Below are 57,154 nucleotides of genomic sequence, written 5' to 3' on the forward strand. Positions count from 1 at the left end.
GAAGTGATCAGCGACGAACCCGGCGCCTGCCCCAAATGCGGCATGACGCTGGTGCCTGTCGCGGCCCAGGACGAACACGGCGGGCATGGCGACGGTGGCGGCGGGCATGGCGCACATTCCGGGCATGGCGGCGGTCCGGAGATCGAGGGGATCGAGGCGAATTTCATGTCGATGGTCGATCTGACCCGCGACATGCCCGCCAGCCCAGACGGATTGAAGATGGAATGGATCGATGTCCCGTTCGGACCATTCTTTCCAGGCTTGCCCGGTGGGCTGCGGCTTGACCTCATACTTGATGGCGATGCGGTGGCCGAGGCAAAGGCCGAAAGCCAGATGGGCAGTGGTGATCTGCTGCCAGAAGCCGGGATGACACCCGAAGCTTTCGTCGATCGTCTGGCCGCACTGTCGCCGCTCAGCCCGGTGGCTTACCGTGAACTGGCCTGCCGCGCGCTGGAGCGGGCGGCAGGCCAGAGCGCTGCCGCCGATACCGCAAATGCCCGCGTGGCAGCAGTGGAGCGCGAGCGCATTGCCAGCCATCTGAACTGGCTTGCAGGGTTCGGCGGGCAGACGGGTTGCGGTTGGCTGGAAGCCGGTGCTGGTGCTCTGCAAAAGGCGCTGCGCACCGCGGACATGGACGAAATCGCGAGACTGGCGCCAAGGATCGCAACCTTTCTGCGTCGGGTTCACCGCACGCCGCTGCTGCATGACAAGCTCAGTGGGGTTGGCCGGTTGACGGGTGGCGGTGCACTGTCCGGCCCGGCAGCGCGGGCCTCGGGTGAGGCTGTCGACGCGCGCAGCGACGATCCTGTCCTGAAGGCGCTAGGATTTGTCGTGCTGACCGGAGCTGGCGATGATGCACTGGCGCGTCTTACGCAACGCACACGCGAAATTACACAGAGCATTGATCTGATTTCGAGGGTGGGAGCGATTGAAGCGCCCATACCGATGGAGATCGGCACGGCATCCGGGAATGGTGATGCAGTGGTGGAAACCCCGCGCGGTGCCGCACGGCTGCGCCTGACCATGACCGACGGAAAAATCACGGCAGCCGAGATCGGCACACCCACGGCGGCACATATCGCGCTGATCGGCACGGTGGCCGAGGGCCGGGAACTGGGTGACGCGTTGACGGCGATAGGGTCGCTCGACATCAGCCCGTGGGAGATGACAGCGTGACGATCATCTGGATTTTGCTGGCGTTCCTCGTGGGGGCCTATCTGATCGCGGTGCTGGAAAGCTGGGCCGTGCATGGACGCCTGCAACCCGCGCGTCCCGCGTTTTCGGCGCTGGCGCTTCTGGGGCGTGAATCGTTGCTGGCGCGCACGCCAGACCGGCTTTTCTTCGAAGCCGGGCCGGTGCTGCTGCTGGTCGCGGGGCTTCTTGCAGTGGCGGTCATTCCGCTGGCACCGGGGCTGATCGTCACCGACCTGGCCACCGGCGCACTGTTTCTGAATGCAGCCCTGGCCTATGTCCTGGTAGCGCTGATCATGGCTGGCTGGGGACCGAACGGTGCCTATGGGATGATCGGCGGCTGGCGGTTCCTGGGTCAGTTCGTCGCCTATGCCATGCTGATCGTGATGCCGATCACCGCCGTGGCGATGCGGGCCGAGTCGCTTTCGACCGTGGATATCGTCACATCGCAGGCGGCCCTATGGAACATCGCGTATCAGCCGGTTGGCTTCGCATTGTTCGTCGTGGCCGCCATGGGCCTGGCCTGGTTGCCGCCGCTGGACCTGCCCACAGCGCCGGGCGATCTGGCAGGCGGGATCGAGGCCGAATATACCGGTGTGCGCCTGGCCGTGCTGCGGCTGGCCCGGATGACTGTGATCCTTGCGCTGGCAGGCGCGACTGTGACGTTTTACCTGGGCGGCTGGCTGGGGCCATGGCTCCCGGCGCCGGTCTGGAGCGGGCTGAAAATCCTGCTGGTCGCCGGGCTGATGGTCAGCGCCGGGCGGCTGGTGCCGCGGGTGCGCGAGGCGCGCTATCTGGCGCTGAGCTGGAAGCTGGGTATCCCGCTGGCCCTCACAAACATCTTCCTTGTCGGCGTCATTGCACTGGTGGTCCCGATATGACCGGAATGACCGCGCAGATGATCTTTCTGGCCTTCTTCGGCGCGGCGGCGGTGTGGTTCGGCATCGTGGTCTTCCGGACCAAGTCGATGGTGCGCTCGGCTTTGGCGCTGCTGTTCTCGCAAACCGCAGTGGGGCTGATGTTTCTGGTCATGCAGGCCGAATTTCTGGGTGTCCTGCAGATCATGATGATGGCCACCGAGATGAGTGTAATGGCCATCTTCATGGTGATGTTCATGATGGATCCCGGCGGCATGGGCGCGATGGACATGACGCATCAGAAGCGCCTGTCGCTCTGGGCGGGTGGCATTGGTCTGGTCGCGGCGCTGGCAGTGATCTGGCTGGCCGCATGGGGCCCTGCGGTACCGAACATCCCCGGTGCCGCGCAACAGGCCGCCGATCTGGGGCGCGAGTTGCTGGGCCGCTCGATGTTTATCTTCCAATCCGCCGGTCTGACGATCCTGACGGCGATGGTAGCGGCGACAATGGTGGCCATCGCGCCCCGGAAGGAGCGGAAGGAATGATCCTTGAATTGATGATCGCGCTGACCGCAGGCGCAGCGATGTTCGGCACCGGACTTTACGGCGCGCTGAGCCAGACCAACCTGGTGATGATCATCATGGGTGTCGAATTGGTGCTGGCGGCGGCACTGGTCAATCTGGTCGCCTTCTGGCGTTACCTGCATCCCGAGGAACCTGCCGCGCAGATGTTCGTGCTGATCATCATGGCGGTGATGGCGGTCGAGATGACGGTCGGATTCGGTATCGCCATCGCCCGGTTCCGGTCGCGCGGGTCGGTCGAGATGGAAGAAGCGCGCGAGTTGAAGGGATGATCTTTCTCGCGTTCACGATACTGTCGCCGCTGCTGGCGGGGCTGACGATCCTCGTCCTGCGCCGCGCGTCCGAAGCGCTGGGACTGGCGGGTGCCGCGCTGGGACTGGTCGGGGCCTTGGGGTTGCTCGCAACGGCAGGCAGTGGCGATGTGCAGGCGGTGCTGACAGGCCTGCCCGACATGCCGCTGCGGCTGATCGCGACGCCGCTGACGGCGGTTCTGGCGCTGCTGGTCGCCACGGTCGCCGGTTTCGTTCTGACCTATGCTACGGGCTACATGGCGAAAGATCCCGAAAAACCGCGCTTTTTCGGCACCCTGCTGCTGTTCGTAACGGCGATGCAGGGGCTGGTGCTGGCGGGCGACTGGATCATGCTTCTGGCGGCCTGGGAGATGATCGGTTTCGCCAGTTACCTGCTGATCGGCTTCTGGTATCGCCGCGACGGCGTGGCCAGCGCGGCGACACGCGCTTTCCTTTACACCCGTAGCGCCGATCTGGGGCTTTATCTGGGGGCATTCCTGCTGATTGGCGTGGCGGGCACGTCGGAGATTTCCGCGACCCTTGCCACCACCGGCACACCGGCGCTGATCGCCGGGCTGCTGTTGCTGGTCGCCGCGATGGGCAAATCGGCGCAGGTGCCGCTGCAGGACTGGCTGCAGCGCGCCATGGCCGGTCCGACGCCGGTGTCCGCGCTTTTGCACTCGGCGACGCTGGTAGCTGCGGGGGCGATCCTTCTGATCCGTGTGGCGCCGATGCTGCCGGGTGGCGCACTGCTGGCCATCGGCATCGTCGGTGGCGTAACGGCGGTCGTCGCCGGATTGATCGCGCTGGCCGAGCGCGACCTCAAGCGACTGCTGGCCGCCTCCACGTCCAGCCAATACGGGCTTATGCTGGTCGCGGTGGGCGCTGGCGCGCCGGTGGCGGCGCTTCTGCACCTGATCGCCCATGCCGCGATCAAGAGTTCGCTGTTTCTGGGCGCGGGCGTGTTTCAGCATGACCGCGACAGCACCACGATGGACGCGGTCGCGGGCGCAGGCCGCGCCCGGCCCGGTATCTTCGCGGGCTTCGCCATCGCCGCGCTGGCGCTGGCGGGCATTCCGCCGCTGGCCGGGTTCTTTTCCAAGGATGCGATTATAGCCGCCGCGCTGACCTCGCCATCGGCTGCGTGGCTGCTGCCGCTGACGCTGGCGGGTACGGTGCTGACCGGTGCCTATATGGGTCGCGCCCTCAGGGTGCTGTGGCACGGCGATCCCGGCGCCAAACCCGGAACGATCCCGCTGATGGCCACGGGAATGGCGGGGCTGGTGGCGCTGGCCGTCGTGCTGGGTGCGACTTTCGGCCCGCTGGAGCAGATGCTGAATGCGGAAATGCCCGAGTTCGGGTTGGCCGTTCCTGCGCTCGGGCTAGCCGCTGCGCTGAGCGGGCTGGCGCTTGGCTGGCTGGTGCCGGTGACCGGGCTGCTGCGCGGGCTTCTGCCCTGGGCCGAGCGCGGCTTTGTTGTAGCGGGCGGCATGGATGCGTTGATGGTCCGCCCGGCGCTGGCCATTGCCGCCGGATGCGAGCGGCTGGAACGTCGGCTTTACGATGGCGTGCTGGCTTTGGGCCGTGCCAGCCTGTCGCTGGGACAATCGGCGAGGCGCGCCGACCGTGATGCCATCGACGCCGCGATCTTCGGCCTCGTCGACCGTACCGTCATGCTCGGTGCCCGCGCACGCCGTTTGCAAAGCGGCTTCATCCATCGCGAACTGGCGATCACCACGATCGGCATCGCCGTCATAATCGTCGCGCTCTTCGCGGCCCCCTATCTGGTTTGAGGAGAGTGCAGCAATGTTGCCGCTTCTGAGTATCGCCACGTTTTTGCCCATTCTTGGCGGGCTGGTCCTGATGGCGCTGCCCGACCGATCCGCGCGGGTGACACACGGGGTGTCGATCGGCGTGACCGGCCTGACGTTCCTGATCACGCTGGCGATCTGGGCGCGCGGTATCGTTCCGGGCGGTTTTGCCCAGATCGAGGAAATTTCCTGGATTCCGGCCATTGGCGCAGCCTACCGGCTGGGGCTGGACGGGCTGAGCCTGCCGCTGGTGCTGCTGACCTCGCTGCTGTTTCTGCTCTCGGCGATCTATTCGGCGCGTGTCACCGAAAGGGCGGCCACATATGTGGTGCTGATGCTGATGCTGGAAACTGCCTCGCTCGGGACCTTCATGGCGCTGGACGGGCTGCTCTTCTACATCTTCTTCGAGGTCTCTCTGGTCGGCATGTATTTCATGATCGCCGGCTGGGGATACGAGGACCGGCAACGCGCCGCACTGATGTTCTTTCTCTACACTCTACTTGGGTCTCTGCCGCTTTTGCTGGCCATCCTCGGACTATATCTCAGCTCCGGCAGTTTCGACATGCGGGTCTGGATCGACGCCCCGCCGCTGACCGGCATCGCCGCGATGCTGGCACTGATCGCGATGCTGTTCACCTTCGCGGTCAAGATCCCGGCCTTTCCGGTGCATACATGGCTTCCGGCGGCGCACGTGCAGGCGCCGACGGCGGGCAGCGTCATTCTGGCCGGGGTGATGCTGAAATTCGGAACCTACGGGCTGATCCGCTTCGCCTTGCAGATGACGCCCGAAGCCTTCACGCGTGCAGGTGTGGTGATCCTTGTCTTCGGCGTGGTCAGCGCGATCTACGGTGCCTTTGCCGCACTGGCGCAGAGCGATCTGAAGAAGATGATCGCCTACACTTCCGTCAATCACATGGGGTATGTGGTGATGGGTGTGGCAGTGGCGGCACTTGCCACCGATCCGGCGATGCGCGTGGTGGCGCTGGACGGCGCAACCTTGCAGATGATCAGCCACGGCATCGTCACCGGCGCGCTGTTCTTCCTGGTCGGAATGTTGCAGGACCGCGCCCATGTTCGCGACATGGGCGATTTCGGCGGGCTTCTGGGTCAGGTGCCGTGGCTCGGCTGGGCCTTCATCCTATCGGCTTTCGCCTCGCTCGGATTGCCGGGGCTGGCGCACTTCCCGGCCGAGTTTCAGGTGTTTCTGGCGACCCTCAACGCACAGCCATGGGCGGTGGTGGCGATCCTTGCCATCGTGGTAACTGCGGGGCTGTATCTGCGCTCCGTCGCGGCGGTGTTCCTTGGCGAACTCAACCAGAAATGGGCCGCGATGCCCGATCTTGACCGGCGCGAGATGCTGGTGATCGTACCGCTTCTGATCCTGACGATCCTGATCGGTGTGGCGCCCGCCTGGCTTCTGAACATGATCCACACCACCATGGCGAGCCTGAGCTTCTGATGGCGCGCGATCTGTCGTTCCTGATCCCCGAGATCCTGCTGTCGCTTGCGGTGGTGGCGATGCTGATTGCCGAAATGGCGCGCTTGGCCCGACTGGCGTTATGGATCGGGTTGGTCGGGCTGACTGCCGCCACCCTGGCCACTCTGCCGTTGCTGGCCACGGATACCATCGTCTTCGGCGGCACCTACCGGATCGACCTTCTGAACGGCTGGGCCAAACTGATCCTGCTGCCGGGTACCGCCCTGTCGCTGCTGCTCGCAAGGGCCGAGATCGCGGGGAAGGAACGGGAAGGCAGTGTCTATTCGCTCCTGTGTCTCGTCACGCTGGGCGCGCTGATGCTTGCGGGCGCAGGTGACATGATGATGCTGGTGCTTGGCGTAGTGCTGACGGGGCTGGGGTCGTTCGCATTGGTTGCCTATCCGCGCGACGACGCCGCGACCGAGGCGGGGATGAAATATCTGGTCTTCGGTGCGGTCACCGGATCGGTGATGATCTACGGGCTGACCTTCTGGTTCGGCGGTGCTGGCTCGACGTTGTTCGCAGACCTCGGCGCGTTGGACGGCAAACCGCTCATCGCAATTGCCGGGCTGGTCGCGGTGATCGTCGGGCTGGGCTACAAGGCCTCGCTGGTGCCGTTCCATTTCTGGGCACCGGACGCCTATGACGGTGCACCGGTGTCGGTCGCGGCCTATCTTTCGGTGATCACCAAAACAGCCGCGATCTTCGCCTTCGCACAGGTGCTGCGTGATCTGCCGACGGGCAGCGGGTGGCCGCTGGTGATTGCCCTGATTTCCGCCGCGACGATGACCTACGGTTATCTGGCCGCAGTGGTGCAGACCAATCTGGTGCGGCTGATCGCCTATTCCTCGGTCGCGCAGTCAGGTTATTTCCTTATGGGCATCGTGGCGCTGGGCGTCAGCCCGCTGGCCGTACCCGGTGTTATTATCATGGCTGCGGCCTACGTGGCGATGAATCTCGGTGCCTTCGCCATCGTCCTTGTGGCCGGGCGGCACCTCGACGACATCAGGGGCTTCGGGCGCACCCATCCCATAGCCGGTGTGGCAATGGTGGTGTTTCTCCTGTCGCTGACCGGCATACCACCGCTGTTCGGGTTTGTCGGCAAGGTCTACCTGTTCGGTGCAGCCATCGAGGCCGGATATCTCTGGCTGGCGATCATCGGCATCCTCAACTCGGTGCTGGCGCTCGGCGTCTATCTGCGGATCGTCGTGCCGATGTATCAGGCAGCGCCCGAGGACGTGGCAGGCTTCAGGAATTCGCCGCACCCGGCACTCATCGCGGTCATAGGTGTGACTTCGGTTGTGACGTTGGGCATGGGACTGCTGGCTGGCCTGTTTCCGGGCTAGAGAATGAACCGAACCAGGGAGTGTGCGACCTGCTTCTTCAGTCGACGGGCGAGCGGCCCATCTGGCCTGTTCCTGATCGACGATGCGACTATCCATGGTCCTGCCCGGCAACCAAACCTCCCGGAAAATCCGGCATATCCGATTTTATGGGACAGAGCGCTGATGCGCTGATCCCGTTATTGTGATCATGGCTGTAACCAGAATTGCTACCGTCTGTGTTTTCCAGCGCATATGCCTGTCGCGATGACTTGCGTACTCACCAGAGTAACGCTCGACTGGCCTACTGGAAGAGGGATTGATGATGGCAAAAGACGGACTCATGAAGCGGTGGTGGATGCGCCATCTCATTGTGATTGCGCTGGCGGCCCTGGGAACTGCGATGTTCCTGTACAGTCGGACCGAGTGGTCGCCGATGCACCGATGGAACCGGGCATTGGGTGACATGTCATTGGTTCTGGTGGCTATGGCGATGGCACTGGGACCGATATCCCGGCTTTCCCGAGGCTTCGTCCGGATACTGCCCTATCGTCGCGAGTTGGGTATTTATGCGGTCCTTCTGGCACTGATCCACGCAGGGGTTATCCTGTTTGGCTGGGTCCAGCTGGATCTGATGCGCCTGATCGGTTTTGAATATCATCCCGGTCTGGAAAGATATGTCATGGTGCAGCAGGGCTTTGCGCTGGCCAACCTGATCGGTGTGCTGGCGCTTCTCTACGGAGCAGTCCTTGCTGGAACATCGAACGATTTCAGCCTGCGCTGGCTTGGCGACAAGGTCTGGAAATTCGTTCAACAAGGCACTTACGTGCTGTGGTGGCTATCGGTGGCCCATACCGCATATTTCCTGTTCATTCACTTTCTCGACTTTCATCGCAGCACGCCGGATGCAAACTGGTTCCAGTGGCCGTTCGTCGCTCTGGTCGGGACTGTGATGGTTCTTCAGATTGCGGCATCCCTGAAGACCTGGCGAAAGGCGCGTCAGAGGGGAACCGGCACAGCAGCGACGGTTTAGCCCAGCCTGTTCGGTGCGGGTCAGATACTTACAGGTTTCCGGGCAGGACCTCTTCGTCGTGCCCGGATACCGGTCCGGCCCTCTGCGCCCTTCAGGGCAAGGATAGCTTGCTCAGCCAAGAACCACTCAGACCATCAGGGATGCGGCAGCCCATCCCTTCGAGCCGGTCTCAGCCGCAGGTCACATCGGGATTGAATGGGGCGAAAACCCCGGTCGGATTTTCGCGCTGTGTCCAGATATGCAGGTCGTAATGCGGTTCAAACCCATGGGCTTCGTCGCCTTCGGTGTCGCTCATGTCAGCCATGACATCCCAGGGCTGATCGCCAGACATCGGCACTCCGTCTTCCCCCGCCGCGGTCCAGGCAGCCTGGAATATCAGGTTTTCGACACCGACAAGCTGCAACGATCCGTCGGGCTGTGGTTCATAAAGCAATATCGACGGAGTGGTGAAATCTGTGTTCATACCGTTCCCGTTCACCCGGCCCGTGCCAGGGGGGACAGCCCCAGAAGCCCCGGATGGATATAATGAATGCCCATCGCTCCCATCTCGGCGGGCAGGCCTTCAGCAGCGGCGGATACGCAATCGCCGGGAGGTGCGGGGAAAAAGCCCTCGGCAAGAGCCACGTTGATATCTGCATATTTCGCCGTCGCGGTCAGGATCGTGTCGATCTGATCGGTCTCGGCCAAGGCGACACCGACGGTCAATATGCTGACCGCAAGCGGTATAAATCCATATCTCATGTTATAGGGTCCTCTCGAATGAACTTCCGATCCAGCCGCATGCTTTACGCTACGTTAACTTTAGCGTTTTTTCAAGCTGGATAGTGGCATTGAGTGGTATCAGGCCTGCTTCATGTAATGGCGCGGCTTCTGATCACGCGACAGGGTCGCCATAAGGTCGCCGAAACGATCCCCCTGTATCGAAATATGCTTTCGCATCTCGCTGGCGGCACTTTCGGCATCGCCCGCAATCAGGCAGCGCATGATGCGTTCATGCTCTTCGAGCGAAGTGGTGATGCGGTCACGGGCGCGCAACTGGATGCGGCGGAACGCCTTGAGCCGCTTTTGCAGCCGGTCGATCTCCTGGAGCAGGAAGGCATTGCCGCCGATCGTGCGGATGGCTGCATGAAACCGTTCATTGGCATAGTAGTAGGCATCGGCGTCGCCCGCCGCCGCGGCCTCGGTGCAGGCGTCGTGCCGCCGACCCAGATCGGCAAGGTCGTCGGTCAGTGCCCGCCGCGCCGCATTGCGCGCGCACAGCGCCTCCAGTTCGGCCATGACCTCGAACATCTCCGACAGACGCTCCGGCCCGATCTCGACGACGAAAGCTCCGCGCCGGGGAATATGCTCGACCAGGCCGGTGGCGGCGAGCTGAAAGATCGCCTGCCGCACAGGTGTGCGCGAGACTGAGAAATCGCGTGCAAGCGCCGCTTCGTCCAGCCGGTCGCCGGGGCGGATATGGCCTGTCAGTATGCGATCTTCGAGTGCGTCGCGCAGATCGATGGGCGTGGCTGGCATGGTCGGTCGTCCCTCCTGCCCCGACACTAGCCCGGCGCGAAGAATATAAGAAGCGCGGAATTGTATACAAAACGATTGATATGGGACATTCGACCAGGTTACGTGTCGTCACGGGAAGAGTGCCGTCCGGGGAGGGACGCACCGCCGATACCAGACAAAGATTCGGGAGGATCACAAATGACCTATGTTCGTACCGCCTTCGCAGCCGTGCTTGCCACCACGCTGCTCGCATCGGGCGCGTTCGCCCAGACCCTCAAGCTCAGCCATCAATGGTCTGAGGGCGACGTGCGCCACAAGGTCGCCCAGATGGTCGCCGACGAAGTGGCCGCAGCCGACGTCGACCTTGAGATCCAGATTTTTCCGAACCAGACCCTTTTCAAGGCGCGCGAGCAGTACACGCCGCTCAGCCGCGGGCAGCTTGATATGACCGTCCTGCCGCTGTCCTATGCGGGCGGGCAGCAACCGGCGTACAACCTGACGCTGATGCCCGGACTGGTGAAGAACCACGACCACGGCGACCGCCTGTCAAATTCGCCGTTCATGGAAGAAATCCAGAAGATCATGGCCGGGGACGATGTGATGGTCCTTGTCCACGGATACCTCGCGGGCGGCTTCGGCTCCAACAAGGGTTGCATCACTGCGCCAGAAGATGTGGCGGGCCTCAGCATCCGCGCCGCGGGCAAGTCGTTCGAACAGATGCTGGCCGGAGCCGGGGCTTCGATCAGTTCGATGGCATCGTCCGAAATCTACCCGGCGCTTCAGACCGGCGTTCTCGACGCGGCCAACACCTCGTCCGAAAGCTTCGTGAGCTACCGTCTGTATGAGCAGCTGTCCTGCTACACACCCGCGGGCGACTATGCGCTGTGGTTCATGTATCAGCCGCTGCTCATGAACAAAACGACCTTCGACAACCTGACACCTGAACAGCAGGAGGCGTTGACCACTGCCGCCGCCAACGCAGAGGACTTTTATCTGCAGGAAGCCAAGAAGGGCGATGCGGACGCAGCCAAGGTCTTCTCTGACAACGGCGTGGAACTGGCCGAGATGTCCGAGGCGGATTTCAACGCGTGGCGCGAGTTGGCGAAAACCACTTCCTATCCCGCCTTCGTGGAGGAGACGCCGGACGGACAGCGTCTGCTGGACATGGCTCTCTCGGTCGAGTGATCTGACCCACCTGATCCGGGGCGGTGCGCGTTACGCGCCGCCCTTCACTGACCCGAAGGAACGCCTGCGTGACCCCCATCGTAACCCGCGAACACCCCGTGGCCATTCGCTATATCGGCCACGTCTCGACCCTCTGCGGCATTGCGGCGTCGCTGATGATCCTGGCATCCGTCCTCATCACCTGCCAGATGATCTTCGTCCGCACGGTCCTTAACCGTTCTACGGTCTGGCAGACCGAAGTGGTGATCTACCTGATGATCGCCGCGACGCTCATCGGCCTGCCCTACGTCCAGAAGCTGCGCGGTCACGTCGGCGTCGACCTGCTGCCGACACTTCTGCCCGCCTCGTTCCGCCGTGCGCTGGCCGGAATAACGCTGGCGGTGACGGCGGCGATGATGGCGGTCATGCTCTTCTACGGCTGGGAAATGTGGTACCTGGCCTGGGTTCGCAACTGGAAGTCGGAGACTGTCATGGCCGTGCCGCTGTGGATTCCGTGGTTGTTCGTGCCGCTAGGGTTCGGCCTTTTCCTTCTGCAACTGGCGGCCGATCTGTGGCTGACTTTGCGCGGCGCTCCGATGGACGAAAAAGGATTGCCCGCGATCGGTCCCGAACCGTTGGAGGAATACTGATGGACCCGCTGGTGCTTGGCGGTCTGGTCGGCATCGCCACGATCATCGTCCTGTTCTCGGGTGTGCCGGTCGCGGTAGGCCTGTTGATCGTGTCGACGTTCTTTCTCTTCGTGTTCGACGGTCCGCGCAGCCTTCAGGCCCTGCCGGAGCTGTTCTACGGCGATCTGAACTCCTTCGCGCTGCTGTCGATACCGATGTTCATCATCATGGGCTCCGCCATCGCCTCGACCCGTGCGGGACCGGATCTATACGAAGCGCTGGAACGCTGGCTGACACGCGTTCCCGGCGGCCTCGTCGTCTCCAACCTCGGGGCCTGCGCTCTGTTTGCCGCGATGTCCGGCTCCAGCCCCGCGACCTGCGCGGCCATCGGAAAGATGGGCATCCCCGAGATGCGCAAACGCGGCTACCCGGATGAAGTGGCGGCAGGCTCGATCGCTGCGGGCGGAACGCTGGGCATCCTGATCCCACCGTCGGTCACGATGATCGTCTACGGCATCGCTACCGAAACCTCGATCGGACGGCTCTTCCTGGCAGGAGTGTTGCCGGGCCTTCTCCTCGTGACGTTGTTCATCGCCTGGGCCATCTTCGATACCTGGCGGAGAGGAGCTGCGGGCGTGGCGCTGTCGGGGGTACGCTATACATGGGCGCAACGGCTGGAAATTCTGCCCCGCGTGGTGCCGTTCCTGCTGATCATCGCGGGCGTGCTCTATGCCCTTTACGGCGGCATCGCGACACCATCGGAAACGGCGGCCGTCGGCGCGCTGCTGTGCATTGTCGTCGCGGTCGTCGTCTACCGGATGTTCCGGTTCAATGCACTCTGGGCGGTGCTGCGCGACTCGACGCGGGAATCTGTGATGATCCTTTTCATCATCGGCGCGGCGGGGGTGTTCTCGTTCATGCTTTCGTCGCTTTTCGTCACCCAGTCCATTGCGGGCTGGATCGCCGATCTCGACGTGAACCGTTGGGTGCTGATGGGGATCATCAACCTTTTCCTGCTGGTGGCGGGGTTCTTCCTGCCGCCCGTCGCCGTCATCCTGATGTCCGCACCGATCCTGCTGCCGATTATCCTGGCCGCGGGCTTCGACCCCTACTGGTTCGCTGTCATCGTCACGATCAACATGGAAATCGGGCTGATCACGCCGCCCGTTGGTCTCAATCTCTATGTCATCAACGGCATCGCGCCCGATATCTCATTGCGCAAGATCCTCGCTGGATCGCTGCCCTTCGTGCTGAGCATGGTGGTTGCAATCATCATTTTGTCGGCCTTCCCCGGCATTGTGACCTGGCTGCCCGATATCGTGATGGGACCTGAGCTGTGAGGGGCGCAAGCCTACTGTCGGACCTCGTGGGCCGGGTCGCGGACGCGGGCCGGGGTCTTATGTCGGCCCCGCCCGCCCGCGACATCGCCGACCTTTGCGAGGCGGTTCTGTCGGGCAAGGGCGAGGCGACGGGGCTGGCGCAGGCCCGTGCCATCTTCGAGCGTTACGACGCCATGACCGCCGACCGCCGCCGCGCCTTCTTTGGCACCCTCCGCGACCGTTTCGGCGTCGATGCCGCACGGGTCGAGGCGGCGTGGGCGGGTCGGAAAGAAGGCGACCTGCGAAACCTGCACACCGCATCGGAGCCTCGCTCGCAGGAGCTGATCCGACGGCTCAACCGCGCGCCCGGTGGCACGCGTCGGCTGGTGGCGATGCGGCGCGATCTGCTCGACTTTCTGGCCGGGGATGCCACGCTCAAGCCGCTGGACGACGACTTCCGCCATCTCTTTTCCTCGTGGTTCAACCGCGGCTTTCTCGAACTCCGCTCCATCGACTGGTCCACCCCGGCGGCCATCCTCGAAAAGATTATCCGCTACGAGGCTGTCCACGAGATCAGCGGCTGGGACGATCTGCGCCGCCGCGTGGGCGCGCCCGACCGCAGGCTCTATGCGTTTTTCCATCCCGCTCTCGCCGACGACCCGCTTATCTTCGTGGAGGTGGCGTTGACGACCGGCATTCCCGGCGACATCGGTGCCATTCTGGCCGAAAGTCGCGAAATGCTGGAGCCAGGACAGGCCGAGACGGCGGTTTTCTATTCCATCTCCAATTGTCAGGCGGGGCTGCGTGGCATCTCTTTTGGCAACTTCCTCATCAAGCAGGTGGTCGAGGAATTGCGTCGCGAATTCTCGGGCCTCGACACCTTCGTCACGCTCTCGCCGGTGCCCGACCTGCGCCGCTGGGCCAGGGAAAACGCCGACGCCCTGCCACCGCGCCTGTCGAAAACGGCGTCCTCCGATACGCCGGAGGCTTCGGCCCTGGCCGAGTTGACAGCGTATTACATGCTGGTCGCCCGTGCCGACCGCGGCGGTGCCACCGACCCTGTCGCGCGGTTCCATCTTGGCAATGGTGCCCGGCTGGAGCGTATCCATCCCGCCGCAGACCGCAGCCCGCGCGGCATGGCAGGGTCCTGGGGCGTGATGGTCAACTATCTCTATGACCTTGCAACGATCGAGCGGAATCACGAAGCCTATTCGACCGCCGATCAGGTCATCGCCGCCCCCGCCGTGCGGCGCTTGCTGAAATCACACTGAGAGGGGCCGACATGCCCGACACAAATCATCTGATCCGCGCCCTCCGCTCGGCCTCCGATGGACGCGGCGACGCACCCTTCGCCACCGATACTACCGGGACGGTCACGACCTACGCCGACCTCTGGCACGGGGCAGCCCGCATGGCGCGGGTTCTCATTTCCCACGGGGTTGAACCGGGCGACAGAGTCGCCATGCAGGTCGAAAAGTCGATTGCCGCGCTGCAATGCTATCTGGGCACGGTGATGGCCGGGGCGGTCCATCTGCCTCTCAACACTGCCTATACTGCCGCCGAGGTCGGGTATTTCCTGACCGATGCGGCCCCCCACGTCTTCGTTTGCGACCCGGCCCGGCAGGCGGAGATGAAGACAGCCACGCGCGAGGCCGCGGTCGCCCATGTCCTCACCCTTGATGCCGACGGACGGGGCACCGTCGCCGAGGCGATGGGAAACGCGCCCCCCCTGCCCGCAGCCATCCCGCGCGAAGCCGATGACATCGCCGCGTTCCTCTATACATCCGGTACGACGGGCCGCTCCAAGGGGGCCATGCTGACGCACGGGAACCTCGTCTCGAATGCCGCTGCCTTGCGCGACCTGTGGCAATTCACGGCAGACGATGTGCTGATCCACGCGCTGCCCGTTTTTCACACACACGGCCTGTTCGTTGCGATCAATGTGACCCTGATGGCCGGCGGCCAGATCCTTCTGCACGGCAGCTTCGACGCCGCCGCCGTTCTGGCCGACTTCCCCCGTGCCACGACGCTGATGGGCGTGCCGACCTTCTATACCCGGCTGCTGGACCAGCCGGGCCTGACGCGACAGGCGGCTGCACACATGCGCCTGTTCGTGTCCGGTTCCGCGCCGATGCTGACGGACACGCACGCGAAGTGGCACGATCGCACCGGACATATCGTGCTGGAACGCTATGGCATGACCGAGACCTGCATGAACACCTCGAACCCCTACGACGGCACGCGCAAGCCCGGTACTGTGGGCCTGCCCCTGCCGGGGGTGGAGGTGCGGCTGACCGGGACCGACGGCATCCCCGTGCCCACGGGCGAGCCCGGCGATATCGAGGTGCGTGGCCCCAACCTCTTCGCGGGCTACTGGAACATGCCCGAGAAGACTGCGGAAGACATGCGGCCCGGTGGGTGGTTCGCCACCGGCGATATCGGCACGGTGGATGCCGACGGTTACTATACCATCGTCGGGCGGTCGAAGGACCTTATCATTTCGGGCGGCTACAATATTTACCCCAAGGAAATCGAGACGCTGGTGGACGCCGTTCCCGGCGTGGCCGAAAGCGCGGTCTTCGGCGTGCCTCATCCCGACTTCGGAGAGAGCGTCGCCGTTGCCGTCGTCCGCCTGCCCGGTTCATATCTGACGGACGAGGATCTGCTTGCTGTCGTGATGCCCGACCTCGCCCGCTACAAGCACCCCCGCCACATCCATTTCCTTGACGCGCTGCCGCGCAATACAATGGGCAAGGTGCAGAAGACCGAACTGCGGCGCAGCTTCGGCGGAAACTGATACCGGCCGGATTGTCCGCTGATCAGGCCCGTGTCCCACCATAGGGCCAATGTGCGAGCCAGGATGGCTGCCGGGCTTCCTGACGGGTCAAGCCAGAGACGTGAACGGAGGATGTGGGTCTTGTTTCCCGCGCACATCCTGTGGCGTGAACCTGCAAGCGGGGCGGAGTCAATGCCCGCTAACCCATCTTGATACAGCGCCAGATCACACAGGGTTTCGCGCAATCACGGGCGGTCGATAACCCGGAAAAACTATTCTGATCAGCAATTAGTCAAAGAAAGGCGGATTTGCATGGACACCCGGGTCTTGCGCAATACCTGATAGATGAAATCGACTGGCACCCGCCAAGAGGAGGACGAAGATGACCGTCGAAAAGAGCGCTCTTGTTAAACGGGGCATGGCCGCGCGACTGACGGATCGCGAATGGGACGCCGTGCGCGACTGCTGCACTGAAATCAGGGATGTCACGGCCAAGACCCTGATCTCGCGAATGGGCGAGTCGCTGGACCGCAGCCTGTTGTTGATGGACGGGATCGTCGGGCGGCATGTTCCCGGACCGCACCGCGATTTTCGTGAAATGGTCGCGCTGGAGGTTCCGGGCGACTTTGTTGATCTGCACAGCTTTCCCATCGGAACCCTGGACCATGATGTGACGGCCATGACGAATGTCAGATTCGCCGTCCTTCCTCACGATCTCCTTCGGCAACTGCTGATCGACATGCCTGACATAGGCATTTCCCTCTGGGGTCAGACCGTCATCGACGCATCCATCCACCGGTACTGGTCGTTCCGCGTCGGCGCCCTGCGGGCCAGCGGGCGGATCGCCAATTTCCTGTGCGAGATGGAGGCCCGGCTGGGAATGGCCGGACTGGCCGAAGGTCACAGCTTCAACCTGCCGTTGACGCAGACCGATCTGGGCGAAGCTTGCGGCATGTCCGCCGTGCATGTGAACCGTGTCCTGCGGGAACTGCGCGAGGCGGAATGCTGCGTCTTTCAGGACGGTCGGGTGACGATCACCGACCTGACAAAGCTGACCGAAATCGGTCAGTTCGATCCAGGCTTCCTGACCATCGGACTAAATCGGGCCTAGGCCTGTTCTCCGACAGACATCTGCACATCCACACGCAGGCCGTCCGCTTTCCAGTCGAACACGATCGTCCCGCCCACGGCCCCGACTATGGTGCGAATGATCCCGGACCCGCCCTCGCGTTTCGGGACGGTGACGGCTGGACCCCCATTTTCCTGCCAGACCAGGTTCAGAACACCGCAATCCAAATGCCAGGATAGGTCGACGTGCCCTTGCGGTGCGCTCAGGGCACCGTATTTCACTGCATTGGTCGCAAGTTCATGCAGGATCAGCGTCAAAGGCGTGACCCGAGATTCGGGCAGGACCATGACCGGACCGTTCAATACAAACTGCGTTTCGGCCATCGGGGCATAGGCATGAAGGATGGTCTCGGCGATCTGCGCCAGAGCAAGACTTTCCCGTGATCCATCCTCTCCAATCGTGTCGAAATGCGCTTTTCCCAAGGCGAGCAACCGGCCCGTGATCACGTCGCGCAAGGCTTCGGACCCTGGATAGTCCCGACTTGTCATCTTGATGACGACGGCCATGACATTCACGATATTGCGCAACCGATGAAGCAATTCGCGGGACCGAAGCGCCGCCGCTTCCTTCTCTTTCCTTCGCTGAGACGAGACGTCGAGTTGCGATCCGAAATAAAACACCAAATTGCCGTCCGGGTCGGAAATCGGACCGAGTTGCAGCGCATTTACGAATTCCGAACCATCCTTGCGATAATTCACGATCTCGACTGTCGCCAGCTCCTCGCCGGTCAGGACCTCGCGCAACCTCTCGATGCTGTCGCGTGTGGTGCCCGGTCCCTGCAGGAACCTGCAATTCCGACCGATAACCTCCTCCATCGAATAACCTGTCAAATCACAGAAGGCATCGTTCGCGAATACAATGGGATTGTCGGTTTGCGTAGGATCGCTGATGCACAGGGGCATGCGGATATGACTGATTGCCTGCCGGAACACTTCACCTTTGGCTTTGTTCCAACTGGCCGACAGTTCGGCCAGTCGCGCTGCGACGACATCTTCCAATCTTAATCCTTTCGAAATGGACCAATGGGTGCAGGGATTCTTGTATCATGCCGCACCGCAATGTCCTGCGGCGCGCCCCCATAGAACCCAGTTCTCCGGTGTCCTCAAGTCAGGTCACGCACGGAAACGTGCGATGTTATCAAATATCAATATATCATCCGACCGGTTTATGATGCCGCATAAGACGCACGGATATCTCAGGATCTGTATTCGACCGGGCGATGATAGGACGGTACGGCCGTTGCCCCATTCAGATCTTGCTGCGGCGAAGATCCGTTCGCCGGTTTCGTCGAACGCCCGACGAGGATACCAAGCCCCAGGATAGCTGCGGCCCCGCCAAAGACCAGCGCCTTGCGCATAAGGTCGCCGTCGACAATCAGCCCGTCATCATAAGCGCGACTGTCATAGGGACCGTGCGCATTCGCCGCCTGATCCCGAACCGGCCCATCCAGGTTATCGGGTCCATCCTCCGTCGGTCGGTCGGACTTTTGCATGCGAACGCCCTGATCCTCCAATCTGCTCTCCACCACGTCGGGGGCCAGAATATTGCCGACCATCAGTTTAAGGACAGAACCGCCGACCAGCATTTCCCGCGCATCCGTATCAATGGCCCGAAGAATACCCCGTGCAGCGACTTCCGGCTGAAATATCGGCGGGGCGGGTTGCGGTTTGCGGTCCATCCGGTTGCGCGCCCAGTCAAATTGCGGCGTGTTCACCGCAGGCAATTGCACCATCGATAGTGTAATCGGGCGACCGGCCTGCCTGATTTCGATGCGCAGGGCCTGTGTGAAGCCTTCGACCGCATGTTTCGCGCCGCAATAGGCCGCCTGGTTCGGAACGGAGACATAGGCAAGGCCGGACCCGACATTGACGATATTGCCACGCGACATGATGCGCAGCGCAGCGCGGCAGCCGTTTACCGTGCCAAGATACGTGGTCTCGGTGATCTTGCGGAACTCCGTCTCGTCGACCTTGTCGAAAGGCGAGAAGCTTGTGAGCATGGCGGAATTGACCCAGATTTCGGGCACACCGAATTCCGCCACGATCCGGTTCGCGGCCTGATCCAACAGTGTGCCGTCCGACACATCGACCGCCTCGGTCCAGATGCGGTCGCCCAGTTCGGCCGCCATTTCGTCCAGACGTTCCTGCCCGCGGGCCAGGACCGCAACGCGGTATCCCCGGTCCAAAAGGGCATCTACTGTCGCGCGGCCCACGCCTGCGGACCCTCCGGCGACCACGGCGACGGGATGATGGGTTCGGGACATTGAGGACTCCTGCGGAAACGGCCATGCGACCCGATGGACCGCTCAGTCAGACAAACGCACGTTCCCACGCAAAAGGTTCCGGCACCCGGCATTCCATGCTTCAGGGCAACCGCATGCCGCGGGCCCGACCGGACCCTGTCCGGGATCTTGCGCAGGAAGGGACAGAAAGGGTCAGTCCGTAACCGCAAGCCGGTTACCGCCCGCCGCATTGAACCACGCGACAAGGGCCCGGCGTTCGGCGGGCGTGATACCAGTAAGGTTGGCGGGGGGCATGGCCTGCGTCACACCAGCCTGTAAATATATCTGGCGGGCCTGTGCCGCGATGTCGCCGGTGGTTTCCAGATAGACGCCCTTGGGCGCCCACCGCAGGCCGTCCCAGTTCGGTGCGCGCGCGTGACACATCGAACAGCGGCCCAGCACGATGTTTTCGACCTCGGCGAAACCCTCGGCCTGTGCATAGCGCATCTGACCGTCGGTCAGCGGCATGGCTTCGACCGCATCGTAATCACCATCCCATGTGGAGGCGGTAGACAGCCAGGCAATCACCACGAAAATCACCGCCGTCGCACCCAGTGTCCAGGCCGGGCCGCTGCCGGTCGCATGCTTTGTGTTGAAGTAATGCCGGATCGTGACACCCATCAGGAACACAAGCGCCGCGATGATCCAGGCGTATTGCGTTCCGAAGGCCAGTGGATAATGGCCCGACAGCATCAGGAATATCACCGGCAATGTCAGATAATTGTTATGCGTCGACCGCAGCTTGGCGATCTGACCGTACTTCGGGTCCGGAGTGCGCCCGGCCTGCAGGTCGGCAACTACGATGCGCTGGTTCGGCATGATGACGAAGAAGACGTTGGCCGTCATGATCGTCCCCGTCATCGCACCCAGATGCAACAGGGCGGCGCGCCCGGTAAAGACCTGATTGAGCACCCAACTGAACACGACGATCCCGATAAACAGGATTAACATCACCGCAGTCGGTCTTGTTTTCAAAGGAGATTTGCATAGCAGGTCATAACCGATCCAACCCACGCCGAGGAACGCCGCCGAAATCGCGATGGCTTGCCATGTGGCAAGGTCGGCCTTGGCCGGGTCGATCAGGAATAACTCCGCCCCGGCCCAGTAGACGACCGCCAGAAGGGCCGCGCCGGACAACCATGTGGCATAGCTTTCCCATTTGAACCAGATCAGGTGGTCGGGCATGTTGTCCGGCGCGACCATGTATTTCTGGATATGGTAAAAGCCGCCGCCATGGACCTGCCATTCCTCGCCCGACGCGCCGGGGGGCAAGGGCACGTCTTTCCGCAGTCCCAGATCCAACGCGATGAAATAGAACGACGACCCGATCCACGCGATCGCGGTTATGACGTGCAGCCAGCGCACCGCAAAGGCCAGCCAGTCCCACATGATGGCAAGATCGTACATCGGCAGCATCTCCGTCGTCGGTGGCAGGCAGGCTCAGCTGCCGCGATAGGTGGTATAGCCGAACGGCGACAGCAAAAGCGGCACGTGGTAATGCGCGGCCTGTGACATGCCGAACCGCAACGGCACGGTGTCGAGGAACCTGGGGCTTTCCGACGGCACGCCGCAGCGATCGAAATAATCCCCGCAGTGAAACACCAGTTCATAGGTTCCCGCCGCGAATTCCGTCGCCGGCAGGATCTGCGTATCGGTGCGTCCGTCGACGTTGGTCGTCAGGACGCGCAGTGGCGTCCGGGTGTCGCCGTCGATGCGGTACAGGTGAACTTCCAACCCCTCGGCGGGGCAGCCGCGCGCCGTGTCCAGAACGTGCGTCGTAAGGTATCCGGCCATGGCATGCTTTCCTTTTGCAAGTCGTAAGGATGCAATGCGCGCGAGCCAAGGTGAAGTGGAGAATCCCGAAAATTCCGCCCCTTCCCTTGAAAGTCACCGCAAAGCTGTCGCCATATGGCCATCAGCACCGCAGGAGCCGCCGATGACCCGATATCCCCGCGACCTACAGGGCTACGGCCCCACGCCGCCGGACCCGCAGTGGCCGAACGGCGCGAAGATCGCCGTTCAGATCGTCCTGAATTACGAAGAAGGCGGTGAAAATAACATTCTGCATGGTGATGCGGCGTCCGAAGCCTTCCTGTCGGAAATCCTAGGGGCCGCCGCCTGGCCCGGTCAACGCCACGCCAATATGGAATCGATCTACGAATACGGCGCCCGCGCAGGCTTCTGGCGACTGCACCGGATGCTGCGCGATTTGCCTGTAACCGTCTATGGGGTTGCCACTGCACTGGCCCGGTCGCCCGCACAGGTGGATGCGATGCGGGATGCCGGTTGGGAAATCGCGTCGCACGGTCTGAAATGGATCGAGCACAAGGACATGGCGGAAAACGACGAACGCACCGCCATCGCTGAAGCCATCCGCCTGCATATCGAGGTTGTGGGCACGCCACCGCGGGGGTTCTACTGCGGGCGATCATCGAAAAACACGATCCGGCTGGCCACCGGGACAGGGGCCTTCGCATATGTTGCCGACTCTTATGCCGACGACCTGCCCTATTGGATTGAAGTGGGTGACAGGGATCAGTTGATCGTGCCCTATACGCTGGACTGCAACGACATGCGCTTTGCCACGCCACAGGGGTTCAATGCGCCCGAACAGTTCTTCGACTACCTGCGCGCCACTTTCGATACGCTGCACGCCGAGGGTGTCGCGGGCGCGCCCAAGATGATGTCGGTCGGGTTGCATTGCCGTCTGGTCGGTCGCCCGGGTCGGGCCGAAGCCCTGCAACGGTTTCTCGACCACGCGCGGACCAGGGGTGATGTCTGGTTCGCCACCCGCGAACAGATCGCCGACCATTGGGCCGCAACCCATCCCCATACACGGCGCGAAAACCCCAGCCAGATGGATCGCGATAGTTTCGTCGCCCGCTTCGGTGGTATTTTCGAGCACTCGCCGTGGGTCGCGGAACGCGCCTTCGATCTGGAGCTTGGTCCTGCGCACGACACGGCAGTCGGGTTGCACAGCGCCCTCTGCCGCGCCTTCCGCTGTGCGTCCGAGGACGACCGCCTTGGCGTCCTGACCGCGCATCCCGATCTGGCTGGCAAACTGGCTGCGGCCAGGCGTCTGACGGAGGAAAGCACCTCGGAACAGGCCAGTGCGGGCCTGGATGCCCTGACCGACGACGAGCGTGCGATATTTACCCGGCTGAATACCGAATATGTCGCGCGCCACGGGTTTCCCTTCATCATCGCGGTGCGCGACCACGACAAGAGCAGCATCCTCGCCGCGTTCCAAAGCCGCGTTGCTCATGATCGCGCCCGCGAATTCGACGAGGCCTGCCAGCAAGTCGAGCGCATCGCCCTGCACCGCCTGAAAGCCATTCTGCCATGACCCGCACGATCCGGCCCGAACCGCTGACGGCCAAGGCTTTCGCCCCGTTCGGCGATGTGCTGGCCGCTTCCGGTGATGCCGATAAAATCATCAATCAGGGTCTCTGTAGCCGCTTTCATGACCGTGCCCGGCTGGACTTCACGGAAGGACGCGCCGGGATCAGCATTTTCGATGCCGTCCCGCGCAGCCTGCCGCACGATCTGGACATGATGGAACGACATCCCGACGGGTCTCAGGCCTTCGTGCCGATGCACCAGAACGACTGGCTGGTGATCGTGGCCGCCGATGCCGACGGGACGCCGGGCGCACCCCGCGCCTTTGTTGCCTCACAGGGTCAGGGCGTAAACTTTCATCGCGGCACATGGCACGGCGTCTTGACGCCTTTGGCCCCACCGGGCCTGTTTGCGGTCATCGACCGGATCGGACCGGGCGACAACCTGGAAGAACATTGGTTCGAAACCCCCTGGCGGGTAACGGCCAACTGATCGGGAACCGCCGACAAGAGCGGTCCCACCACACCAAGAGGGATACGAAATGACCGACACATCCATCGGAACGCCGGAGCAGCTCCGCGATCCGGACTATACTCCACCGCTCCACAAGGCGATCCCGCTGGGCATCCAGCACGTCCTCGCCATGTTCGTCTCGAATGTCACGCCTGCGATCATCATCGCGGGTGCGGCGGGCTTCGGCTTCGGGTCGAACTCTCCCGATTTTCCGGAACTGCTCTACCTGATCCAGATGTCGATGCTGTTCGCTGGCGTTGCCACCCTGTTGCAGACCATCACGCTGGGGCCGGTCGGTGCGGGCCTGCCCATCGTGCAGGGCACATCCTTTGCCTTCCTGCCCATCATGATCCCGCTGGTTGCGGGCAAGGGTGTCGATGGCTTGGCCGCGCTGTTCACGGGCGTCATCATGGGCGGTCTGTTCCACACGCTGATCGGCACGTTCATCGGCAAGATCCGCTTTGCGCTGCCACCGCTGGTCACCGGCCTTGTCGTCACGATGATCGGCCTGGCGCTGGTCCGCGTCGGCATCCAGTACGCGGCAGGCGGCGTTCCCGCCATCGGCACGCCGGAATACGGCAGTCTGCTGAACTGGTCGGCGGCGCTGGTCGTCATTGCGGTGACGCTGGGCCTCAAGTTCTTCACCCGCGGCATGCTGGCCGTCTCGGCGGTGCTGATCGGCCTGATAGTCGGCTATGTCTATGCATTGGGCGTCGGCATCCTGACGGTCGAGGCCATCACCTCATCGTGGAACCGCTCCGCCGCCTTCGCCCTGCCCCAACCCTTCAAGTATGGGTTCGAGTTCAGCGTCGCGGCCATCGTCGGCTTCTGCCTGATGGCCTTCGTCTCGGCTATCGAGACGGTCGGCGACGTGTCGGGCATCACCAAGGGCGGGGCGGGACGCGAAGCCACCGATACGGAGATCCAGGGCGCGACCTATGCCGACGGTCTGGGCACTGCGATTGCAGGCGTGTTCGGCGGGTTCCCGAACACATCGTTCAGCCAGAACGTCGGCCTGATCGCGATGACCGGCGTGATGTCGCGTCACGTCGTGACCTGCGGCGCGATTTTCCTGATCATCTCGGGACTGGTGCCGAAAGTCGGCGGCGTCATCCGCACGGTGCCCATCGAGGTCTTGGGCGGTGGTGTGATCGTGATGTTTGGCATGGTCGTCGCGGCGGGCGTTTCGATGCTGTCCGATGTCGACTGGAACCGGCGCAACATGGTGATCTTCGCGGTCTCCCTGTCGATTGGCCTTGGCCTTCAGCTGGAACCGGGCGCAGTGCAGTATCTGCCTGAATGGGCGCGTGTCCTGATGGTCTCGGGTCTGTTGCCTGCGGCGTTCATCGCCATCATCCTGAACCTCGTTCTGCCCGAACACCTGTCCGATGAGGCAACCGAGGAAGTCTCTGGCGGCATGGCCGGACGCAGGCAGCCAGAGGGCATCCCGCTGGAGACCCCGCGCCACTAGGATATCCGGCCCCCGCTTACGGGCGGGGGCCGTTCCGGATCGAACCGTCGCTAGCCAGAACGCGGCAACGCCATATGCCGGTTCACATCCTTGTAGAGCAGATACCGGAACGGCCCCGGCCCACCCGCGTAACAGGCCTGCGGACAGAATGCGCGCAGCCACATGTAATCGCCCGCCTCGACCTCGACCCAGTCGGCGTTCAGGCGGTAGACAGCCTTGCCCTCCAACACATACAGCCCGTGTTCCATGACGTGCGTTTCCAGGAACGGGATCACACCGCCCGGCTGAAACGTGACAATGGTGACATGCATGTCGTGGCGAAGATCGGTCGGATCGACAAACCGCGTCGTGGCCCAGGCACCGTCGGTGTCGGGCATGACGGTCGGCGCGATGTCGGCATCGTTCAGGATCAGCGGGTCCGGAGCGTCCAGCCCCTCGACCGCGACATAGGCCTTGCGGATCCAGTGGAACCGCGCGACTGCACCGCCGTCGTTGCGCAATGACCAGTCTGCGCCCGCAGGGACATAGGCATAGCCGCCTTCGCCCAGATCATGCGCCTGCCCCGCCACCGTAAGCGAGACGGTGCCCTCGACCACGAACAACACGCCCTGTGCGCCCGCGTCGGTTTCGGGCCTGTCCGACCCACCACCGGGCTGAACCTCCATGATATAGTGACTGAAGGTCTCGGCGAACCCCGACAGGGGCCGGGCGAGGACCCAGAGGCGCGTGGCTGTCCAGAACGGCAGGAAACTGGTCGTGATATCGCGCATCGTCCCTTTGGGGATCACGGCATAGGCTTCGGTGAAGACGGCGCGATCGGTCAGCAGGTCGGTCTGGGGCGGGTGGCCGCCCCTGGGGGCGAAATAGGGTGTCTTTGACATGCCTGCTCCGGATTATTGATTGGCGATGCGACAGACATGAACCCGGCGCAATTGCCGCAACTTGTCGGGCGACTGTCCCCGATGTCAACGTGTCCGGCCCGCGCGGGGTCACGATCTACGTATCGTGCGGGCGCCAGCAGCGTCCAGGCGTCCGCCGCAATCCTCTGCGGATGGCGCATAGTTCAGGGCGGCGAATTCCGATCATGCACCACCGAGCCCGCAGCCTGACCGAAGACGGATCGAGAGCGCCTGGACAACAGGTTGGCCGCGACTTACGAAATATTTCGGCAGCTATACACACAATTACAAATAGTTAAGGCAGGTATTACAGGTTGACGGGAAATGCCTGACACGCATGAATCACCCGTTCGTGATAATAGTTAACAATCCGTTAAGACGCCTTAGTTTTTACCAGTTCAATTGTTTTCATGTTCAATCCCGATCCTTCCTACAACTTGGGCTTCGGCAGGTCTGCCCTGTCCCTATCATCGGTTTCCGGTCGTACGACCCCGGTTTGCTCCACGGTCACTCACAGATCCGCCCGCACCGGGATCGTGCCCTGGAACGAGGCCGACCACCGCATCTGCACCCTGGCTCACGCCGGGGTATTGATCGCGGTGGCCGCGCCTTTGTTCGCCGCAATCTCATACGTGTTGCTTGGCATGTAGGGGCGTCGATCCGGTATCGCAGCCCGCACCCTCGTCGCGATGACGCATAGTCCAGCCAGTCAGATTCTGACCCATTGACCGCGACCCCCCGCAGATGAAGTATGGCACCTCGCCCCCTGCCCATAAGACTTAGGGACGCAATTCCCGCCTGGGGTATATCTGCGGGAGCCTGGGCCATGCGTACCGCGCCTCCGACCCGTCCCCACCTCAGACCAGAATGATCGAGATCCGCCGGTTGGACTTGCCCTTGTTCTCGATCTTGCCGACCTCGACCGCGCCGATCTCGGCGGTGGAGCGGACATGCGTGCCGCCACAGGGTTGCAGGTCGACCGGCGCATCGGTGGTTCCGATCCGCACCAGGCGGATATGCCCGGCCCCGCGCGGCGGCTGCACGGACAGCGTCTTGACCAGGCCCGGATTGGCATCCAGCTCGGCTTCGGTGATCCACTCCTCGGTGACGGCATGATCCTCGGCGATCAACTGGGTCAGCCGGTCCTGAATGAAATCCCGATCAAAGATCACCTCGGGCATGACGAAATCCAGCCGCGACTTCTCCGCTCCGATCTGACCTCCTGTTACCGGCAACGGCACCACGACCGACAGAAGATGTAACGCCGTGTGCATCCGCATGAAACGGTGGCGGCGGTCCCAGTCCAGACGCATCTCGATCTCGGCCCCCAGCGGCGGCAGCGGCGATTCCTCGGCGGGGACCAGAACGATGGCGTCCTCCACCCCCTTGACCGCGCCCGCAATATCACAGCCGCCACCGTCCCAGGCGATGTGCCCGCTGTCGCCGGGTTGACCGCCGCCCTTGGCATAGAAGATCGACGCATCAGGCACGATCCCACCCTCGGGCGTCAGCGCCATCACACGGCCGACGGCGGACTTCCGATAGGGATGGGTGCGGTACAGCATGTCGGTCATGTCGTCTCGGGGGGCTGGTCGGGCGTGTGATCGGATGGCGGGGCAGTATCGGGCGCGGTTGTCCGCAGCACCTCGGGGTTTCGTAACCAGATATCGCGTTGCGCGAAAGGAATCTCCAGATCTTCCGCCTTGAAACGTTCTGCAATCCCGTGGTTCAGCTCCGACGCGACGATCGGCCTGAACAGGATATCGCGCAAGACGACGCGAATCGTAAAGTTCAGGCTATCCGCCCCGAACCCGTCGAACGTCACCAGAGGGCCGGGGTTGAGCACGACCATCGGATGGGCTTCGGCCACTTCGGTCAGGATCTTCTCGACCCGGCGCGTATCGCTGCCATAGGCCACGCCGACCGTCAGAACAACGCGCCCGGAGGAATTCTGCAAGGTATAATTGGTCACAACTCCAGAAATCAGATCCGCGTTCGGCACGATCACATCCTGACGGTCGAACGTCTCGATCCGGGTGGAGCGCACCGAAATCTCGCGCACGAATCCCTCGACCCCGCCGACGTTCACCCAATCGCCCAGTTTGATGGGACGCTCGATCAGCAGGATGACACCCGACACGAAGTTCTGCACGATGGTCTGCAGGCCGAAACCGATACCGACCGACAGAGCACCCGCGACAATGGCCAGACCGCTCAGGTTGATGCCCGCCGCCGTGATGGCGACCAGCGCGGCAACCGTGATCCCGAGATAACCGGTGCCGGACAGAATGGCGTTGGTCCCGCCCGTATCCAGCTTGGTCTTGGGCAGCACACTGATGCGCAGCACACCCTTCAGCAGACGGACGATCATGTAGCCCAGCGCGAAGACAATCGCGAAGGTCATGAAACTTGCGGGCGAAATATCGGTCCCGGCGATGGTGAAACCGCGCAGGAACCTTGTCCACCATTCCGCCAGAACCGTCCCGCGCACACCCCAGATCATAGCGAACGCAGGCGCCGATGCGATGGCCAGTGCGAACCCGATCAGCGTCGGTGTCAGCGCATCGCGTCCGGCATCCGACCGGCGCGTCACGGCGGCATAGATGTCGAACGCCAGCCCCTGAAGGATGCCGATCAGCATGATCAACGCCAGCGACATGACAGAAGGCCAGAGGATCGCACCGGCCAGATTGACATAGCCGACCGCCGAGATGACCGGTGTCACCAGCCCGACGACGATCAGCGCCCGGCCCAGAAAACGCAGGACCTGTGCCCAGAACCCTTCCGCTTCGTCGTCGCGCGCGGCAAGTCCCTGCGACAGGAACAACTGACCCAGCCGGAACAGGATCAGCCCGGCAAATGTCAGGATGACGAAATGCGACACCGCACGGCTGACCGCCGGGTCGGCGGATGTGGGCGCAATCACCTCGACCGCGAAGGCGCAGGCCAGAAGGAAACCCAACATCAGCGCATGCCGTCGCGCCTCGGCCCGACGATCGGGCGCGACCGGCAGGAACGCCTCCACCGTTTCTCGCCGCGGCAGGGCCTGTAACGCCAGCCAGCGCGCCAGCAGCGTGACCAGCCCCATGATCGGCAGCGTCGTCGTGGCCACTGCAACGCGCGGACCTTCGGCCCCCATCAGTTGCAGGATACGGACAATCGCAAACAAGCCCAGTACCGGCAGGATAAGACGGACCAGCGAAATCCCCAGCAGGATGATACGCACTATTGCGCTGTCCGCCTCATCCCTGGCGATGCGGTCGCGCAGGCGGGCCAGCCAGACGCCCGATCTCCAAAGGAGCATGACCGCCACAAAGATCAGCAGCCCCAGTTCAACCCCGCGCGACTGCCAGACGGCGCGGTCCGTGGGGGTGGCGAACGGCTGCCACATTTCCCGCCCGAAAGCGGCAAGCCAGCTGCCGATGGCGGTTACGGTTGGCAGCCAGTTGACTGGATTGAGTGGCGCGGGACCTTTTTCCAGGACTCGCTTTGTGCGGTCCTGCTCGATCAGGCGGTCCGTTTCGGCGATCAGACCATCGGCGCGGGCGAATTCGGCCTGCGCCAGGCGGACCGGAGCCATGAGCGTTTCCAGCTGGGCATTCAGGTCTGCGCGCTGCGATGCAATATCGGGTGCCTCGGATGACCCTTCTTGGGGAGCCGGGCCAAGCGCTTCTATCTGCGTCTTCAGCGTCGCGATGCGCTCTGCCCCTGCCTCCCGGTCCACGGAAAACTGCGCCCGCCAGCGAACCAGATCGGACCGCAGCGTTCCCAGAGCCTCGACCGAAGCCGCACCGTCATCGATCACGCCGCGCGCGCGTTTTGCCAGTTCGACCCACTCCGCGGACTCGGCGGCAGGCGTGGCTGCGTTCTGCGTCTGCGCGGTCGACGACGGCGTGGAGGTTTGCGGCGAAGCACTTGGCTGGGGTGCAGTGGCGTCCTGCGCCGCCAACGGCAGCGCCAGCACCCCCCACACCAACAGGGCGGTCAGAATACGGATCAGGGGCCGGATCATTCGAATGCCGTCGGCACCTCGCGCGGTGGACCATCCAGCCAATGCGGCACCGGCAGCCCCTTTTCGCGCAGGAACGCGGGATTCCAGAGCTTCGACTGATAGCGCGATCCATAGTCGCACAGGATCGTTACGATTGTATGCCCCGGCCCCAGATGCCGTGCCATCTGCATCGCTCCGCCGATGTTGATGCCGGTCGAACCGCCCATGCAGAGGCCCTCGAATTCCAGCAGATCGAAGACGATGGGCAGCGCTTCCTCGTCGGTCACCTGACAGACGAAATCGGGGGTAAACCCTTCAAGGTTGTCGGTGATGCGGCCCTGCCCGATGCCTTCCGAAATGCTGTTGCCCTCGGACGCCAGCTCTCCGTTCTTATAGAAGTTATAAAGCGCCGCGCCCATCGGATCGGCCAGCCCGACCTTGACGCCCTTTGGCTGCAGAACCTGGGCCACGCCCGCCACCGTGCCGCCCGACCCTGCGGCACAGATGAAACCGTCGATGCGGCCATTCAATTGCTCCCAGATTTCGGGGGCAGTGGTTTCAACATGCGCCTGCCGGTTCGCGGTGTTGTCGAACTGATTGGCGAAGATCGCGCCGTTCGGTTCGGTCTCGGCCAGCTTGTCCGCCAATCGGCGGGCATAGTGGATGTAATTGTTCGGATCGCGATACGGCTTGGGCGGCACCTCGACCAGCGTGGCCCCTGCAAGGCTCAGCATGTCCTTCTTTTCCTGGCTCTGGCTGTCGGGAATGACGATCACCGATTTGAACCCCATCGACGCGCCCACCAGCGCCAGACCGATACCTGTGTTTCCGGCGGTGCCTTCGACTATCGTGCCACCGGGTTTCAACGCGCCCGACGCCAACGCATCGCGAATGATATACAGCGCCGCGCGGTCCTTTACCGACTGACCGGGGTTCAGAAACTCCGCCTTGCCCAGAATTTCGCAGCCGGTGTCGTCGCTGACCCGGTTCAGCCGGATCAGGGGCGTGTTGCCGATGGCCTCGGTCAGGTTCTGATGGATCATGTCTGGGCCTCCGGATGGGTTACAATCCCATCTACCCCTCGGTCGTCATGGCTTCAACCGCGTAGCGTGTCCCGGTTGAGCGCCAGCCACTGCGCAGAAATGATCAACGGTGCATTCACCGCTTCGCCCGACGCGACCATCGCCAGCAAATCGTCCAGAGGCACCACGTGGACACGAATGTCTTCGTCCTCGCCGTCCAGACCGTGCAGGCCGTCGCTGTCATCCGGCAGATCGCAGACCGCCACGTAGGAGTGTAATATCTGCGCCAGACCACCGGGACTGGGATAGTAACGTCCAACAAAATGAAAGTTTTGCGGGTCGACGTTAAGACCCGCCTCCTCCGCCGTTTCGCGGATGGCCGCGGTCTCGGCCGTCTCGCCCACGTCAATCAGGCCGGCGACAGGCTCCAGCATCCAGGGCTGCGGATCGCCCTTGGCCAGCGCACCGATACGGATCTGCTCGACCAGCAGGACGCGGTCGCGCACCGGGTCATAGGGCAGAACCGTCGCCGCATCCGTGGCATGAGAGATCGCGCGTTGCAGAACGCCCGAACGGGTGCCGTTGAAGCGCGGATAATCCAGATGCCATTCCTCGACCCGATGAAACCCTTCATAGGGATAGTCGACCCGCTGAACGTCGACCTGATCGGCCCGTCCCTCGCCCCCGACGGTTGCGACCCTCCGGTGACCCCGCGCCGCGACGATACCCTGCGCGCGCGACTGAACCACGCCACGCCGTGCCGCAATTTCAGCGGGCGTCACCTGCCCCATGCCGCGCATCACTTCGGCGGCGGCCAGCCGGGTGCGCGCGCCGTGCGCCGCAACCCAATCGGTCAGCGACCAGGGCACGCCCGCGCCGCCGGCCCCGCCGACCTCCCGGTAGACCAGAGCCGAGACTGCCCCCTCGGGCCCGTCGACCGTTACCGCTTCGGGCGCATATCCGAAGGCCACCTCGTACCAGTCCAGCCGGGCCTTTGCCGTGCCGTCCAGCGGGGCCGTCAGATACCCGGTCGCCTGCCCCCCGCACACCAGCACAGGCCAGTCACCCGCCGCCGCACGTTCGACCGACCAGTCGTTCAGCGTGGCACGGATGCAGCCGACATCGCCCCCGGCCACATCGGTCAGAAGCGCATCCCACATAAGGGTTCCGAACAGAAAATAACGGCTCATGTCCAGGTCAGCGCAGGTTCATCGCATCGTACGACCGACAAGGCCGCCGATCAGCCCGACAACCGCACCGCCACCGAACAACAGGCCCATCACAACCGGATGGAAGACTGTCACCGCGTCTTTGACCAAGAACCCCATCCAGGCCGACGCCGCCGTACCGATGGCGGTGTATTTGCCCTGCAGCGACTCGGCGATCATGACTCCGAAGGCGTGAAGCAACAGACTCAGAACCAGCAGTATTGCCGCCCCTCCGATGCCCGCCGTTATGACATTGGTGACCGTGTTGCCCCGCATCGTCGGCCCCGACGCGATCCGCCCGATATACCGCCACCCGATCAACAGACCGCCGAAGGCCAGAAATTCGCGGAACAGGCCGACGCGCGTCCCTTCCTCCAGCGTATAGCGGACAATGGCTTCGCCTACAGCCCAGGCCAACGCGGCAAACAGGATGGCACTGACAAGTTTGGCGGGGGTTGGCATCAGGTTGGCTTTCGGACCGTCATCTGGATGACGTCACACATGCCATATTCAAACGCCCCCGCACAGCCCGTCAGATACAGGTTCCACATCTTGCGAAACCGCTCGTCGAAACCCTGTGCCGCGACCTCGTCCCAACGGTGGTTGAACCGGTCATACCAGCGCCGCAGCGTGATTGAATAATCCTTGGCAAGACTGATCGACCCGCGATCCTCCAGCCCGGCGCGCGCAAGTTGTTCGGCCAGCTTCATCGGCGCAGGCAGCATGCCACCCGGAAAGATATATTTCTGGATGAAATCGACGCTGCGTGTATACACCGCCCACCGCGTGTCCGGCACCGTGATGATCTGTAACGACGCCTGCCTGCCGGGATGCAGCCGATCGCGTAGCGTGTCGAAATAGACCGGCCAGTATTCGCGGCCCACCGCCTCGAACATCTCGATGGACGCGATACCGTCGTACACGCCCGTCTCGTCGCGGTAATCCTGCAAGCGGAACTCGACAAGATCGGAAAGTCCAGCTTTTTCAATGCGCTCTTCGGCGAAGTTCAACTGCTCCTTACTTAGCGTAAGCCCGGTGACGCGCAGCCCCCGCTCCGCGGCGGCATATTCCGCAAAGCCACCCCAGCCACAGCCGATTTCCAGGACATGATCGCCCGGCTGCACCTCCATCCGGTCGATGATGGACTTGTATTTCGCGGTCTGCGCAGCCTCCAGCGGGTCCTGCGATGTGGCGAACATGCCAGACGAATAGGTCATCGTCTCGTCCAGCCACAGACCATAGAAATCATTCCCCAGATCGTAGTGCTTGGAGATGTTCTTCCTTGCCTGCGCCTTGGTATTTCGCAGCATCCAGAACCGCGCCTTTTCATAGGCTTGCACCAGTTTCAGACCGGGGAACTTCTGGATCAGCATGTCCCCTTCCTTGTTGATGTAATCGAACACCGCCTGCAGGTCGGGCGTCGTCCATGACCCATCCATATAGGCCTCCATGAAGCCCACGTCGCCTTCGCGCACAAGACGGGCGAACACATCATTGTTGTGGGTCACGATTTCGGCCACGGGTCCGGGCACAGCACCTTCGTGGCGGAACCGGCGGCCATCAGGCAGCACCACATCCATGCGGCCCGACTGCGCGCCCTGCGCCATCGCGAACGCCCGCTTGAAGTAACGCGGAAGACCGGCCTGTCCGTCCGTGGTCGTGAATGCGTTCATGTTAATCCCTTTGATATTGGTGGAAGAAAACCACCCTGCGATCGGTTTCTGCAAGAAAAATTCGCAGCTATCCGTCGTCCCGTTGCTTGTATGCATCCAATGCGCGCACTCGTCCCTCGGACAGACCGACGATAGGCTCGGACGGACGGCCGGATCGGCGCGTCATGTTCCAACTGCGCGGGATCGCCTCGAAAAATGCATCATTTTCCAGCCATCTACGCCGGTAAATGCCGTTTGGATCGAATTTTTCGGCCTGTGTCTCGGGGTTGAAGATACGGAAAAACGGCGAGGCATCCGGCCCCGACCCCGCGACCCACTGCCAGCCCATCGCGTTCGACGCGGGGTCCCAGTCGACCAGCGTATCCGCGAACCAGTCGCGTCCCAGTTTCCAGTGCGTCATCAGATGCTTGGTCAGATAGCTGCCGACCAGCATCCGGGCGCGGTTGTGCATCCGCCCGGTCACATACAGCTCCCGCATGGCGGCATCCACGACGTCCATCCCGGTGCAGCCGCGCCGCCAGGCTTCGGCATCGGGGTTATCCTCCCGCCAAGGAAATGCGTCCCACTCGGGCTTCCAGTTCTCGGTGACCAGGCGCGGCGTATGATAAGCCAGATGATGCGCGAAATCGCGCCAGACGATCTCTTTCAGGAAGGTTTCGGCCCCCGCCTTCCCATCCTCCATCGCGCGTTTGCCCGCGAACCAGCATTCCCGCACGCTGATCTCGCCATAGGTCAGGTTTTCGCTCAGACCGGAGGTACCGTCGACCGCCAGCATGTCGCGCGCGTCACTGTAATCGCCGACCTTTTCGTCCAGAAACCCCACCAGCCGGTCGCGCGCCGCCTGTTCTCCGACGTGAACGTGTTGCGCCACGACCGAAGCGCCGCGCCCCATCGCGCGGCCCAGATCCCAGTCGCCCGGAGTATCGCTGGCGGGCCAGGCGTCAGGCGCGCGCAATGCCTTCACCGGGGCCAGCGGCGTCTCCGGATCGCGGGTGCGAACCGATTTCCAGAACGGCGTGAAAACCTTGTAATAGCCCCCGGTCCCGGTCTCGACCGTCCATGGCTCGAACAGCACATGGCCCTGAAACGACCGCGCCTCGATGCCGCCTTCGCGCAGCTTTTCCTTCACCTCGGTATCACGTGCCCGCTCGTTGGGCACATAAAGACGGTTCCAGACCACTGTCTCGGCCCCGGTCTCCGCGATCAGCGCCCGCAGCACATCCAGCGCGCGCCCCCGTCGCAGGACCAACCGCGACCCGATACCCTCCAAGGCGGTCGTTACTGCCTCCAGACCCAGACCCAGCCGCCATGCCGGGGCGGCGCCCCATGTCTCGACCACCTCGTCCAGAAGGAACACTGGGATGACGGGATGCCCCGACTTTGCCGCCCAATCCATTGCCGGATTGTCAGTCAGCCGCAGGTCGCGGCGCATCCACAGAATGATCGGCGTCATCCAAGACCCTTCGTCATATCGAAGGGATCATAGGGCCATCCGTCCGGTCGCCCAGCTTCCTCTTGGTAAAAATATCCACGTTTCCGGGCCGAGGCCCCGATAACGCTGCGTCAGGCATTCACGTCGACGACCACACGTCCCCGAACCTGACCCTTCAGGATATCGGCGCCGGTTCGCGGCAGGTCCTCCAGCGTCTTCTCGACGATCATCGCCTCCAGCTTGTCCATCGGCAGCAGTTCGGCCAAACGATCCCAGGCCCGGACCCGGTTTTCATATGGCTGCAGCACGCTGTCGATGCCCAGAAGGTTAACACCCCGCAACAGGAACGGGATTACCGTTGCGGGCAACGATGCGCCGCCGGCCAGTCCAACTGCCGCAACACTGGCCCCATATTCCATCTGACCCAGCAGTCGCGCCAGCATCGCGCCACCGACCGCATCGACGCAGCCACCCCATGTCTCGCCCTCCAGCGGACGCTTGACGGTTTCTGCCAGGTCTTCGCGCGGGACGATCTGCGTGGCCCCCAGCGAAGTCAGATATTCTGCCTGTTCAGGCCGTCCGGTGACGGCGGCAACCTGCTTGCCCATCGCCGACAGCAGCGCGACCGCAACGGATCCGACACCACCTGCAGCCCCGGTGACCAGAACCGGCCCGGCCTTGATTCCGTGATCTTCCAGCACCTGGACCGCCAACATGGCGGTAAACCCCGCTGTGCCGACCGCCATCGCCTGCCGTGTGGTCAGCCCCTTGGGCAGTGGCACCAGCCAGTCGGCTCGGACGCGGGCCTTCTGGGAATAGCCGCCCCAATGCGCTTCGCCGACCCGCCAGCCGGTCAGGACGACCTTGTCGCCCGTTTTGTACCGGTCGTCAGACGACGCCTCGACCGTGCCGGCGAAGTCGATGCCCGGCACATGCGGATAGTTGCGGACCAGCCCGCCGCCCGGCCCAATGCACAGCCCGTCCTTGTAGTTCACCGTCGAATATTCGACTGCGACGGTAACCTCCGCCTCGGGCAGATCGGCCAGCGTCAGATCCTGAACCGAAGCCGAGGTCCCCTGATCTTCCTTTTCGACGACCAGCGCCTTGAATGTCTCGCTCATTTCCAGAACCTCTCCTGTATCGTGGCCGCAATCTTGCCGTCCTGCGTCACGCAGGTCAGCCGATCGCCCGGCTCCCAGTTCATTCCGACCATACCGATCGCCACACCGCATTGAAACTCGTCCGACCACGCCGCCGACCGGATGCGACCGGCCTGTACATCGCCGTCCATCAACGGCCATTCCCGGTCGCAGACCGGCGGTGCGCCCTCCAACTCAACGGCTACGATCTTGCGCGACGCGACATGCGCCCGCAACGCCGCGCCCCCGATGCAATCGAACCGCTGGACATAGCGCCCCAGCCCTGCCTCGAACGGGGTGTCGGCGCGGGTCATGTCGTTGCCATAGGACAGCATCCCGCCCTCGATCCGTTCGGGGCCACTGGGGCATCCGGCGCGGATATCGAATGGCTGCCCTTTGGACATCAGCGTGTCCCACAGCGGCGTCGCCAGCGCCGGATCGGTCACGTAGATCTCGAACCCGCCCTGTTTGGAATAGCCCGAGCGTGCGACCAGAACCTTGCCGTTCTCAAATGGCAGCCATTTGAAACCGAAGAACGGGATGTCCCGCGTGTCTTCGCCAAACACCTCGGCGGCCAGATCACCGGCCCACGGCCCCTGCACGGCCAGTATCTGAACGTCAGGTTCGGATACGGACACATCGTATCCGGCCCCCATCGCCACCCCTTCGACCCAAAGCGCGAGGTCGCTGTCGGCCAGCGAAATCCACCATACCCCCGGAAACGGTTGCAACGCGACCGGGTCGTTGAGCATCCCGCCGTTCACATCGCAGATCGGGACATAGGCGCATTTGCCCGGTTTGATCCGGTCCAGATCGCGCGGGGTCAGGCGCTGCATCAGCTTGGTCGCGTCCGGCCCTTCGATGCGGATCTGACGCTCGCAGGCGACATCCCAGACCTGAACCGCAGACTTCAGGTGACGGCAATCCTCGGACGGGCTTTCGAACACGACGGGCAGCAAGGTCTTGTTATAGACCGTAAAGGCAGACACTCCCGCCGCCTCGACCGCATCGGTCCACCACGTTCGGCGCAGCCGGTTCGAGGGCGCGAGCGCCGTCATTGGACGTCACGCAGAAAGATCAGGTCGGTCGTCGGCGTCTCCCGCCCCATGGCCGTGAGCATGGCGTGGACCTGCCCGCGGTGGTGCGTTGCGTGGTTGAAAACATGCGTGACGACAAAATCGCGCCGCGCCGTCTGCGGCCCGAACAGCCCGGACACCCAGTCGAGGTCGCCGGACAGATCCGTTTCGGAAAGACCGCCCGCCCAGGCGGTCAATTCTGCATCGGCGCCGATGCGCATCGCGGCCCAGTCAACCCGCGTCGAGGCGATGTCACGCCCACCCGGCGTGGCTTCGGGTGCGGGACGGGACGCCAGTCGCGAAAGCCAGATCAGGTCCGCCCAGAGGATGTGGTTGAGCGTCGCGCCCAAGGACCCGAAAAACGCGCCCCGGTCCGCCCACCACGCGGCCTCGTCCAGATCGGAGGTCAGGTCCGCATAGGCCACGTTCTGATGCGCCCCGAACCGCACCATCATGCGCACCCATTCCGGTGAGATCATCGGTGTCTCCATCACCGGGCGACCTCGGGTCCGGACCAGTCGATCTGACAGATTTCGGCGCTGCGCCCATCAAAGTCCCAGACACGGCCAAAGGCGCGCACCCGGCCCTTGGTGGCGGTGGCGACGGTGATGTCGCTGCCCATCCAGTATTCGGTATTGGTGGCGACGATATCGCGCTCGGGGTCCTTGCCCTTGACCGGCACCACCTCGCCCTGAATCTTCTTGCCGACCATCAGGCGACGGGACTTGCCTTCGGTCTCATAGGTGATCGCCGCGCGTTCGGCCCCGAGGAATTCGCTGACCAGCAGCTTGAAAAGACCTGTCGTTCCCTTGGCCCGGCCCGAAAATATCTCGATCAGACCCAGATAGGCGGCCTGGGTTGCACGGTCGTCGATGAACGCCGCCGCCTTCCAGTTGCCGCGCGCCATAAGACCCGGAATTTCCAGGAGAAGCCCCACGTTCAGACCCGACAGATCGGTGTCACCGTAATGTCCGCTGTCGATGCGGATGCCCGACCACGCCTGACAATAGCCTTCGGTCGGTGCGTGTTTGCCCAGAGACACGACGCAGGGACAGAAGACCGTGCAATTGCAGTTCAGGATCAGCTCGCCCTTGATCGCCCATGGCGTCTGGGCGGCCCCTTGCGGGCGGGCTTGCGGGTGGCGGCTCGACAGGGCGGGCGCTGCGATCTTGGTCATATCGTTCCTCCGATCAGATAGCCCGCGCCGGTCAGACAGGCGAGGCCGATTGCGCGCGGCACCCAAGCCCCGCGTGTTAATTTTTCCAATACCATCAACAAGGTGGCCAATGCCATGAAGCCCAGATTCATCGCGCCGCCGACCAACCCGAGCGTCATCAGCGCCCAGCAGCAGCCCAGACAGGTCGCGCCCAGACGCAGGCCCATGTGCAGCGGTCCTTCGTCCCAATGATTCATGAAAAACGTCAGCGGCTGGCGACATTTCGACAGGCAGGCGTCCTTGACGGCCGAAAACTGGTAGGCCCCCGCAAGGGTCAATAGCGCAGCGGCGAGCCAGACCCCTTCCAGCACACCGGCGCGCGACAGGACGAGTTGCGCCACGGCGGCAACACCCGAAAAACCCACCCAGACAACGAGATAGCCCGCGACCAGCCGCCCCCCGCCGCCCGTGCCCTGGGAGTCGGCGATGTCGTCATGCGTGGCGAAGGCGGGCAAAGCGGTCGGCAACATCATCGCCGCCGACATGATCAGCCACATCGCGAAAGCCCCGGCCACCCCCACGGCATCGACCGGCAGGCGAAACATGTCGTGAAGGGCCATCGCCCACCCGTTATCGACGCCGATCAGGAAAACAGCGGCCCATGCCAGCAATAGCCCGGCATAAAGCGCCAGCCAGTGCGGTGCGGTCATGCGTGACAGATGCCTCATCAACCGCCCTCCCCAGCCGCTTGATCCGTTGCCGATTCACCCATATCAAATGTCAGACATTTAAAAGTCAGACAATTGGATTCTGCCGGTGCCGACGAAGACCCCTCCCGCGAAATCGATTTCGCTGTCCATCTCGGACCGGCTGGCCGCGCGGATCGCGGATGGCGACCTGATGGCGGGCGATCGCCTTCCCTCCGAAGCGGAGCTTGCGCTGCAATTCGACTGTTCCCGCGCAACGGTGCGCGAGGCGTTGAAGCGGCTGGCCGCCAAGAACCTGATCCGCACCGCGCGCGGCCATTCCGGCGGCGCTTTCGTGGCCGACCTGACCTATGCCGCGGCACTGGATTCGCATGTCGCGACATCCATGCTGTTGCTGTCGATGAATGCCGTCGATTTCCAGACCGCCGCCGAGGCGCGGTTCGCCCTGGAACGCGCCTGCGTCGATCTGGCGGTCGCGCAGCACGACCGCGCCGACCTGCGCGCCCTGAAAGATGCGATCAACCGTCTGGCCAGCCGCTGCACCGACGAGGCGTTCTGCGCCGCCGACGTCGCGTTTCACCGGGCGCTGGTCGATGCGGGGCACAACCCGGTGCTGTCGTATCAACTGGCGGGCGCGGTCGAGGCGATGCAGCCGCTGATGAACATGATCACCTATGCCGACCGCGACCGCGAGACGATCATCCGCTTGTATCGCCGTATCGCCGGGGCCCTGCAGGCACGGGATGCGGGCGAAGTCAGGCATGTTCTGGACGAGCTGGAGGCCCTGATGATCGCTTTGTTTCAACGGGGACAGGCGCGGCGGGCGCGGCGCTAGAGATCTGCCCGACAGGCGCTAGACATTCCGTGCGACAGGTCGCAACCTCCGGGCAAAACATCCAACCTCGGGAGCTATATACATGACCTTACGCCTTGCCCTTCTGACCACCACAGTGACCGGTGCCGCGACGCTGGCCGCCCTGCCCGCCGGTGCCCAGAGCCTGACGGTCTTCGACTATTCCGGCTTCGAAGACCCGGCCTTCCACTCGGCCTATATCGAGGCCAATGGTGCCGGTCCGGACTTCGCTTTCTTCGGCGACGAGGAGGAGGCATTCCAGAAACTGTCGTCGGGATATAACGAGCCGGGTGTCACGCACATCTGCGCGGGCTCCGTCACCAAGTTCGTCGAATCCGGCCTGATCGAGCCATGGGACCTGTCGAAGATCACGGAATGGGATAACCTGAGCCGCGATCTGACCGGCCAGAAAGTCGGGGACGATGGCGATGTGTATTTCGTGCCCGTGGACTATGGGTCCACCGCGATCGCCTATAACGCCGACGAAGTACCGGCCGAAGACGTCGCGTCGCTCGATGTCTTTCTGAACCCGGAATACCAGGGCCGCATGTCCCTGCCCGACAATGTCGACGACGCCTATGCGCTGGCCTATCTGGCGACCGGCACCACCGACTGGTCGAACGCCACCGACGCACAATTCGACGCGGCATCCGAATGGCTCCGCAAGGCACATGTCAACCTGCGGACCTACTGGACCGACCCGGCGGAGCTGTCGCAGCTTCTGTCCTCGGGCGAGGTTCTGGTAAGCTGGGCCTGGAACGAGACGCTTCCGACGATGGCCGACGAGGGCTTTCCCATCGGCTTCCAGCGCGAGGCGGCCGAAGGGTCATCGCTCTGGCTGTGCGGCTACGTCAACATGAAGGACAGTACGTCGGACGAACAACTGGGCTATGACTATGTGAATGCGATGCTGGATGCGTCTTCGACCGTGCCGCTGCTGGAGGCGGGATACGGCCAGTCGAACCTGCCCGCGATGGAAGGTCAGGGCGAGGAAGCGCTGACCGCCTCCGGTCTTGGCACCATCGACGCACCGGTGCTGGCGCAGCTTCCGATGGACGGGCAGTTGCGCCAGAAACAGGCCGAGACCTTCGAGCGGATCAAGGCCGGATTCTGATCGGACGGCCAACCCCGTAACACATGCCCTGCCGGACCTTTCGGCAGGGCTTTTGTTCAAGACGAACGCATCTGACCGGAGACCCGCCATGGCCGACATACTCAACCTCCTCCTGGCCCTCGCCACCATTGGTTTCGGGGCCGCAGGCTGGTTGGCCCCCCGCTGGACGATGGAAAAGGTCGACCTGCGCGACGGCGGGTCGACCATGGGCCTGTCGGAAGTGCGCGCGGCCTCGGGCGCGCTGTTCGTCGTGGCCGGGGTCGGGGCGATTCTGATCGGATTTCCGGCAGCCTATGCCATGTTGGGATTCGTCTGGGGCGGCGGCGCCCTTGGTCGGGCGACGTCTTTGCTGCTCGATGGGCGGACGACACGGAAATGGGGGTTCTTCGGCACCGAAATCGTGTTCGCAGTGCTTCTTCTGGGCATCAACCTGACTTGAATCGGACCACGGAACAGACTATGTTCACTTTGTCTTCTTCGGAGGACTATGGCGATAAACGCGCCCGTAATAAGCGGATCGGACCCGGGGGCGGTACCCGGCGACTCCACCATACATCCCGTATTGGGGGATCATGGGGTCGAAACAGGATCGACGGACGTCTAAAGGGGTAATGCTTTCGCTCGGTGAGTTACCACCGTTATCGGTACAAAATGTACAGTTGCCAATATCAACCGTGCTCCGGTCGCCGTCGCAGCGTAAGCTGCGTCGAGACCGAAACTTAAGCCCTTGCGCCTAGCAGCGTAAGGCGGGGTTCGCAGGCACCTGGCAACAGAAGCCTGCACTTCTACCCCCTTGCGTTTTCGAGATGAAACGGCGTCCAAAACCCTGGCGCCGCCTTTCGCTTGCGCGAAAAACGTTGAGGCAACAGAAGCCTGCACTTATCAACACCGGGCTTGCCCGGACCCGAAGGTCTGGTGGCTTGATATGACCTTTGTTGCATATCGCCGCTTTCCACCCGACCTGCCCTTGCCGCTCCTCCGCCGCTCTGTTCTACTTTTCCCAGGCGACACACCGAGGGGCCAATGACAGATTCATCTGCGACGATCGACTACGGCACGCTGATGCACGATGCCATGCGCGACCTCATCAAACGGGTATTTCTCCGCGTGGCCGAGCAGGGTTTGCCGGGCGACCACCATTTTTTCATCTCGTTCGACACCAATTTCGACGGCGTCGAAATCGCGGCGTGGCTGCGGGACCGCTATCCCGACGACATGACCATCGTGTTACAGCACTGGTACGACAACCTGGATGTGCGGGATGACGGGTTTTCCGTGACGCTCAATTTCGGAGACAGTCAGGAAACCCTGACCGTGCCCTGGGCGGCGATGAAGACCTTCGTCGATCCGTCCGTCGAATTCGGTTTCCGGTTCGAGCGGCATGAAGATGACGACCCCGACGGCCCCGATGACGGAGATGAGGCCCCCTTCGCCGAGCTTGAGGAAGAACCTGCACCGCGCCAGGATGCCGAAGTCGTCAGCCTGGATCGCTTCCGCAAATAGGCCGGACCCGAAGACCCGACACGAAGGCCGGATGCGGAGATTGCGCGATCACGTCTTTGTAGATCGTCCCAAGATGTATTGACGTCCGACATTTTGCCCCACAACTCAGCAGTCGGTTCGTTCGGCGTGGGCGACGTATCTTACAGGGATCATCTGATGTCGCTGCACCTCTCCCAGTTTCTCGGACAGATCCTTGCGCGACCCCAGGAAGTCGGTGCGATCCTGCCATCTTCGAGCTACCTGGGCCGGGAAATGACCGATGGACTCGGTGTCGGGACAGGTCCGGTGATAGAACTGGGTCCTGGTCCCGGTGCGATTACCCAGGCCATATTGGGCCGCGGCGTGCCCGCATCGGACATCCACGCGGTCGAGATGAACCCTACGTTCTGCGACATCCTGGCCCGCCGGTGTCCGGGCGTGCGGATCTATCCGGCCAGTGCCACGGACCTTGTGGCGCTGAATCTGCCGCGGGTCAGCACCATCGTTTCCAGCCTGCCCTTGCGATCGATTCCCGCCGATGTGGTGCTGGCCATCATGGTGGCAGCGCATGACCGGCTGCTGCCGGGCGGTCGCATTCTGCAATTCACCTACGGAATGCGTCAGCCGGTGGCCTCGCAGACGCTGGACGAACTGGGCCTTGCCTGCATCGCCGGCCCCAAGGTCTGGCGCAACCTGCCCCCTGCGCGTGTCTTTTCCTTTCAGCGCGGTGTCTGACGGGCGTATGCGCGCGGGCGATGGACCTGTGCGGCAGCCTTCGTTATGTCCGCCTCATCGAGATGACAGACCACCGGAGATCGTGATGACCGACATGCGCACCGAAACCGACAGCTTCGGCCCGCTGGAGGTGCCCTCCGACAAATACTGGGGCGCGCAGACGCAGCGGTCGATCCTGAACTTCCCCATCGGCTGGGAGCGTCAGCCCGTCGCCATCGTGCGCGCGCTGGGTGTGGTCAAAAAGGCGGCGGCGGCCGTGAATTTCGGCTTCGGCGATCTGGACGCCAAACGGGCGGGTGCAATTTCGGCCGCCGCGCAGGAAGTAATCGACGGCAAGTTCGACGACAACTTCCCACTGGTCGTCTGGCAGACCGGATCGGGCACACAGTCGAACATGAACGCCAACGAGGTCATCTCGAACCGCGCCATTGAAATCCTGTCGGGTGTGATCGGCTCCAAGGATCCCGTGCATCCCAATGACCATTGCAACATGGGGCAGTCGTCCAACGACACCTTCCCGACCGCGATGCATGTCGCCATCGGCATGATGGCGCGCGATACGTTGCTGCCCGGTCTGCACAAGCTGCACCATGCGCTGGCCGCGAAATCGGATGAGTTCAGGGACATCATCAAGATCGGGCGCACGCACACGCAGGATGCCACGCCGCTGACTTTGGGGCAGGAATTCGGCGGCTATGCGCATCAGGTGAAAAAGGGGATCGAGCGGGTCGAAGCCTGCTTGCCCGATATCTATGAACTGGCGCAGGGCGGCACGGCGGTCGGCACCGGCCTTAACACCCGCAAGGGGTTCGCCGAGAAGGTCGCCGCGGAAATCGCTGAAATCACGGGACTTCCCTTCGTCACCGCCCCCAACAAGTTCGAGGCGCTGGCCGCCCATGACGCGATGGTCATGTTCTCCGGCGCGCTCAGGACCGTTGCCGCCAGCCTGTTCAAGATCGCCAATGACATGCGTCTTCTTGGCTCCGGTCCACGGTCAGGGCTGGGCGAATTGATCCTGCCTGAAAACGAGCCGGGATCGTCGATCATGCCGGGTAAAGTGAACCCGACGCAGGCCGAGGCGCTGACCATGGTCTGCGCCCATGTCATGGGAAACGATGCCGCCGTCGGCTTTGCCGGATCGCAGGGCCATTTCGAGCTTAACGTCTATAACCCGATGATGTCCTACAATGTATTGCAGAGCATGCAGCTTCTGGGCGACGCGGCGGGCAGCTTCACCGACAACATGGTGGTGGGAACGAAAGCCAATATCGAACGCATCGACAAGCTGATGAAGGAGTCGCTGATGCTGGTGACGGCGCTGGCCCCCACCATCGGCTATGACAACGCCACCAAGGTTGCGAAGACGGCCCACAGGAACGGCACGACGCTGAAAGAAGAGGCACTGGCCATGGGTCTGGTGGACGAGGAAACCTTTGACCGGGTCGTCGATCCGAAATTGATGATCGGTCCGAAGTGACAGGCAAGGTCGTCTCCCTCTCCGCGGCCCGCAAGGCGCGCGACCGGGATGCGAAGAAGGTCCGGGCGGATGCGAATGCCGCCCGGTTCGGTCGCACCAGAGCCGAAAAGGACGTCGAAAAGGCGCAGGCCGACAAGGCGCAACGTCACGTCGATGACCACGAAATAGAATGACCGACGCACGACCCCGCAAACGATCGCTGACCCTGCATGGCCACCGCACATCGGTGTCGCTGGAGGAGGCGTTCTGGACCGCTTTCGTCGACATGGCGCGGGCCAAGGGCCTGTCGATCAACGCGCTGGCCGCGCAGATCGACCGGGACCGGGGCGTCAGTGCGGGACTGGCCTCGGCCATCCGGGTAGCGGTGTTGCGGGATCTGCAGCAGATGGCGGATGATCCGCGACGGGACGACGGCGACCGTTCCGGGCGCTAGGCCGACGCCCGCAGCACCCCGAGCACCGCATCCGCGGGCACGTCCGAAGTAACGAACGCCACACCAATACCGCGTGCCAGAACGAAGCGCAGCGTGCCATCCACGACTTTCTTGTCCTGCCCCATCAATGCCAGAAGCCCCTCCGGCCCCGGCAGGTCGCCGGGAATGTCGCGCAGGTCGCGGGACAGGCCCATCGTCTGCAAATGCGCCCGCACACGGCTGGGATCTTCCTGCGAACACAGGCCCAGACGCCACGACAGCTCGAACGCCAGGGCACAGCCGATGGCGACGCCCTCCCCGTGCAGCAGACGGTCGCCGAACCCGGTCGCCGCCTCCAGCGCGTGACAGAACGTGTGACCCAGGTTGAGCAGTGCGCGATCCCCCTGTTCGGTCTCGTCGCGTGCGACGATATCGGCCTTCATCTGCACCGAATGACGCACGGCCTGCACCCGCAATGCGGCGTCGTCCGCCAGACGGGGCGCGTTGTCCTCCAGCCATTCGAAAAAATCCGCGTCGCCCAGCAACCCGTATTTCACCACCTCGCCATACCCGGCCCGGAAATCACGCGGCGTCAGTGTGTCCAGCACGTCGACGTCCGCAATCACCAGCGACGGCTGATGAAAGGCGCCGACAAGGTTCTTGCCGTGCCGCGTGTTGATCCCGGTCTTGCCGCCGACCGACGAATCCACCTGTGCCAGCAAAGACGTCGGCACCTGCACAAATCGCACGCCGCGCCGCAGGATCGCCGCGGCGAATCCCACCAGATCGCCGATCACGCCGCCGCCCAGTGCCACCACCACATCGCCACGTTCGCATTTCTGGTCCAGCAACCATTCGACCACCTGCGTCAACCCGGCCCAGCCCTTGGTCGCTTCGCCCGGTTCCAGCAACAATGCGGGGGCCTCGATGTCGCCCAGACCGTTCTGCAACCGATCCAGATGCAGCCCCGCCACCCGCCGCTCGGACACGACGAAGACGCGGGGACGGCCCAGCAACGGCGCGATCAGATCGCCCGCCTGCGCGAACAACCCCTGCCCGACGTGCACGTCATATGCCCGGTCCCCCAAAGGAACATGTACGATGTCGGTCATTCAGGCCTCATGTCAGGATGGCGGCGTCTTGCAGGGCGGCGATGACGCGATCGACCATCTGCGCGATCGACAGTCCCGGCACGGACTGAACCGTCAGGCTGGCCTCTGAATAGGAGTCTGTACGCTCGGCCAGCAGGGCCAGCAATGTCGCTTTCGGATCGTCGGTCATCAAAAGCGGGCGCGTGGTGCGGTGCTTCACCCGCGACCAGAGCAGTTCGCCGTCCGCCTTCAACCAGACCGACACGCCCGACTTGCCTATGACGCCACGGTTTTCAGGGCGCAGAAACGCCCCGCCCCCGGTCGAGAGGATACCCGGACCCTGTTCCAGCAGACGGCGCAGAACCTCGCTCTCGCGGGCGCGGAAGAAGGCCTCGCCGTCGCGGTCGAAAATCTCCTGGATGGTCATGCGCGCGGCCGACTCCAGCGCCTCGTCGGTGTCGCGGAATGGCACGTTCAGACGGCTGGCAAGCGCGGTGCCGACAGCGGTCTTGCCGCAGCCCATCATGCCGACAAGCACGACCGGACGCGTCAGACTGAGGCCGGTCTCGGCGGTTACACGCCGTTCCGCTTGTCCCGCCTCTTCCGGCATCTTGTCGCCCATCGCCCGCATGACGTTTCCTTGACCTGTCGCTTGACCGATTGCCAACTATATCTCCGCCCGCCACAATGGATGCAATGATAACAGGCAGGCAGGCATGTTCCGATTTTTAAAATACCTTCTAATTCTGCTCGTGCTCGGCACGATCGGACTATTCGGATATTCCTATCTGATGGAGCCCGAGACAGCCCCGGTCAGCACCACGATCGAAATCGATGCGGGGTGATCGGCGGCTGGCCTGCGCAGGTCTTGCACTGATCGCAGGGCTGCTTCCAATGGCCGTCGCCGCGCAGGGCGCACCCGAATCGGCAATTCCCTGGCTGTCCGACAGTCTGGCCGCGCCGCAAGCCTCTTCCACCATGGACGAACCTGTGGCTGTCCCCCTGACCGGCCCGGAAGTCACTGTCATGCCGCTGGGACAGACGCGGCGCGACGCCGTGGGTCTTTTGTCGACCCGCCTGACCGGTCTGCCGCGCGATGCCGTGGCCGGATCCGATCCGGAACGAATTGCCGACCTGATCCAGACTCTGCCGGGGGACGCCATACCGGCGATGCAGGATCTGGCGCTGATGCTGATGCTGGCCGAACTGGACCCGCCCCGCGCCGCCGGGGACACCGACAGGTTGTTTTTCGCGCGCATCGACGGGCTGTTGCGCTTCGGCGCACTGGATCAGGCTCAGGCGTTGCTGGAACGTGCAGGCGCGACCGACCCCGAAGCCTTCCGGCGGTGGTGGGACACGTCGCTGCTGACCGGTTTCGACACCCGCGCCTGCGATGCGATGACCGCCAATCCGGGCGTCGCGCCCACCCTGCCCGCGCGCATCTTCTGCCTGTCTCGATCGGGCGACTGGGCCGCCGCCGCCCTGACGCTGGACACCGGGCGCGCGTTGGGGATGATCACCGACGAGGAAGACGCGCTGCTGGCCAACTTTCTCGACCCCGAATTGTTCGAGGGACTGCCGCCACCGGTTCCGCCACGTCCGATGACTCCGCTGGCGTTCCGTTTGCTGGACGGCATCGGCGAGACGCCTCCGACGCTGGACCTGCCACTGGCCTTCGCGGTTGCCGATCTGCGGCCCACGACCGGCTGGAAATCCCAGATCGAAGCGGCGGAACGTCTGGTTCGCGCCCGCGCGCTGGACCCGAACCGGCTACTGGCGCTCTATACCGAAGGGCGTCCGTCCGCGTCGGGCGGCGTCTGGGACCGGGCCGCCTCGATCCAGAAACTGGACACCGCGCTGATCGCCGGCGATCCTGTGGCGGTAGCCAGCGCGCTGCCACAGGCAGTGGCACGCATGCGGGAGGCCGGACTGCTGGTGCCTTTTGCAGATCTCTATGGCGAGCGGCTGTCGCAGGTCAGGCTGAACGGTTCGGCGGCGGATCTGGCCCTGCGCGTCGGATTGCTGTCGCCCGCCTACAAACGCGTCGCCCGCGACGCGAGTCCGACCCTGCCGCGCGACGCCTTCGCCGTCGCCATTGCACAGGACGACTTCGCTGCGCCCCCCCCGCCCGGAAATCTGATGCAGGCCATTTCAGACGGGCTGACGGGCCCGGCCCCCGACCGTCTGACCCGTATGGCCCAAGGCGAACGGCTGGCCGAGGCCCTGCTGGAAGCGGCGAGCCTGCTGTCGGGCGGTGCCCAGGCCGATCCGCAGGATATCGCCGATGCGCTGGCGTTCTTCAGGTCTGTCGGACTGTTGGACGTGGCCCGGCGCACGGCTCTGCAACTGCTGCTGGCATGAGCGGCGACGGCAGTGCCTGGGTCGACCTGTTCCTTGAAGCGCAGGCGGCGGAACGCGGTGCCGCCCTGAACTCGCTGATGGCCTATCGCCGTGATCTGGACGCCTATGCCGCCCATCTGGAAGCGCGTGGCCATGGGGTCGGCACCGCCACCCGGACCCAGATCGAGGCCTTTCTGATCGCCTGCGAGGCCGAAGGTCTGGCCGCTTCGACCCGCGCGCGGCGCCTGTCCGCAATTCGGGGCCTATACCGCTTCGCGCACGAGGAAGGGCTGCGCGACGACGATCCGGCGATCCGCATCACCGGCCCGCAAAAGCCGAAATCCCTGCCGAAAACCCTGTCGGAGGCGGACGTCGATGCCCTGCTGTCGGCGGCGGAGGACATGGGAGAGACCGAGGCCGAGCGCCTGCGCGACACCAGCCTGATGCAACTTCTCTATGCGACGGGCATGCGCGTGTCGGAGCTTATCGGCCTGCCGGTTTCCGCCGCGCGGGGCGATCCCCGGATGCTTCTGGTGCGCGGCAAGGGCGGCAAGGAACGCATGGTCCCGTTGTCGCCCGCTGCCCGCGATGCGATGGCCGCATGGCTTGCGCACCGCGACACCGAACAGGCGCGTGCGAAGATCGACAGCGGCGCGCCCGTCTCGCCGCATCTGTTCCCGTCGCGAGGCAAGGCCGGACACCTGACCCGCGTCTGGTTTCACAGTCGTATCAAAGCGTTGTCGGCCTTCGCCATGCTTGACCCCAACCGGGTCAGCCCGCACGTTCTGCGCCATGCCTTCGCCACGCATCTGCTGGCGGGCGGTGCCGATCTGCGTGCCATCCAGACGATGCTGGGGCATGCCGATATCTCGACGACCGAAATCTATACGCATGTTCTGGAAAGCCGCCTGAAGGAGCTGGTGCTGACGCATCATCCGCTGGCGCGGGAATAAGTGACGCAACAGGGGATATTTATGCCAAGAGGAAGTGACGCCCATTGCCGCAGGTGCAGGGGCCGCGCATAACTCCGACATGGAAAACACTATCGACACGATCAACTGGGGCGCGACCTGGGGCACGGCGGCGGGCATCGTCCTGCTGCTGATCCTGTCGGCGTTCTTTTCGGGCAGCGAAACCGCCCTGACCGCCGCCAGTCGCGCCAAGCTGCGCACTCAGGCCGACAAGGGCAGCGCCGGGGCATCCCGCGCACTGGCCGTGACCGAAGACAACGAACGTCTGATCGGCAGCGTCCTTCTGGGCAATAACATCGTCAACATCCTGTCGGCCTCTCTGGCGACCGCGCTGTTTACGACGCTGTTCGGGCAACAGGGCGTGGCCATCGCGACACTGGTAATGACGGCGCTGGTTCTGGTTTTCGCCGAGGTGCTGCCCAAGACCTATGCCATCACCAACCCCGAGTCGGCCGCATCGCGCGTCGCCCCGGCCATCGCCATCGTGATCCGGGTGTTCAGTCCGATCGTCTCCGCCGTCCGGGCCTTCGTGCGTGTGGTTCTGGGGTTGTTCGGCGTCGACACCGACCCCGATAGCAACATCATGTCCGCGCACGAGGAAATCATGGGGGCCATCGCCCTGGGCCATACCGAAGGCAACGTCGAGAAGGAGGACCGCGACCGCTTGCTTGGCGCGCTGGACCTGGCCGACCGCTTCGTCGAGGAGATCATGCTGCACCGTTCCGGCATCGAGATGGTGAACGTCGATTCCGCGCCCGCCGCGATTCTGGACCAGTCGCTGGCCAGCCGTCACACCCGCCTGCCCGTCTATCGCGACGAGCCGGAGAACATTATCGGCGTTCTGCATTCCAAGGATCTGCTGCGGGCCATCGACCGTCTGGTCCGTGGGCAGGACGGTGGTATAGATGCGGTCGAACGTCTGGATGTGACGCAGGTGATGATGGAGCCGTATTTCATCCCCGAAACCACGACGCTGGACGATCAGATGCGTCAGTTTCTGCGCCGCCATACGCATTTCGCGCTGGTGGTGGACGAATACGGCGCGTTGCAGGGTCTGATCACTCTGGAGGATATTCTGGAGGAGATCGTGGGCGAGATCACCGACGAATACGACCACCCCGAGGAGCCGGAGCTGTTGCCGGAAGCCGATGGCAGCTATCTGATCGACGGTGCCATGACGATCCGCGATCTGAACCGCGCGACCGACTGGGGCCTGCCGGATGACGAGGCGAATACTGTTGCAGGTCTTGTCATTCACGAGGCGCAGACGATTCCCACCAAGGGTCAGGTATTCAGTTTCCATGGCTTCCGTTTCGAGGTCGCGTCCCGCGAGGCGAACCGGATCACGATGCTGCGGATCAGGCCCCTCAGGTGAGGCGTTAGGCAGGAAACCCTCTGCTTTGGAGGCGAGCGTAACCCTGTGCAGCGGCAGTGTCCGGTTACACCCTTGACATGATACCATAAGGTTTCATATATATTGATACCGAATGGTATTACGAAGGTGTCTGATATGCCCGAATTTCCCATACTTGTCCGCATGATCCGTAGCGCCCAGGTCGAATCGGCGCGCCCATGACCGCGCAGGCCGCATTTCGCGCGTTGGCGGACCCGACCCGACGCGACATCCTGATGATGCTTGCACATCAGGACATGACCATCGCCGAGGTCGCCGAAAATTTCGACATGACCCGCGCAGCCGTCAAGAAGCACCTGTCCGTTCTGAGCGACGGCAATCTCATCACCGTGCGTCCAGAAGGTCGCGCCCGGATCAACACGCTGAACCCCCAGGGGCTGAAGCAGGTTTTCGACTGGTTCGGATATTTCGACGCCTTCTGGGACGACCGGCTTTCCCGCCTCAGGGCATCCATTGAAAAGGACATGCAATGACCGGCCATACGACGTCTGACCGAACCCTCCGGAAATCCATTTACCTGAGGGCCTCACCCGCACAGGTCTGGGCCTATCTGACCGAGCCTGACAAGCTGGCGATCTGGTTCCACAAGCCGGAGAAACCGCTGGTTGCGGGTCCATACGAGCTGTTCGGAACCGACAGCGGAGACAGGCTGATATGGGGCGAAATTCTTCTGGCAGAACCCTATTCGCGTCTCGACTACAGCTTTACCGTCGCCCCGATGGGCGAGGCGACCAGCACGGTTCGCTGGCGACTGGAGGATGTCGCCGACGGAACCCGGCTGTCGATGACCCACGAAGGCTTGCCCGAAGGGTCGGCGGCGTTCGATCTGATCCTGGCGATGGACAAGGGCTGGGACGATCATATGGCCCGGATGCGGCAGTCGCTGCACGATATCTGATGAAGCAACGGGCGCGGTGCCTATTCGGCCGCGTCCGTCTCACTCCGAACGGTGTCTCCCTTCCGGGCACCCCAGATCCGCAACTGCCGCGCCGCGCGGTGGCCCGCCGCACTCGGGTGCAGCCATTCACTGGGGTCCTGCCCCACGCGCCGCAGTCTGCGCGACAGGAATACCGGTCCGAACCCGCCCCAGTTGCCCGCCGACGGCGCGGTCGCGTCGGTCGGAAGACCATCCTGCCAGCCGCCGGGCAGGTCCAGACCGACACGCTCCAGTTCCGACAGCAGCCAGACCAGTGGAACATTTGCCAGGGGCCGGGCTGTCGTTCGCCCGTTCAACTGCCCACCGACATCGCCATGTGTGCCGCGAAACCAGACCTGCTCCACACTGGCCGTCCGGTTGCCCCGCGTGCGCCAGCGGTCCAGCGCATAGGCATTGCGGTTTTCATCCAACGCCATGGCGTGAAACCCGTATTCGACCGATTGCCCAAGACGATGCGACCGAAAGGCATGGACCTTGGGAAACAGACGCCACAGGATCGGCCAGCGGATACCCACCGCCTGCACCGTATCCAGCACACCGACGGCGGTGATCCCGGCCCGTGTATGGCAATACTGCGCCGCGAAGCTGCGCGCGCCCGGATGGATGGGGTCGTCGCGATAATGGCCATAGGCCTGCAGCACCAGATCGTCGCTGGCATGTTCGGGCCGCAGCAGGCCGATGCGGTCGATCAGGCCCGCCAGCGCCCGCACCGCATAGGCGCCCCGCGAATACCCCAGCAGAAAAATACGATCACCGGGGCGATAGCGTTCGGCCAGAAACTGATAGGCGCGCCTGATCTGGTGGTTGATGCCGACGCCGGCCATCACTTCGGGTAAATTGCGCCATCCGCGCCATTCGATCCCCGGTTCGTAATAGAGGCAATGCGCACCCTGCCTTGCCAACAAGCGATAGGTCAGTCCGATCGACGTCTCGGTTCCCGGTTGCAACGACGAAAACGTCCCGTCGATCAGAACCACATGCGTCTGCGCGCGCGCGACATTGCGGGTGATCCCCGCCCTGTCACGCCCGAACAGGCGAGTGATGAAGTTACTCAGCGGCAATCGAACCCTTTGCTTGTTGCAGCATCGACCAGACACGCGATGGCGTGAACGGCATGTCGACCCGGCGCAGCCCCAGGTCCCACAGGGCGTCCAGCGCGGCATTGCCGACGGCGGCCATCGCGCCCACCGTCCCCGCCTCGCCGCAGCCCTTCATGCCCAGCACATTGGCCGTCGACGGTACCGGCTCGGAATGGAAGGCGATCATCGGCACCTGCACGGCGCGCGGCATGCCGTAATCCATGAACGACGCGGTCAGAAGCTGCCCGGTTTCGTCATAGACGACGTGTTCACTGACCGCCTGACCGATGCCCTGCACGACACCGCCATGCACCTGACCTTCGGCCAGCATCGGGTTCATCAGGTTACCGAAATCGTCGACCACGGTGTATTTCACCACCTCCAGATGGCCGGTATCGCCGTCGATTTCCACTTCGCACAGATGCGCGCCGTTGGGGAAGCTGCGCCCCGGCAGAGTCGCGGTCTCGCGGGTTTTCAGAAGCTCCGTCTCACCTGCTTCCCGCGCGGCGGCGGCGGCCTCCAGTACGGTCATCACCGTGTTCGATCCGGCGGCGCGGAAGCCGCCGTCTTCGAAGTCGACCGCCTCCACATCCATCAGACCGGCGACGAAAGGCGTGAACTTCTCGATCACCCTGGCCGTCGTCGCGCGGTTCGCGGTGCCCTGCGTCGTAACCGACCGTGACCCGCCGGTGCCGCCGCCCGTGGCGATGCGGTCGCTGTCACCCTGCACGATATCGATCAGGTCGGGCGAGATGCCCAGATCGGTTGACAGGAATTGCCGATACACCGTCTCGTGCCCCTGCCCGTTCGATTGCGTGCCCACGTAAAGCGTCACGCGGCCGTCATCGGTAAACTCGATTTCGGCGCTCTCGCTCGGGTCACCCAAGATGCTCTCGATATAATAGCACAGGCCCAGCCCGCGCAGCTTGCCATGTGTGGCGCTCTCCTCGCGCCGCGCGTCGAACCCGGCCACGTCCGCCTCGCGCATGGCGCGGTTCAGCACACGGGGGAAATCGCCCACGTCATAGGTCTCGCCCATCGCGCTCTCGTAGGGGAACTGATCGGGCTGGATGAAGCACTTGCGCCGCAATTCGAACCGGTCCACCCCCAACTCTCTGGCGGCGAAATCCATCGCACGTTCCAGCACATAGATTGCCTCGGGCCGCCCCGCCCCGCGATAGGCGTCGACCTGCGTGGTATTGGTGAAGATGCCGCGGGACGTCATGAAACAGGCCTGCACGTCATAGCAGCCCGGCATCACCTTACTGAACAGTTCCGACTGGATATGCTGCGCATAGCCCGAATTATAGGCCCCCATGTTGGCCACGTTGTCCATCCGGTAGGCGATCAACCTGTTGTCGGCGTCGAACCCCAGCCTGGCGCGGCAGATCAGGTCGCGGCCCGCATTGTCCGACAGCATCGCCTCGGACCGGTCGCCCATCCAGCGGACCGGTTGGCCCAATTCGCGCGCCGCATGCGCCACCAGCACCGTCTCGGGATAATTCATCCCCTTCATGCCAAATCCGCCGCCCACATCGGGGTTGGTCACGCGCACCGACGACTTGTCGATGCCAAACGACTTGGCCAGCTGATCCTTCATGCCCCAGACACCCTGCCCGTTCACGCAGACGTGCAGCCGGTCGTCCTCCACCTCGGCCCAGGATCCGCGCGGTTCCATCGACGCACAGATGATGCGGTTGTCGTCGACCGTCAGGTCCACGACCCGCGCCGCCTTGGCCAGGGCCGCGTCGCACGCCGCCTCGTCGCCCTTGGCATAGTCATAGACGACGTTGTCCGGGGCCTCGGGGTGGATCGTCGGGCCGCCATCGGCCACGTCCATCTTGACGTCCAGCTCCTCGAAGTCGATTTCGATGGCCTCCGCCGCATCGCGCGCCTGCTGCAGCGTCTCGGCCACGACCATCGCGATGCCCTCGCCCACGAACCGCACACGGTCCCTGGCCAGCAACGGCCGCTGCGGGTCCGCCGCCCGCGATCCGTCGCGATTCTTCGCCACCGCCGTCGGAAGGTTATTCACGACGCCTGCCGCCTCGACGCTTTCGGCCGTCAGCACGGCGCGCACACCGTCCATTGTCTCGGCTTCGGACACGTCCAGCGAAGTGATATCCGCATGCGCCACGGGCGAACGCAAGACATAGGCATGCAGCGCCCCTGCGGGCGCGGTATCGTCAACGTAAGCGCCCTGTCCGGTCAAAAACCGGGGATCTTCAGTGCGTCGTGTCGATTGGCTCAGGCCAAACTTGTCCATGGATGTCTCCGAACGGAATGAAGGTGCTGATGCGGACACTAGCGGCCCGCGTCCCATAGTCCAGCCATGCACCTCCCCCCAGTCCACCTTCCCCTTCGCCTGCCGTCGCGCTAGGACCGGGGCAACAGAACATGAGGCCCGAAATGGACAAGACATTCGACGCGAAATCCGCCGAAGCGCGGATCAGCAAGGACTGGATCGACGGTGGATATTTCCGCGCAGGGGCCAATGCATCGCGTCCCGAGACGTTCAGCATCGTCATCCCGCCGCCCAATGTCACCGGCAGCCTGCACATGGGCCATGCCTTCAACAACACCTTGCAGGACATCTTGACGCGCTGGCACCGGATGCGCGGCTTCGACACCCTGTGGCAGCCGGGAACCGATCATGCCGGTATCGCCACCCAGATGGTGACCGAACGCGACATGGCCGCGAACGGTGAGCCGTCGCGACAGGAGATGGGGCGCGACGCCTTCCTGGAGCGGGTCTGGCAACAAAAGACGCAATCGCGCGGCACCATCATCAGTCAGCTTCAGCGCCTCGGCGCGTCCTGCGACTGGACCCGCGAAGCCTTTACCATGGGTGGCGCACCGGGCGATCCCGATGTCAGGCCGGGCAGCCAGAATTTCCACGATGCCGTCATCAAGGTCTTCGTCGATATGTACGACAACGGCCTGATCTATCGCGGCAAACGTCTGGTAAACTGGGACCCGCGCTTCGAGACGGCGATTTCCGATCTGGAAGTCGAGAATATCGAGACGCCGGGCCACATGTGGCACTTCAAATACCCGCTCGCCGATGGCGAGACCTATGAGTATACCGAACGTGATGAAAATGGTGAAATCCTGTTCACCGAAGTTCGCGACTATATTTCCATTGCCACGACGCGCCCCGAAACCATGCTTGGCGACGGCGCGGTTGCAGTACATCCGACGGATGAACGCTATGCCTCCATCGTCGGCAAACTCTGCGAAATCCCGGTCGGGCCGAAGGATCAACGCCGCCTGATCCCTATCATCACCGACGAATACCCCGACAAGGACTTTGGCTCGGGCGCGGTCAAGATCACCGGCGCGCATGATTTCAACGACTACGCCGTGGCCAAACGCGGCAATATCCCGTGTTTCCGCCTGATGGACACCAGCGCCGCGATGCGCGACGACGGCGCGCCTTACGCCGAGGAGGCAGCAAAGGCCAAGGCCATCCGCGACGGCGAGGAAATGTCCGAAGCCGAGATCGACGCCATCAACCTCGTGCCCGACGCCTATCGCGGGCTGGACAGGTTCGAGGCGCGCAAACGCGTGGTCGAGGATATCACCGCAGAAGGGCTGGCCGTCATGGTCCCCGAAAGCGACCCCCGCCTGGGGCGCAAGTCCGCCTCCTCCGCCGCGCTTGCCGATGGACAGGCCGGGGCCCCGACCGACAGCTTCGAGGAAGGCGGCATACCGCCCGAACTGGCTCTGGTTCCGCTGGTCGAATCCAAGACGATCATGCAGCCCTATGGCGACCGCTCCAAGGTCGTGATCGAGCCGATGCTGACCGATCAGTGGTTCGTCGACACCGCGAAAATCGTGCAGCCCGCCATCGACGCTGTGCGGGACGGGACCGTCCGTATCCTGCCCAAGGGTGACGAGAAAGTGTATTTCCACTGGCTGGAGAACATTGAGCCGTGGTGCATTTCCCGGCAACTCTGGTGGGGGCATCAGGTGCCGGTCTGGTACACGCTCGACCCCGATGGTGATGCGGATTGGCTGCCGATTTGCGCGACGTCCGAGGCAGCGGCGCTGGAGCAACTTCGCCTGATCCACGGCGAAGACGCCGACATACGTTTCGTCGAGGATGAGTCCGCCGCGCTCGACGTGATCCGCGACGATCTTGCCGGTCTGAACACCCGAACCGAAGGCAAAATCCGTCAGCCGCAGAGTCCGCAGACGATACCGGCCTTCCGGGACCCGGATGTCCTCGACACCTGGTTTTCTTCCAGCCTGTGGCCGTTGGGT

56 protein-coding genes and 1 other RNA gene (1 of these 57 cut by a window edge) are annotated in these 57,154 nt (G+C 63.4%); 33 read left to right on the plus strand and 24 right to left on the minus strand.

Annotated elements, in window-relative coordinates; translation table 11 throughout:
* The 8 genes from BMY38_RS10765 to BMY38_RS10800 form a co-directional block, all read left to right on the plus strand.
* Window positions 1-1,176 (plus strand): NADH-quinone oxidoreductase subunit D-related protein (locus BMY38_RS10765; protein WP_217638802.1); only part of this gene is annotated, 1,176 nt, incomplete at its 5' end.
* Window positions 1,173-2,072 (plus strand): complex I subunit 1 family protein, encoded by a 900-nt coding sequence (locus tag BMY38_RS10770; protein WP_092762721.1) that lies wholly within the window; start codon window positions 1,173-1,175, stop codon window positions 2,070-2,072. The genes BMY38_RS10765 and BMY38_RS10770, both read left to right, overlap by 4 nt.
* On the plus strand, window positions 2,069-2,593 hold the full coding sequence (locus BMY38_RS10775; RefSeq protein WP_245737571.1) for an NADH-quinone oxidoreductase subunit J family protein: 525 nt from the start codon (window positions 2,069-2,071) through the stop codon (window positions 2,591-2,593). The genes BMY38_RS10770 and BMY38_RS10775 overlap by 4 nt, the downstream gene beginning before the upstream one ends.
* A complete protein-coding gene (gene nuoK, locus BMY38_RS10780; protein ID WP_092762725.1) occupies window positions 2,590-2,901 on the plus strand; it encodes an NADH-quinone oxidoreductase subunit NuoK in 312 nt (103 codons plus the stop codon). The genes BMY38_RS10775 and nuoK overlap by 4 nt, the downstream gene beginning before the upstream one ends.
* Entirely contained in the window at window positions 2,898-4,712 is a 1,815-nt protein-coding gene (locus BMY38_RS10785; RefSeq protein WP_092762727.1) for an NADH-quinone oxidoreductase subunit 5 family protein, read from the plus strand. The genes nuoK and BMY38_RS10785 overlap by 4 nt, the downstream gene beginning before the upstream one ends.
* Before the next feature lie 13 nt (window positions 4,713-4,725).
* A complete protein-coding gene (locus BMY38_RS10790) occupies window positions 4,726-6,189 on the plus strand; it encodes a complex I subunit 4 family protein (RefSeq protein WP_092762729.1) in 1,464 nt (487 codons plus the stop codon).
* Entirely contained in the window at window positions 6,189-7,553 is a 1,365-nt protein-coding gene (locus tag BMY38_RS10795; protein WP_092762731.1) for an NADH-quinone oxidoreductase subunit N, read from the plus strand. Before BMY38_RS10790 ends, BMY38_RS10795 begins: the two co-directional genes overlap by 1 nt.
* 334 nt (window positions 7,554-7,887) lie before the next feature.
* Window positions 7,888-8,562: a ferric reductase-like transmembrane domain-containing protein gene (locus BMY38_RS10800; protein WP_245737572.1), complete on the plus strand. Its 675-nt coding sequence runs from the start codon at window positions 7,888-7,890 to the stop codon at window positions 8,560-8,562.
* Window positions 8,563-8,731: 169 nt separating this feature from the next.
* Here BMY38_RS10800 and BMY38_RS10805 read toward each other — a convergent pair whose 3' ends face one another.
* The 3 genes from BMY38_RS10805 to BMY38_RS10815 all read right to left on the minus strand — a co-directional run bounded on the left by BMY38_RS10805 (window position 8,732) and on the right by BMY38_RS10815 (window position 10,080).
* Window positions 8,732-9,025: a hypothetical protein gene (locus BMY38_RS10805; protein ID WP_092762733.1), complete on the minus strand. Its 294-nt coding sequence runs from the start codon at window positions 9,023-9,025 to the stop codon at window positions 8,732-8,734.
* Between the two features lie 11 nt (window positions 9,026-9,036).
* Entirely contained in the window at window positions 9,037-9,303 is a 267-nt protein-coding gene (locus BMY38_RS10810; RefSeq protein ID WP_092762735.1) for a hypothetical protein, read from the minus strand.
* A gap of 99 nt (window positions 9,304-9,402) precedes the next feature.
* Complete coding sequence (locus tag BMY38_RS10815) at window positions 9,403-10,080, minus strand: GntR family transcriptional regulator (RefSeq protein ID WP_092762737.1); 678 nt, start codon at window positions 10,078-10,080, stop codon at window positions 9,403-9,405.
* Between the two features lie 177 nt (window positions 10,081-10,257).
* Between BMY38_RS10815 and dctP the strand changes: the two genes are divergently transcribed.
* The 6 genes from dctP (at window position 10,258) to BMY38_RS10845 (ending at window position 17,058) form a co-directional block, all read left to right on the plus strand.
* Entirely contained in the window at window positions 10,258-11,244 is a 987-nt protein-coding gene (gene dctP, locus BMY38_RS10820) for a TRAP transporter substrate-binding protein DctP (RefSeq protein WP_092762739.1), read from the plus strand.
* Between the two features lie 68 nt (window positions 11,245-11,312).
* Window positions 11,313-11,873, plus strand: coding sequence for a TRAP transporter small permease (locus tag BMY38_RS10825; protein ID WP_245737573.1), 561 nt, complete (start codon window positions 11,313-11,315; stop codon window positions 11,871-11,873).
* Window positions 11,873-13,192 carry a TRAP transporter large permease gene (locus tag BMY38_RS10830; RefSeq protein WP_092762741.1) on the plus strand — a complete coding sequence of 440 codons (1,320 nt, stop codon included), beginning with the start codon at window positions 11,873-11,875 and terminating at the stop codon, window positions 13,190-13,192. Before BMY38_RS10825 ends, BMY38_RS10830 begins: the two co-directional genes overlap by 1 nt.
* The gene (locus BMY38_RS10835; RefSeq protein WP_245737574.1) at window positions 13,189-14,442 is read left to right on the plus strand and encodes a malonyl-CoA decarboxylase; all 1,254 of its coding nucleotides are present in this window, start codon (window positions 13,189-13,191) and stop codon (window positions 14,440-14,442) included. The genes BMY38_RS10830 and BMY38_RS10835 overlap by 4 nt, the downstream gene beginning before the upstream one ends.
* A gap of 11 nt (window positions 14,443-14,453) precedes the next feature.
* Window positions 14,454-15,968, plus strand: a complete 1,515-nt coding sequence (locus BMY38_RS10840) for an AMP-binding protein (protein WP_092762745.1) — start codon at window positions 14,454-14,456, stop codon at window positions 15,966-15,968.
* Window positions 15,969-16,329: 361 nt separating this feature from the next.
* On the plus strand, window positions 16,330-17,058 hold the full coding sequence (locus tag BMY38_RS10845) for a Crp/Fnr family transcriptional regulator (RefSeq protein ID WP_217638803.1): 729 nt from the start codon (window positions 16,330-16,332) through the stop codon (window positions 17,056-17,058).
* Here BMY38_RS10845 and BMY38_RS10850 read toward each other — a convergent pair.
* The 4 genes from BMY38_RS10850 to uraH all read right to left on the minus strand — a co-directional run bounded on the left by BMY38_RS10850 (window position 17,055) and on the right by uraH (window position 21,151).
* Window positions 17,055-18,074 (minus strand): PAS domain-containing protein, encoded by a 1,020-nt coding sequence (locus BMY38_RS10850; protein ID WP_245737575.1) that lies wholly within the window; start codon window positions 18,072-18,074, stop codon window positions 17,055-17,057. The two genes, BMY38_RS10845 and BMY38_RS10850, sit on opposite strands and share 4 nt — an antisense overlap.
* A gap of 197 nt (window positions 18,075-18,271) precedes the next feature.
* Window positions 18,272-19,339 (minus strand): SDR family oxidoreductase, encoded by a 1,068-nt coding sequence (locus tag BMY38_RS10855; RefSeq protein WP_092762749.1) that lies wholly within the window; start codon window positions 19,337-19,339, stop codon window positions 18,272-18,274.
* Window positions 19,340-19,510: 171 nt separating this feature from the next.
* Window positions 19,511-20,764: a urate hydroxylase PuuD gene (locus BMY38_RS10860; protein WP_092763320.1), complete on the minus strand. Its 1,254-nt coding sequence runs from the start codon at window positions 20,762-20,764 to the stop codon at window positions 19,511-19,513.
* 33 nt (window positions 20,765-20,797) lie between these two features.
* On the minus strand, window positions 20,798-21,151 hold the full coding sequence (gene uraH / locus BMY38_RS10865; RefSeq protein WP_092762751.1) for a hydroxyisourate hydrolase: 354 nt from the start codon (window positions 21,149-21,151) through the stop codon (window positions 20,798-20,800).
* A 142-nt stretch (window positions 21,152-21,293) separates the two neighbouring features.
* Between uraH and puuE the strand changes: the two genes are divergently transcribed.
* From puuE to BMY38_RS10880, 3 genes are read left to right on the plus strand one after another with little or no spacing between them, the layout of a single operon-like run.
* Window positions 21,294-22,703: an allantoinase PuuE gene (puuE, locus tag BMY38_RS10870; protein ID WP_092762753.1), complete on the plus strand. Its 1,410-nt coding sequence runs from the start codon at window positions 21,294-21,296 to the stop codon at window positions 22,701-22,703.
* Entirely contained in the window at window positions 22,700-23,188 is a 489-nt protein-coding gene (locus tag BMY38_RS10875) for an ureidoglycolate lyase (RefSeq protein WP_092762755.1), read from the plus strand. The genes puuE and BMY38_RS10875 overlap by 4 nt, the downstream gene beginning before the upstream one ends.
* 49 nt (window positions 23,189-23,237) lie before the next feature.
* Complete coding sequence (locus BMY38_RS10880; protein WP_092762756.1) at window positions 23,238-24,680, plus strand: uracil-xanthine permease family protein; 1,443 nt, start codon at window positions 23,238-23,240, stop codon at window positions 24,678-24,680.
* Between the two features lie 50 nt (window positions 24,681-24,730).
* Here the strand turns inward: BMY38_RS10880 and BMY38_RS10885 are convergent, their stop codons facing one another.
* The 13 genes from BMY38_RS10885 to BMY38_RS10945 form a co-directional block, all read right to left on the minus strand.
* Complete coding sequence (locus tag BMY38_RS10885) at window positions 24,731-25,561, minus strand: bifunctional allantoicase/(S)-ureidoglycine aminohydrolase (protein WP_092762758.1); 831 nt, start codon at window positions 25,559-25,561, stop codon at window positions 24,731-24,733.
* 875 nt (window positions 25,562-26,436) lie between these two features.
* Window positions 26,437-27,153, minus strand: coding sequence for an alanyl-tRNA editing protein (locus tag BMY38_RS10890; protein WP_092762760.1), 717 nt, complete (start codon window positions 27,151-27,153; stop codon window positions 26,437-26,439).
* The gene (locus tag BMY38_RS10895) at window positions 27,150-29,591 is read right to left on the minus strand and encodes a DUF3772 domain-containing protein (protein ID WP_092762762.1); all 2,442 of its coding nucleotides are present in this window, start codon (window positions 29,589-29,591) and stop codon (window positions 27,150-27,152) included. Before BMY38_RS10895 ends, BMY38_RS10890 begins: the two co-directional genes overlap by 4 nt.
* Window positions 29,588-30,613 carry a cysteine synthase A gene (locus tag BMY38_RS10900; RefSeq protein WP_092762764.1) on the minus strand — a complete coding sequence of 342 codons (1,026 nt, stop codon included), beginning with the start codon at window positions 30,611-30,613 and terminating at the stop codon, window positions 29,588-29,590. Before BMY38_RS10900 ends, BMY38_RS10895 begins: the two co-directional genes overlap by 4 nt.
* A 53-nt stretch (window positions 30,614-30,666) precedes the next feature.
* Window positions 30,667-31,782, minus strand: a complete 1,116-nt coding sequence (locus BMY38_RS10905; RefSeq protein ID WP_092762766.1) for an NUDIX domain-containing protein — start codon at window positions 31,780-31,782, stop codon at window positions 30,667-30,669.
* A gap of 18 nt (window positions 31,783-31,800) precedes the next feature.
* Entirely contained in the window at window positions 31,801-32,262 is a 462-nt protein-coding gene (locus tag BMY38_RS10910; protein WP_092762768.1) for a TrgA family protein, read from the minus strand.
* Window positions 32,262-33,473: an SAM-dependent methyltransferase gene (locus tag BMY38_RS10915; RefSeq protein WP_092762770.1), complete on the minus strand. Its 1,212-nt coding sequence runs from the start codon at window positions 33,471-33,473 to the stop codon at window positions 32,262-32,264. Before BMY38_RS10915 ends, BMY38_RS10910 begins: the two co-directional genes overlap by 1 nt.
* A 67-nt stretch (window positions 33,474-33,540) precedes the next feature.
* Window positions 33,541-34,926: a cryptochrome/photolyase family protein gene (locus tag BMY38_RS10920; RefSeq protein WP_092762772.1), complete on the minus strand. Its 1,386-nt coding sequence runs from the start codon at window positions 34,924-34,926 to the stop codon at window positions 33,541-33,543.
* Window positions 34,927-35,036: 110 nt separating this feature from the next.
* Entirely contained in the window at window positions 35,037-36,026 is a 990-nt protein-coding gene (gene acuI, locus BMY38_RS10925) for an acryloyl-CoA reductase (protein WP_092762774.1), read from the minus strand.
* Complete coding sequence (locus BMY38_RS10930; protein WP_092762776.1) at window positions 36,023-37,102, minus strand: dimethylsulfoniopropionate demethylase; 1,080 nt, start codon at window positions 37,100-37,102, stop codon at window positions 36,023-36,025. Before BMY38_RS10930 ends, acuI begins: the two co-directional genes overlap by 4 nt.
* On the minus strand, window positions 37,099-37,599 hold the full coding sequence (locus BMY38_RS10935; RefSeq protein ID WP_092763322.1) for a DinB family protein: 501 nt from the start codon (window positions 37,597-37,599) through the stop codon (window positions 37,099-37,101). The genes BMY38_RS10930 and BMY38_RS10935 overlap by 4 nt, the downstream gene beginning before the upstream one ends.
* Before the next feature lie 11 nt (window positions 37,600-37,610).
* Entirely contained in the window at window positions 37,611-38,297 is a 687-nt protein-coding gene (locus BMY38_RS10940) for a DUF1326 domain-containing protein (RefSeq protein WP_092762778.1), read from the minus strand.
* Window positions 38,294-39,004, minus strand: a complete 711-nt coding sequence (locus tag BMY38_RS10945) for a DUF2182 domain-containing protein (RefSeq protein WP_245737576.1) — start codon at window positions 39,002-39,004, stop codon at window positions 38,294-38,296. Before BMY38_RS10945 ends, BMY38_RS10940 begins: the two co-directional genes overlap by 4 nt.
* Before the next feature lie 88 nt (window positions 39,005-39,092).
* Here BMY38_RS10945 and BMY38_RS10950 point away from each other — a divergent pair, with 88 nt between their 5' ends.
* From BMY38_RS10950 to BMY38_RS10990, 9 genes are all read left to right on the plus strand, one after another.
* The gene (locus BMY38_RS10950; protein ID WP_423787115.1) at window positions 39,093-39,818 is read left to right on the plus strand and encodes a FadR/GntR family transcriptional regulator; all 726 of its coding nucleotides are present in this window, start codon (window positions 39,093-39,095) and stop codon (window positions 39,816-39,818) included.
* An 82-nt stretch (window positions 39,819-39,900) separates the two neighbouring features.
* Window positions 39,901-40,950, plus strand: a complete 1,050-nt coding sequence (locus tag BMY38_RS10955; protein WP_092762780.1) for an extracellular solute-binding protein — start codon at window positions 39,901-39,903, stop codon at window positions 40,948-40,950.
* A gap of 88 nt (window positions 40,951-41,038) precedes the next feature.
* Complete coding sequence (locus BMY38_RS10960; RefSeq protein WP_175495848.1) at window positions 41,039-41,389, plus strand: DUF4345 family protein; 351 nt, start codon at window positions 41,039-41,041, stop codon at window positions 41,387-41,389.
* Window positions 41,382-41,734, plus strand: a transfer-messenger RNA (tmRNA) gene (gene ssrA / locus BMY38_RS10965). Before BMY38_RS10960 ends, ssrA begins: the two co-directional genes overlap by 8 nt.
* Window positions 41,735-41,973: 239 nt before the next feature.
* Entirely contained in the window at window positions 41,974-42,453 is a 480-nt protein-coding gene (locus tag BMY38_RS10970; RefSeq protein WP_092762782.1) for an SspB family protein, read from the plus strand.
* A gap of 156 nt (window positions 42,454-42,609) precedes the next feature.
* Entirely contained in the window at window positions 42,610-43,167 is a 558-nt protein-coding gene (locus tag BMY38_RS10975) for a class I SAM-dependent methyltransferase (RefSeq protein WP_092762784.1), read from the plus strand.
* An 85-nt stretch (window positions 43,168-43,252) separates the two neighbouring features.
* On the plus strand, window positions 43,253-44,644 hold the full coding sequence (fumC, locus tag BMY38_RS10980) for a class II fumarate hydratase (RefSeq protein ID WP_092762786.1): 1,392 nt from the start codon (window positions 43,253-43,255) through the stop codon (window positions 44,642-44,644).
* Window positions 44,641-44,817, plus strand: coding sequence for a DUF4169 family protein (locus BMY38_RS10985; RefSeq protein ID WP_092762788.1), 177 nt, complete (start codon window positions 44,641-44,643; stop codon window positions 44,815-44,817). Before fumC ends, BMY38_RS10985 begins: the two co-directional genes overlap by 4 nt.
* Window positions 44,814-45,077, plus strand: a complete 264-nt coding sequence (locus tag BMY38_RS10990; protein ID WP_092762790.1) for a ribbon-helix-helix domain-containing protein — start codon at window positions 44,814-44,816, stop codon at window positions 45,075-45,077. Before BMY38_RS10985 ends, BMY38_RS10990 begins: the two co-directional genes overlap by 4 nt.
* On the opposite strand, the gene aroB is transcribed toward BMY38_RS10990, so the two are convergent.
* Complete coding sequence (aroB, locus tag BMY38_RS10995; RefSeq protein WP_092762792.1) at window positions 45,074-46,168, minus strand: 3-dehydroquinate synthase; 1,095 nt, start codon at window positions 46,166-46,168, stop codon at window positions 45,074-45,076. The genes BMY38_RS10990 and aroB overlap by 4 nt on opposite strands.
* Window positions 46,169-46,175: 7 nt before the next feature.
* A complete protein-coding gene (locus tag BMY38_RS11000) occupies window positions 46,176-46,757 on the minus strand; it encodes a shikimate kinase (RefSeq protein WP_245737593.1) in 582 nt (193 codons plus the stop codon).
* 106 nt (window positions 46,758-46,863) lie between these two features.
* Between BMY38_RS11000 and BMY38_RS18570 the strand changes: the two genes are divergently transcribed.
* The 6 genes from BMY38_RS18570 (at window position 46,864) to BMY38_RS11025 (ending at window position 51,770) form a co-directional block, all read left to right on the plus strand.
* Entirely contained in the window at window positions 46,864-46,992 is a 129-nt protein-coding gene (locus BMY38_RS18570; protein WP_281243217.1) for a hypothetical protein, read from the plus strand.
* Window positions 46,982-48,508 (plus strand): hypothetical protein, encoded by a 1,527-nt coding sequence (locus BMY38_RS11005; RefSeq protein WP_092762794.1) that lies wholly within the window; start codon window positions 46,982-46,984, stop codon window positions 48,506-48,508. Before BMY38_RS18570 ends, BMY38_RS11005 begins: the two co-directional genes overlap by 11 nt.
* Window positions 48,505-49,440, plus strand: a complete 936-nt coding sequence (locus tag BMY38_RS11010; RefSeq protein ID WP_092762796.1) for a site-specific tyrosine recombinase XerD — start codon at window positions 48,505-48,507, stop codon at window positions 49,438-49,440. The genes BMY38_RS11005 and BMY38_RS11010 overlap by 4 nt, the downstream gene beginning before the upstream one ends.
* 79 nt (window positions 49,441-49,519) lie before the next feature.
* Window positions 49,520-50,833, plus strand: coding sequence for an HlyC/CorC family transporter (locus BMY38_RS11015; RefSeq protein WP_092762798.1), 1,314 nt, complete (start codon window positions 49,520-49,522; stop codon window positions 50,831-50,833).
* 197 nt (window positions 50,834-51,030) lie between these two features.
* Window positions 51,031-51,345: an ArsR/SmtB family transcription factor gene (locus BMY38_RS11020; protein WP_092762800.1), complete on the plus strand. Its 315-nt coding sequence runs from the start codon at window positions 51,031-51,033 to the stop codon at window positions 51,343-51,345.
* Window positions 51,342-51,770 carry an SRPBCC family protein gene (locus BMY38_RS11025; protein ID WP_092762802.1) on the plus strand — a complete coding sequence of 143 codons (429 nt, stop codon included), beginning with the start codon at window positions 51,342-51,344 and terminating at the stop codon, window positions 51,768-51,770. The genes BMY38_RS11020 and BMY38_RS11025 overlap by 4 nt, the downstream gene beginning before the upstream one ends.
* Before the next feature lie 20 nt (window positions 51,771-51,790).
* Here BMY38_RS11025 and BMY38_RS11030 read toward each other — a convergent pair whose 3' ends face one another.
* Together BMY38_RS11030 and BMY38_RS11035 are read right to left on the minus strand one after the other, a co-directional pair.
* Window positions 51,791-52,870, minus strand: a complete 1,080-nt coding sequence (locus BMY38_RS11030) for a T6SS phospholipase effector Tle1-like catalytic domain-containing protein (protein WP_092762804.1) — start codon at window positions 52,868-52,870, stop codon at window positions 51,791-51,793.
* Complete coding sequence (locus BMY38_RS11035) at window positions 52,857-55,154, minus strand: xanthine dehydrogenase family protein molybdopterin-binding subunit (RefSeq protein ID WP_092762805.1); 2,298 nt, start codon at window positions 55,152-55,154, stop codon at window positions 52,857-52,859. Before BMY38_RS11035 ends, BMY38_RS11030 begins: the two co-directional genes overlap by 14 nt.
* A gap of 143 nt (window positions 55,155-55,297) precedes the next feature.
* Between BMY38_RS11035 and BMY38_RS11040 the strand changes: the two genes are divergently transcribed.
* Window positions 55,298-57,154 carry the 5' portion of a valine--tRNA ligase gene (locus tag BMY38_RS11040; protein ID WP_092762807.1) on the plus strand. It continues 1,281 nt past the right edge of the window, so only the first 1,857 of its 3,138 coding nucleotides appear in the window; the start codon lies at window positions 55,298-55,300; its stop codon lies off the right edge, out of view.

The sequence above is a fragment of the Jannaschia helgolandensis genome, from assembly GCF_900109285.1.
GTDB lineage: Bacteria > Pseudomonadota > Alphaproteobacteria > Rhodobacterales > Rhodobacteraceae > Jannaschia > Jannaschia helgolandensis.

Coding starts and splice junctions, on each gene's coding strand:
- acuI (WP_092762774.1), bottom strand. CDS start 36,026: ATGAGCGAGACATTCAAGGCGCTGGTCGTCGAAAAGGAAGATCAGGGG.
- BMY38_RS11010 (WP_092762796.1), top strand. CDS start 48,505: ATGAGCGGCGACGGCAGTGCCTGGGTCGACCTGTTCCTTGAAGCGCAG.
- BMY38_RS10775 (WP_245737571.1), top strand. CDS start 2,069: ATGACCGGAATGACCGCGCAGATGATCTTTCTGGCCTTCTTCGGCGCG.
- BMY38_RS10840 (WP_092762745.1), top strand. CDS start 14,454: ATGCCCGACACAAATCATCTGATCCGCGCCCTCCGCTCGGCCTCCGAT.
- puuE (WP_092762753.1), top strand. CDS start 21,294: ATGACCCGATATCCCCGCGACCTACAGGGCTACGGCCCCACGCCGCCG.
- nuoK (WP_092762725.1), top strand. CDS start 2,590: ATGATCCTTGAATTGATGATCGCGCTGACCGCAGGCGCAGCGATGTTC.
- BMY38_RS10855 (WP_092762749.1), bottom strand. CDS start 19,339: ATGTCCCGAACCCATCATCCCGTCGCCGTGGTCGCCGGAGGGTCCGCA.
- BMY38_RS10895 (WP_092762762.1), bottom strand. CDS start 29,591: ATGATCCGGCCCCTGATCCGTATTCTGACCGCCCTGTTGGTGTGGGGG.
- BMY38_RS10800 (WP_245737572.1), top strand. CDS start 7,888: ATGCGCCATCTCATTGTGATTGCGCTGGCGGCCCTGGGAACTGCGATG.
- BMY38_RS10790 (WP_092762729.1), top strand. CDS start 4,726: ATGTTGCCGCTTCTGAGTATCGCCACGTTTTTGCCCATTCTTGGCGGG.
- BMY38_RS10945 (WP_245737576.1), bottom strand. CDS start 39,004: ATGAGGCATCTGTCACGCATGACCGCACCGCACTGGCTGGCGCTTTAT.
- BMY38_RS10920 (WP_092762772.1), bottom strand. CDS start 34,926: ATGACGCCGATCATTCTGTGGATGCGCCGCGACCTGCGGCTGACTGAC.
- BMY38_RS10955 (WP_092762780.1), top strand. CDS start 39,901: ATGACCTTACGCCTTGCCCTTCTGACCACCACAGTGACCGGTGCCGCG.
- BMY38_RS10890 (WP_092762760.1), bottom strand. CDS start 27,153: ATGACCGACATGCTGTACCGCACCCATCCCTATCGGAAGTCCGCCGTC.
- BMY38_RS11005 (WP_092762794.1), top strand. CDS start 46,982: ATGCGGGGTGATCGGCGGCTGGCCTGCGCAGGTCTTGCACTGATCGCA.
- BMY38_RS10975 (WP_092762784.1), top strand. CDS start 42,610: ATGTCGCTGCACCTCTCCCAGTTTCTCGGACAGATCCTTGCGCGACCC.
- BMY38_RS10990 (WP_092762790.1), top strand. CDS start 44,814: ATGACCGACGCACGACCCCGCAAACGATCGCTGACCCTGCATGGCCAC.
- BMY38_RS10930 (WP_092762776.1), bottom strand. CDS start 37,102: ATGACGGCGCTCGCGCCCTCGAACCGGCTGCGCCGAACGTGGTGGACC.
- BMY38_RS10815 (WP_092762737.1), bottom strand. CDS start 10,080: ATGCCAGCCACGCCCATCGATCTGCGCGACGCACTCGAAGATCGCATA.
- BMY38_RS10860 (WP_092763320.1), bottom strand. CDS start 20,764: ATGTACGATCTTGCCATCATGTGGGACTGGCTGGCCTTTGCGGTGCGC.
- uraH (WP_092762751.1), bottom strand. CDS start 21,151: ATGGCCGGATACCTTACGACGCACGTTCTGGACACGGCGCGCGGCTGC.
- BMY38_RS10810 (WP_092762735.1), bottom strand. CDS start 9,303: ATGAGATATGGATTTATACCGCTTGCGGTCAGCATATTGACCGTCGGT.
- dctP (WP_092762739.1), top strand. CDS start 10,258: ATGACCTATGTTCGTACCGCCTTCGCAGCCGTGCTTGCCACCACGCTG.
- BMY38_RS10880 (WP_092762756.1), top strand. CDS start 23,238: ATGACCGACACATCCATCGGAACGCCGGAGCAGCTCCGCGATCCGGAC.
- BMY38_RS10905 (WP_092762766.1), bottom strand. CDS start 31,782: ATGAGCCGTTATTTTCTGTTCGGAACCCTTATGTGGGATGCGCTTCTG.
- BMY38_RS11015 (WP_092762798.1), top strand. CDS start 49,520: ATGGAAAACACTATCGACACGATCAACTGGGGCGCGACCTGGGGCACG.
- BMY38_RS10830 (WP_092762741.1), top strand. CDS start 11,873: ATGGACCCGCTGGTGCTTGGCGGTCTGGTCGGCATCGCCACGATCATC.
- BMY38_RS10805 (WP_092762733.1), bottom strand. CDS start 9,025: ATGAACACAGATTTCACCACTCCGTCGATATTGCTTTATGAACCACAG.
- BMY38_RS11035 (WP_092762805.1), bottom strand. CDS start 55,154: ATGGACAAGTTTGGCCTGAGCCAATCGACACGACGCACTGAAGATCCC.
- BMY38_RS10915 (WP_092762770.1), bottom strand. CDS start 33,473: ATGAACGCATTCACGACCACGGACGGACAGGCCGGTCTTCCGCGTTAC.
- BMY38_RS10875 (WP_092762755.1), top strand. CDS start 22,700: ATGACCCGCACGATCCGGCCCGAACCGCTGACGGCCAAGGCTTTCGCC.
- aroB (WP_092762792.1), bottom strand. CDS start 46,168: ATGACCGACATCGTACATGTTCCTTTGGGGGACCGGGCATATGACGTG.
- BMY38_RS10970 (WP_092762782.1), top strand. CDS start 41,974: ATGACAGATTCATCTGCGACGATCGACTACGGCACGCTGATGCACGAT.
- BMY38_RS10910 (WP_092762768.1), bottom strand. CDS start 32,262: ATGCCAACCCCCGCCAAACTTGTCAGTGCCATCCTGTTTGCCGCGTTG.
- BMY38_RS11000 (WP_245737593.1), bottom strand. CDS start 46,757: ATGCCGGAAGAGGCGGGACAAGCGGAACGGCGTGTAACCGCCGAGACC.
- fumC (WP_092762786.1), top strand. CDS start 43,253: ATGACCGACATGCGCACCGAAACCGACAGCTTCGGCCCGCTGGAGGTG.
- BMY38_RS10940 (WP_092762778.1), bottom strand. CDS start 38,297: ATGACCAAGATCGCAGCGCCCGCCCTGTCGAGCCGCCACCCGCAAGCC.
- BMY38_RS10845 (WP_217638803.1), top strand. CDS start 16,330: ATGACCGTCGAAAAGAGCGCTCTTGTTAAACGGGGCATGGCCGCGCGA.
- BMY38_RS10795 (WP_092762731.1), top strand. CDS start 6,189: ATGGCGCGCGATCTGTCGTTCCTGATCCCCGAGATCCTGCTGTCGCTT.
- BMY38_RS11020 (WP_092762800.1), top strand. CDS start 51,031: ATGACCGCGCAGGCCGCATTTCGCGCGTTGGCGGACCCGACCCGACGC.
- BMY38_RS10960 (WP_175495848.1), top strand. CDS start 41,039: ATGGCCGACATACTCAACCTCCTCCTGGCCCTCGCCACCATTGGTTTC.
- BMY38_RS10785 (WP_092762727.1), top strand. CDS start 2,898: ATGATCTTTCTCGCGTTCACGATACTGTCGCCGCTGCTGGCGGGGCTG.
- BMY38_RS11025 (WP_092762802.1), top strand. CDS start 51,342: ATGACCGGCCATACGACGTCTGACCGAACCCTCCGGAAATCCATTTAC.
- BMY38_RS18570 (WP_281243217.1), top strand. CDS start 46,864: ATGTTCCGATTTTTAAAATACCTTCTAATTCTGCTCGTGCTCGGCACG.
- BMY38_RS10935 (WP_092763322.1), bottom strand. CDS start 37,599: ATGATCTCACCGGAATGGGTGCGCATGATGGTGCGGTTCGGGGCGCAT.
- BMY38_RS10885 (WP_092762758.1), bottom strand. CDS start 25,561: ATGTCAAAGACACCCTATTTCGCCCCCAGGGGCGGCCACCCGCCCCAG.
- BMY38_RS10900 (WP_092762764.1), bottom strand. CDS start 30,613: ATGATCCATCAGAACCTGACCGAGGCCATCGGCAACACGCCCCTGATC.